The following is a 57,229-nucleotide window of genomic DNA, read 5'->3' on the forward strand; positions in this document are numbered from 1 at the left end:
CGAGCCGAGGTCATCGGCGGGGCCGCCCGTCGCGGGCGCGAGGGCCGCGCCACGCGCGGTCGAGGCGCCGTCGGCCGCATGGGCGGGGCCGACGAGGCCGATCGAGGCGCTGAGCGCCACGAGGGCCGCCAGGGCCGCTCGGCGCCGGCGCGCGTGGGTCGTTGTTCTCATAGGGGATCTCCTTGTCAGGGTGAGGGTCGGTCAGGGGGGATCAGGCGCGGGAGGGCTCGAAGTCCGGCAGGGGCTCCCCCCTGCCGAACATGGCGGCGATCGCCGCCATGACTCTCTCGCAGGCCCGGCCGTCGCCGTAGGGGTTGGCGGCCTGGGCCATGGCCGCGTAGGCGGCGTCGTCGGTGAGCAGGGTGGTCACGGCCTCGACGATCCGCTCCTCGTCGGCTCCGACGAGCCTGGCGACGCCGTAGTCGATGGCCTCGGGGCGCTCGGTGCTCTCGCGCATGACGAGCACGGGCTTGGACAGCGCGGGGGCCTCCTCCTGGACGCCCCCGGAGTCGGTGAGGACGATGTGCGCCCGGTTCATGAGCGAGCAGAAGGCCCCATACTCCAGGGGGTCGGTGACCACCACGTTGGGCAGCCCCTCGATCCTGGGCAGGAGGGCCCGGCGGACGATCGGGTTGCGGTGGGCGGGCAGGACAATGAGCGCGTCGGGATGGGCGCGGGCGAGGCGGGCGATCGCCCGCCCGATCCCCTCCATGGGCTTTCCCCAGGACTCGCGACGGTGCGCGGTCACCAGCACGACCCGGCGGGAGGGGTCCTCGAGGGCCTCGCGCAGCGCCGGGTCGGCGGGGGGCGTCGGCCTCGTGACCGCCTCCAGCAGGGCGTCGATGACGGTGTTGCCCGTGACGCGCAGTGAGGCGGGATTGACGTCCTCCCGCAGCAGGTTGTCCCGGCTGGTGGCCGTCGGGCACAGGTGCAGGGAGGTGATCTGCCCGACGAGCTTGCGGTTGGCCTCCTCGGGGAAGGGCGAGGTGATCGTGCCCGTGCGCAGCCCGGCCTCGAGGTGGAGGACGGGGGTGGAGTGGTAGAAGGCGGCCAGCCCCGCGGCGAACACCGAGGTGGTGTCGCCCTGGACCAGGACGGCGTCGCAGGGGTGCTCCTCCAGGGCCCCGCCCACGCCCTCCAGGCACCGGGTGGTGACCTGGGTGAGCGTCTGGCCCGGGGAGTGGATGTCGAGGTCGATGTCGGGGGTGATGCCGAAGAAGGTGTTGACCTGGTCGAGCATCTCGCGGTGCTGCCCGGTGACGACGATGACCGGGTCGAAGCGCTCGTCGGCGCGCATCCGGTTGATGAGGGGGGCGACCTTGATCGCCTCGGGCCTCGTGCCGTAGACCAGCATGATCCTCAGGGGCGCTCCCTGCGGCCGCTGATCGGATGGGGTCGCTGGCTCGGTGGTCATCGGTGCTCCTTGGTGTCGTGTCAGTTGCGTGAGTAGGTAGTCGCGGCGAAGGTGACGATGGCGTCCTCGGTGTAGGCGCCCACGGGGCCACTGCGATAGGGGCTGTCGGCATCCTCGATGACGCCGAGGTCCTGGCCGTCCGCCGTGACGGTGAAGGAGACGGCATCACCCGTGGTGTCGACCCGCACCTGGACGAGGTGGGCCACGCCGACCTCGAAGGACGGCTCGTGGGCGGAGGCAAGGAATCGCTGGTTCCCGGGGTAGGCGGGGTCCTGCTTGGAGACCTCCCAGCCGTTGGGCTTGAGGGCGAGGGCGTAGAAGTGCTCGTTGTCCTGGAAGGACCACAGGAGCCAGGCGACCTCCCAGGGGTTGGGCGAGATCCCCTCGCGCAACTGCTTCTCAGTGGTCATCATGGAGGTGATGGTCTGCGTGGCCCGGTCCGCGACGGCGGCGGCGGTGGAGATGGCCAGGGCGGCGTGCGTGCGCTCGTGCTCGGTGGCCGAGTTGGGGGCGAGCCGCAGGGTGCCGCCCTGGCACGTGGCCTCGCCGTAGCCGTCGAAGATGACCCGCCAGTCGTCGCAACTCGTCTCCTGGGTGGAGAGGTAGCGGTACCCGAGCGCGGCCCCTCCCCCGATGAGCGACACGAGGGCTCCCCCGAGCACGAGACGTCGGCGCAGCAGCGCGGACCTCGCGCCCTCCTCCCAGTCCGACGGCGGGGCGGGCGCGCGCCGGCGGTCCTCCGGCGGGGGGCCGGTCCGGGGGGAGGCCTCCGGGGCGCTCATGCGGCCACCTCATGCTCTCGGGGGACCGGCGGGCGCGGCGGGCGCGGCGGCCGCTGGGGCATGGGCGGGATGGCGGGGGCTGACGGCGAGGGCCGATCGACGCGCGCGAGCGCGGGCCGGATGCGGATGCCCTGCGGGTCCGGGGTGGCCTCTGGGCGCGCCGCCCCCGGCGCGGGGGCGATCAGCCCCGGCGCGGGGGCGGTCAGCCCCGCCGGCGCGGCCGCCCCCACCGGGTCCTCGGCCTCCCGGGCGGTCTTGGCCCACCCGGTGCGCCCGGTGATCTCGCGAAGCAGGGCCCGCCACCCGAAGAGGGCGGGGAGGAGCCCGTAGAGGACGAAGACGTGGGCGTAGGCGAGGGCCTTGAGCGGGCCGAGCCCCTCAGAGCGCTCGATCCTCCAGTACAGCAGGCCGAAGACGACGCCGGGGCCGAAGGCGAGGAGGTAGGCGCTGAGCAGCCACCACCAGGTCTGGCTGTGGCCGAGGACCGCCTTGGACACCACGATGAGCACGGTGATCGCGAATGAGGCCATGAGCAGCGAGGCCGCCAGGAGGACGTAGGGGGTGAGGATCTGCCAGGTGGTATCCGCCCTGGCCAGGCCGCGCTGCTCGCGCGCCGCGCGCCCGAGCAGGTTAAGGGACTGGATGTTGCCCTGGAACCAGCGCGTGCGCTGGCGCAGGAGCCTCCTGAGGCTGGTGACGCCCTGCTGGTGGACCGCCGCGGTGGGCCTGAAGTCATTGACCCACCTGGTGCCGTTGAGACGGACGCCGAGGTCGAAGTCCTCGGTGAGCGACTTGGTCCAGGGCTTGTCGCCCAGCGCGCTGAGGGCGTCGAGGCGGGCGAACTGCGCGTTGCCGCCCATGCCGACGCTGTGGAGATGGCGCCTTCCCCTCTGGAAGACCTCGGTGAAGATGACGAACTCCATGTCCTGCATGCGGGCGAGCAGTGAGGAGAAGCGGTTGTTGATCCGCACGCCGAACTGCACGGCGCCGATGCGCCGATTGCGGAAGGCCCGCCGGGCCTCGTCAATGGCCTGCGACTCGAGGCGGCCATCGGCGTCGACCACCCCGACCACCACATCGGTGCCCGGGTCCCCGCCCCATGTGGCGCGCACGTGGTCCAAGGCGTCGTTGAGGGCCTCTCCCTTGCCGAGGCGGGCGCGCGGGGGGACCCTGCGCATGACGCTCACGCGGGGATCCGGGATCGCCCGCACGACGTCGGCGGTCCCGTCGTCGGATCCGTCGTCGATGACGAGGACGCGCAGCCTGTCGTCGGGGATGTCGAGGAGACGACCCACGCTCGCGCCGATGACCCCGGCCTCGTTGAGGCACGGCATGAGGATGACGACGAGGATGTCCTTCGCCCGGGAGCTGCCGCCGTGCCGGGGCCGCTCGATCCGCGGAGGCCGCCTGGAGATGAGGAGGAGGACGAGCACGTAGACAAGCCCCATCCCGATCATGATCACCGCGCCCCAGTGGCCGATCATCTCGACCGGGTCGCCGGCGCCCCCGCCGATCATGCGCCCCTCCTGCGTCCCGGTCCCCGGTACCAGCCCAGGAGAACGCGCCTGAGGGCCCCGGTGAGGTTCACCCACAGCCAGGCGATGGCCACGACTGCGAAGAGGAATCCGGCCAGGAGGGAGAGAACATGCGCGATTGTCCCAGCGACAGCGAGAATACGCGCCATGGCGCCCGGACCGGGCAGCCACGAGGAATTCGCAAGAATCAGGGAGCAACTGCTCATCGCACCGTCATTTCGACTCAAGGGATCAGGGTGGAACCACGATGATGATCGTTCGCAGCGGGACACATCCAGATGGGGACTGGATGTATCTAAAACGAAGATAACAATTTGATATAGTCGAACAACACTGTGGAATCACACAATCTGAATATGTTTGAGTTGTGCTACACCACATGCCCGTTGGGATATCAGCGGTGCTCGGCGGCCCATCCCACTCCTGCGAGCAGATGTCAGTAGCGGCTATCACATTCTCAGCATTATTCGATCACCACCATCAGAAGCGCGATGGAATCTGGGCGATGATCGCTCCCCTTACAAGTCTCGTCAGTGCGGATGTACGAAAGCAGGATGCCCTTTCCTCCCTAGGACGAGAATCCGCGCCGAGCACCCATCCATGGGCGCTCGGCGCGGATTCCAGGGGCGCGTTCAGTCGCGGCCGTGAAGACGCGCTCCGACGGCCTCCGCGTGGGCGGGAAGATCCTCCGCCTGGGCCAGTGCCGCGAGCGGGCCGGACATCGCTCCCAGGGCCTGGGCGCTGTACTCGATCATCTGAACGGGCTTGAGGTAGGCCATCACGCTGAGCCCCGCCGCGAACCGCGCCGTGCCGCCGGTGGGCAGGACGTGGTTGGAGCCGGCGAGGTAGTCGCCGAGCGGGACGGGGCTGTAGGGGCCGACGAACACCGCCCCGGCATTGCGGATGCGGCGCGCCACGTCGGGCGCCCCCTCGGTGTGGATCTCGAGGTGCTCAGCGGCGTAGGCGTCGGCCACGGCGATGCCCTGCTCGATGTCCCGGACGAGCACCACCCCCGACTGCGCGCCACCCAGGGCGCGGGCGGCGCGCTCCCGGTGCCGCGTCGCCGCGAGCCGGCGCTCCAGCGCGGCGTCGACGGCGTCCGCCAGGGCGGGGCTGTCGGTGATGAGCACTGATCCCGCGTTCGGGTCGTGCTCAGCTTGGGACAGGAGGTCGGCCGCGACGTACTCGGGGTTAGCGGAGGCGTCGGCGAGGATGGCGATCTCGGTGGGCCCGGCCTCGGCGTCGATGCCGACGTCCCCAAGCACGGCCCGCTTGGCAGCGGCGACATACACATTGCCGGGCCCGGAGATGACGTCGACGGGCTCGCACAGGACACCGCCCGCGCTCGCCTCCTCATCGGCCTGGGTCTCGGGGCCGGCGCCGTACGCGAGCATGGCGATGGCCTGCGCGCCGCCCGCGGCGTAGACCTCGGTCACGCCGAGCAGGCCGCAGGCCGCCAGGATCGTGGGATGGGGGAGGCCGCCGTGCTCGGCCTGGGGCGGCGAGGCGAGGACGACGCTCTCAACCCCGGCGACCTGAGCCGCGACGACGTTCATGACCACCGAGCTCGGGTAGACAGCCAGGCCCCCGGGGACGTACAGGCCGACCCGCCGGACGGGGATCCAGCGCTGGGTGATGATCCCGCCATCGGTAATGCGTGTGACCCGCTCGGAGGGCATCTGGGCGGCGTGCCCCGCGCGGTTGTGGGCAATGGAGAGCTCCAGGGCCCCACGGACGGCTGGATCGAGCCCCTCGACGGCGCTCTGGATGGCCTGCTGCGGGACGCGCAGGCGCTCGGGGCGGACGCCGTCGAGCCTTTCCGCCGCATCGCGCAGGGCGGCGGCACCGCGGGCCCTGACATCACTGATGATCGGCTCCACGGTCGCCAGGGCCGAGGCGACGTCCAGGGCCGCTCGTGGCAGGCGCTGGGCGAGCTGGAGGGGGGTGAGATCGGTGTCACGCAGGTCGATGCGGGTCAGCATGAGCACAGGTTATCGGCATGGGCGCGCGGCTCGGGCCGCTAACCGGAGCCTGGATGCGGGCCGGGGCCCACCTGGTGGGCGCGACCGGGACGCGCCTGAGACCGAGGAGTCACAGCAAGAGGCCCGGCAAGATGATTACAAAACGATAACCTTACGGCTATCGATCCCCCTGTTATCCCTGACAATGAGGAGCCCTCCATGAGCATGCCCCGCATGCCGCTACCCACGATGCCCAGTGGGCGGGACTGGACGGGGCTCCTGCGGCCCGCGTCGGGCGCCCTCCTCGGCGCGGCGGCGGTCCGCGCGGGCGCCTCCCCGCTGATCGCGCCCCGGTACGCCGTACCACTGATCGTCGCCGGCGCGGCGGTGATGGCGCCCTTCGCGCTGTGGACCGCCATCAGGCTGGCGGGACTGGCGCGCCTCGCGTGGCGGGCCCACCGCTTTCACTCCGGCCATCCGAGCGCCGCAGAGTCCCGGGAGCTCGAGTGGCGCACGGGGCTGGCCGCCTCCCAGGATCAGGCCAGGGCCGTGGCGCGGGGCCTGGTCATGGGCGGAGCCTTCGACCTCGGTCGCCCCTGGGATGTCGCGATCGACACGAATGAGCAGGTCCTGGCCGACTGCCCTTCCGACTACGCCCGGTACTACAGCGAGGAGGCGCGTCCCCTCCAGCCCGGCACCAGGGTCATCGGTGGATCCGGCGGCGCATCGGCGGGACTGGACGCCGCGCCCACGGCGCAGCGCCGCCGGCCATGGGCGAGGGGGCCTCAGGGGTACCGATGGCGAGAGAACCAGTCCGTCCGCGCGCTGGTCACCCAGCGGCGCGTCCTCGTCCAGCGCAACGACCTCCATTGGCTGAGCTTCCACTACGACGCGATCGTCGCGATCCGCCCGCAACTGCCTGCCGGAGTGCTCATCCTGGAGTTCGAATCGGCGTCGCCCCTGCGCCTGGCCGGCCCCGCCTCGGCGGTGACGGCCGTGGCGGCGGTTTACGCCCTCTTCGGCGCCCAGGGGCTGCGCGATCACCCGGGATTGGAGCCCCTGCGCATCCGCGACTACGGCCGCGCTGAGCCTCCAGCCGAGTCGTCTGCCGCGTCCCCGGCCGAGGCGCCGGAGGCCGCCTCACCCGCCTGAGCCGCGGCGGCCCCGCGGCGGCCCCTCCCGGCGCCCTGGGAGCGGCTGGACCACAGGTCCCAGCAGGCCTGGCGGCTGGGAGGCGCCCAACGCGCATCCGGGGTCGAGACCTCGCCCGTGCTAGCGGACACCACGAGGGAGGCCAAGCTGGGCTCGTCGCGAGCGGCGCAGTCATGGGCGATCATCGACAGCAGCGGCCCCATGTGCCGGGGCAGGACCGCCCCCGCGATCTCGTCGCTGAGCTCGCCGTAGGTGATGACCTCCCGGTGCTCGGCCACCTCGATGAGCGCCTCCCGGCAGAGCGCGACGGCGCGCGCCAGCCGCTCGGAGAGCAGGTACTGCCGCTCCCCCACCGGATAGCGCGCGCCGACGACGATCGCCAGGGGCTCCTCCCCCGATGCGCTCATGCGCGCAACGACAGGAACAAGCGCCGCAGGTACGGACCGAGGACACCGACCAGGAGCGAGGCGAGGGCCCCACCGGCCATGACCGTGCGCGCCTTGGGCTTGACGTCCTTGGCGATCTCCGCCCTGGCCTGGGCCGCCTGAGCGGCGGCGGTCGGGGTGTTCTTGGCGGGGGACTCCTGGGCGGCGTCACCGGCGGGGGCCGGGGCCGGCGCCTCGGTGGTCGGCGCGGCCTGAGCACCGGGCTCTGCCGGCTGCTCGGCGCCGGGCGCCTGAGCGGCGGGCTGCTCGCCATTCCAAGCGGCGTTGACCAGAGCGCCCATGTTCACCGCCACGCCCGCGTCGGCGCCGATCTTCTCGGCGATGGCCTTGGGCAGCGCCGCGCCAGCGCCGGAGGCCGGGCTACCGGGCTTGAGGCGGAAGTCGGAGGCCTTCCAGTTCGGACCACTGGCCTCCTTGACGAACAGCGGGTTGGCGTCCGGGGTGCCGCGCAGGTCGAGGCTGTGGCTCTCCTTACCGCCGGTGGTCACGCCCTTGTGCGAGCCAAAGGTCTTCAGATCCTGGGAGTAGAAGGCCTCGTTGATCGAGTTCTTCCCGTACTGCCACCAGTGCAGGAAGTTGTATTCACCGCCATGCGGCCGGTAGTAGGCGTTGTGGTCGATGCTGGAGATCATCTGGTTGGCGTAGAAGGCGCCGGGGGCGTGACGGTTGGTGTCGCCATCGACGTTGACGATGGAGGCGTAGCGCCAGGGGTCATTGGGTGAGGCCTGCGTCTGCTCCGAAGAGAAGATGTTGTTGGTGACCACCGCGTTCGTGGTGTCCCAGCTCAGGCCGCGCTTGGCGCTCCAGGGCTCCAGCGAGGTGCAGGTGCCGTCCGCGCTCCTGGCGTTGCAGCCCTTGGAGCGGGTGTCCTCGCGCACCACGAGGCTGGTCAGCGCGTGCGAGACGGTGTTGTTCCACACCGAGGAGTTGTCAGAGCCCTGCACCCGGATCGCCGTTCCCGCGCCGTCGATGATGTTGGAGGCGATGGTGGTGTGGGAGGAGACCTCGTCGAGGATGCCCAGGGGGACGTTGATGAAGTGGTTGCCCACGATGTCGGAGTTGATGACGCCCTCATCGAACCAGATTCCGGCGGTCTGCACGGTCTCGTTGTTCTGGGGCAGCGAGGCGTCCTTACCCGACGCCGAGTTGTCCACGGTGTTGAAGGCGTAGCGCACGTTCTCCGAGTGGGTCACCTTGGTGTCGGCGATGGTGCAGTAGGCGCCGCAGTCGGTCGTGATGAACCCAGCGGAGTTCGTCCCCCGCCAGTAGTTCTTCTCGATGACCGTGCCGGAGGAGGCGTTGACGTTGAGCGCAGCGCCGCCGTTGTCCTCGAAGCGGTTCCCCGTGACCTTGGTGTTCGGGGCGCTGGCCAGGTGCAGCGCGCTGCCGGCCGCGGAGTAGCGGAAGGTGTTGTTCTCGATCGTCTGGCCCTCCTTGGACACGACGACAGCGCCGCCGCCGGTGAACACGCCGATCTCGGGGTCCTGGTAGTCCCACCGCTGGAGCGGGGAGTACTTCTCGACGACGATCCCGGACAGCGTGGTGTTGGCCCCTTGCAGGGTGAGCGCGCGGTGCTGCTGGACGACCTCGACGGTGTGCTTGGAGGGATCGACCCCGATGACGTAGGAGGTGCCGCGATGCGGCTTGGCGTTGAAGCCGCTGTAGGAGTCGCCCGGCTTCTTCAGGGTCACGGGGTCCGGGTCATCGACGTAGAAGGAGGAGGCGTTCACCTCGCCCCTCGAGGCGACCTGCGTGAGCGGCTTGCCGTCAACGAAGACCTGCTCGGGGTGGGCCGCCATGCCCTCGACCGCGGGATTGGCGTTGGTGGTGCACACATCGCAGAAGCGGACCATGTCGTGGCCCGTCGACCATGTGCCGTCCCCCCCGGCCTTCCAGGAGGTCGGCACCTCGGCCCCGGACAGAACCGGGGTGGCGCCGGCGGCGGCGCGGATGGTCACACCCTTGTCGACGTAGATGTTGCCCTCTCGGTAGGTGCCATCGGCGAGTTCGACGACCTGCCCCTCGCTGGCCGCCTTGAGGGCGGCGCCGAGGGTCTTGTAGGGCTTGGCGGCGGAGCCGTCGCCGGAGTCAGATCCGGACGAGGCTGAAACATGGAGCACGGACTCCTGAGCGGCGGCTGCCGGGGCTGTGAGCCCCGGGGCCGCCACCCCTAGGAAGAGGATGGCGAGCAGTGCTGTGAATCGACAGTATCGGCGCATCATTAGTGTCGTCGTCTCCTGTTGGTGGGTGAACCCCGCAACCGTACCGTTACGAGGGAGGCCCAAAACGGTGACGTGGCGCGCATCAACACCTGTCTGGGTTCTCAGGAGGAGCCTTCCAGGTTCCTCCAAGGAACCGTCCACTTGCGCTTGACCCGCAGTGGGAGGGGTTCCTGCGATCGATGCTACACGCCGTCACGAGCCACATGCGCACCACTGGTCACATCTGTCACAATCGGATCATGAGCAACATGCCGTATCCCACCATCCTTGTTCGCGGAGAGATTAAGCTGGGCCAGTTCTTGAAGCTCGCCAACCTCGTCGAGGACGGCGCCGAGGCCCGGATCGCGATCCAGTCGGGCGATGTGAGCGTGAATGGCGAGGTGGAGCGGCGTCGTGGGCACCGCCTGTCCGACGGCGACCTCGTGGTGGTCGACCTCCCCGCAGGATTGGCGGGAGCGCGGGTGAGAGTCGAGCCCTGATCCGAGCGCTGGGAGGCGCGCGCCATCCGCGGGAGCGCCGAGCCACGGCTCGGCCATCGCACTTAGGGGCGAGCAGGGCTCCATGAGCGGGGCTGTCGGTGCCCCGCAAGGGGGGATCTGCCCAGGCCTCATGCGATCAGTGCCTGGTCAGAGGCTATTCAGTGGTTTCTCAGTGATGGAGGCACCCCGGCCCGAGGAGGGCCTTGATGTCGGAGTAGAAGGCCTGGGAGGCCTCCACCCTCAGTGAGGGGGCGAGTTGGGTGCGAACCTCTCGGCCCGGGCTGGTCAGGTTGAGGCGCACGACGCTCGCGCCGGGGTGGCGCTGAAGGAGGTCGCGCAGCTTCTCCACCAGGGGCCCGGTGCAGCGGTTGGTCGGCAGTGTGAGCGTGACGGCCTCATGCGTGGCGCTGGAGATGTCGGGGAGGGTGAGCTCCTGGGCGTAGAGGGAGACGGCGCCGTCGCGGCGGGTGAGCCTGCCCCGAATGGTGACCACAGTGTCCGGCGCCAGCATGGTGGAGACGGTCTGGTAGGTGGAGGGGAAGAAGAGGGCCTCGATGGAGCCGCCCAGGTCCTCGATCTGGGCGATCGCCCACAGGTTTCCCTGCTTGGTGGTCTTGCGGGTCAGGCCGGTGATGAGGCCGGCGATGGTGACCATGGCGCCATCGGGGCGCTCGTCGTCCTCCACGAGTTCGGAGATCTCGGTATCGGAGAGCTTGGCCAGCAGGGGCTCGATGCCGAGCAGTGGGTGATCGGAGACGTAGAGGCCGAGCATGTCGCGCTCGTAGGCGAGTTTGTCCCGCTTGTCCCACTCGGGTAGGTCGGGGATCTCGGCGGAGAACACGGGCCCGGAGGAGAAGGGGTCATCGGCGTCGTCCGACCCGCCGTCGCCCATCAGGGAGGCGAAGAGGTCGAACTGGCCGGCGGCCTCGTTGCGCTTGACACCGATGATCTCGTCAACGAAGTCCTCATGGCAGGCCTGGAGCGCGCGGCGGGACTTGCCCAGGGAGTCGAAGGCGCCGGCCTTAATGAGGGAGTCGATGGTGCGCTTGTTGCACACGACGGCGGGGACCTTGTCGAGGAAGTCCTCGAAGGAGGTGAACTCGCCCTTCTCCTTGCGGGCGTTGACGATGGCCTCAACGACGTTAAGGCCGACGTTGCGCACGGCGGACAGGCCGAAGCGGATGCCTCCCCCCACGGCGGCGAAGCGCGCGCGGGAGGCGTTGACGTCCGGGGGCAGGACGGTGATGCCCATGTGACGGCACTCCCCCAGGTAGACGGCGAGCTTGTCCTTGTTGTCCTTCTGGCTGGTCAGCAGGGCCGCCATGTACTCGGTCGGGTAGTGGGTCTTGAGGTAGGCGGTCCAGTAGGAGACGACGCCGTAGGCCGCGGAGTGCGCCTTGTTGAAGGCGTACTTGGCGAAGGGGACCACGACGTCCCACAGGGTCCGGACCGAGTCCTTGGAGAATCCGTTGGCAACCATGCCGGCCTCGAACTCGACGAACATCTTGTTCAGGATGTCCATCTTCTTCTTGCCCATGGCCTTGCGCAGGGCGTCGGCCTTGCCCATCGTGAAGCCCGCCAGGTCAGTGGCGATCTTCATGACCTGCTCCTGGTAGACGATGAGGCCGTAGGTGGTGCCGAGGATGGGCTCGAGGGCGTCGGCGAGCTCGGGGTGGATCGGGGTGATCTCCTGAAGGCCGTTCTTGCGCAGGGCGTAGTTGGTGTGGGACTCCGCGCCCATGGGGCCGGGGCGGTAGAGGGCGCCGACGGCGGAGATGTCCTCGAAGTTGTCAGGCTTCATGAGGCGCAGGAGGGTGCGCATGCCGCCGCCATCGAGCTGGAAGACGCCGAGGGTCTCACCCCGGGAGAGGAGCTCGTAGGTGGCCCGGTCGTCGAGCTCGACGTGGTCGATGTCGAGGGCGGGCTTGCCGTTGGCGACGATGTTGTCCAGGGCGTCGGAGATGACCGTCAGGTTGCGCAGGCCCAGGAAGTCCATCTTCAGCAGGCCGAGGTGCTCGCAGGTGGGGTAGTCGAACTGGGTGATGTAGGCGCCGTCCTGAAGGCGCTGCATCATGGGGATGATGTCGGTCAGGGGCGCTGACGACATGATGACGGCGCAAGCGTGGACGCCCCACTGGCGGGTCATGCCCTCCAGTCCCTTGGCAAGCTCGACGATCTTCTGGGCGTCGGGGTCCTCGGCGTGGAGCTTGCGGAACTCCTCGGCCTCCCCGTAGCGCTCATCCTCGGGGTTGAAGATCCCCTTGATGGTGATGTCCTTGCCCATGATGGTGGGGGGCATGGCCTTAGTGAGGCGGTCACCGACGGCGTAGGGGTAGCCCATGACGCGGCTGGAGTCCTTCAAGGACTGCTTGGCCTTGATGACGCCGTAGGTGACGACCTGGCTGACCTGGTCGGAGCCGTACTTGTCCTTGACGTACTCGATGACCTCGTCGCGCCGGCGCTCGTCGAAGTCGACGTCGATGTCGGGCATGGAGATGCGCTCGGGGTTGAGGAAGCGCTCGAAGATGAGCCCGTGGTTGAGGGGGTTGAGCTCGGTGATGCCCATGGCGTAGGCGACCATGGAGCCGGCCCCGGAGCCGCGGCCGGGTCCGACGCGGATGCCGCGCGCCTTGGCCCAGTTGATGTAGTCGGCCACGACGAGGAAGTAGCCGGGGAAGCCCATCTGGACGATGACGCCGATCTCGTACTCGGCCTGCTTGCGGCAGTCCTCGGGGATCTGGCCGCGGAAGCGCTTGTCCATCCCGGCCCAGCACTCCTTGATGAACCACGATTCCATGGTCTCGCCCTCAGGGACGGGGAAGACGGGCATGAAGGAGGCGCCGTCGTCGACGGTGGCGAAGTGGACGTCGCACTGCTCGGCGACGAGGAGGGTGTTGTCGCAGGCCTCGGGCATCTCCTTGAAGAGCTCGCGCATCTCGCGGCCGGGGCGCAGGTAGTAGGTGTCGCCGTCGAACTTGAAGCGGTCGGGGTCGGACAGGACGGAGCCCGAGTTGATGCACAGCATGGCGTCCTGGATGGTGCGGTCCTCGGGGCGCACGTAGTGGGAGTCATTGGTGGCCAGCAGGGGCGCGCCGATCTCCTTCGCCAGACGCAGGAGGTCCTTGGTGACCCTCCGCTCGATCTCAAGGCCGTGGTCCATGAGCTCGACGTAGAAGTAATCCTTGCCGAAGATGTCCTGGAGCTCGCCCGCGACCCGACGGGCCTCCTCCCACTGGCCCAGCCGCAGGCGGGTCTGGACCTCGGAGGAGGGGCAGCCGGTTGAGGAGATGAGGCCCTTGGCGTAGCGGCTGATGAGCTCGCGGTCCATGCGGGGCGCCTTGCCCATCTGGCCCTCGAGGGAGGCGAAGGAGTCCAGTCGCATGAGGTTGTGCAGGCCCTCGTCGTCCCGGGACAGCAGGGTCATGTGGGTGTAGGAGCCCCGGGCTGAGACGTCGTCGGAGCGCTGGGACTCATCACCCCAGAAGACGCGAGTCCTGTCATGGCGCGAGGTCCCGGGCGTCACGTAGGCCTCAACGCCGATGATCGGCTTGATACCGGCCTTGCGGGCCGCGGCGTAGAACTCGTAGGCGCCGAACATGTAGCCGTGGTCGGTGATGGCCAGCGCCTTTTGGCCCAGGCGCTTGGCCTCGGCGACATAGTCCTTGATCTTGCCCGCGCCGTCCAGCATGGAGTAGTCGGTGTGGACGTGGAGGTGGACGAAGTCGTCCACTGGAGTCGTCTGTTCCCGCTCGCCGCTCGCACCTGCCATGACCTCATCCTAGGGTCCTGGCGAGGGGGACGCGAAGCGGGCGGGGCCCGCGCCGACACCCGAACCGAGGAATGGCGAGGTTTGAGGATTGCTCGGCCCCTTCACCGCGCGCAGCGCGGCACCGGCACGAGCGGACTCCCGCTGACCTGCGCCATCACAGATGGTGACCCAATGTCAGAAAAAGGAATCCTCAAACCTCGCCATCCGAGGGGGCCTCATCTCCAGGAGGATCCTCCCCGTCGCCAGTGGCGTCCCATCAGCCCCCCGCGCAAGCAGATGGATGGTCGACGCCTCGAAGTCCCGGGCGTCGATCTCCTCCACGAACGGCACATTCTGCTCGTCGACGAAGACCTCCAGGCGCACATCCGCCGCGGCGCAGCGCGTCAGCCTCGGGCCCCGACTCATCGCCGACCGCGCTGGTCAAACCGATCGGCTCGATCGTCGCCGACGGGATCCGCAACGCTATCGTCCCCGCCAGGCTCATACGGCCCTCATCACATCGAGGGCGCGCGCCAGGTCCTCCGGGTACTCCGAGCGGAAGCGCATCGACTCCCCCGTGATCGGGTGGTCGATGCCCAGCTCCACGGCGTGCAACCACTGCCGGACCAGCCCGGTCCGCGCCGAGAGCGCCGCATCCGCCCCATAGGTCTCATCCCCCACGCAGGGGTGCCCCACCGCCGCCATGTGCACGCGGATCTGGTGGGTGCGCCCCGTCTCCAGGTGCACCTCCGCCAGGCACGCCCGTGGCATGACCTCGATGACGTCGTAGTGGGTGATCGACTCCCGCCCGCCGTCGATGATCGCCATCCTCCACTCCCGGCTCGGATGCCGGCCGATCGGCGCGTCGATCGTCCCCGAGGAAGGATCGAGATGCCCCTGGACGAGCGCGTGGTAGACCTTGTCCACATCATGGTTCCGGAATGCCCTCTTGAGCACGGAGTACGCGCGCTCCCCCTTCGCCACGATCATCGCCCCGGAGGTGCCCGCGTCCAGGCGCGAGACGATCCCCTGCCGCTCCGCCGCGCCGGAGGTCGCCACGCGCACGCGCATCGCCTTGAGCGCGCCGAGCACGTCCGGCCCATCCCAGCCCATCGACGGGTGCGCGGCCACGCCCGCCGGCTTGTCGACGACGACGATGTCTTCGTCCTCGTACAGGATCCCCATCCCCTCCACCGGGGTGGCCACGGGCTCAGCGGGCCGGGGATCGGGAAGGTCGATCTCGAGCATCGCGCCGCCGACCACGCGATCCGACTTCCCCAGAGGGGCGCCCGCCATCCTGGCCCCGCCCTCGGCGCAGATCTCAGCGGCCTTGGAGCGGGACAGGCCCGTCATGCGGGAGACAGCGGCATCGGCGCGCTCGCCATCGAGCCCATCGGGCACGGGCAGGAGGCGCCGGCTCATGAGACCGCCCCCGACTCATCGCGCCGCCTGGCCCGCCGGGACCTCCTCGTCTCGCCGCCCCCCTCGGTCGCGACCACCGCGCCCTGGGCGCTGTCAGCGCCGTGATGATCATCGTCCTCGCCCGTGCGGGTGCCATCGAGATTAACGCCCAGGACCGATAGGACCATGATGACCCCGGCCGCGCCGACGATCGCGATGTCGGCCACGTTGCCGACGAACTGGCCCCCGTAGTCGATGAAGTCGACGACGTGCCCGTGCAGGAAGCCCGGCGCGCGCACGATCCGGTCGATGAGATTGCCGATGGCCCCGCCGAGCACGAGGCCCAGGGTGATCGTCCACGCGCGCGACCCGAGCCCGCGAGAGGCCCGGACCACGACGACCACCACCACGAGCGCGACGAGGGAGAAGATCCACGTCTGGCCCGTGGCCAGGGAGAAGGCGGCACCGGGGTTGCGAACGAGGACGAGCCCCAGCAGATCGCCGATGATCGGGATCCGCGCGCGCCCGGACAGGGCCGCCACAGCCCACAGCTTCGTCACCTGGTCAACGGCGATGAGGATCGCGGCGATGAGGCAGACGACCGGCAGCGCGCCCATGCGGCCGCTCCGACCGCTCGCTCCGCGAGTGGGCGCCTCGTCGCGGTGAGAGGCGGGATCATCGGCATCCTCGCCCGGGGCGGCAGAACCGCCCGGCTCGCCCGGGTCGGCTACAGGAGCGGGCCCGCCGGGGGCCGTGACCGGCCCGGGGACCCGGGCCGAGCCGCTCGGGCCGGCGGGCCTGGCCTCCGAGCCGCTCAGGGGCTTGGGGTTGATCTGGGAGATGTCGTCGTCGGTCATGGGTTCTTCCAAGAGTCAGCGCGGCGCGCCCACACGTCGAGGGCGGCCACCCGGCTGGGGTCGCCGCCCTCGACGTTGGGCATGCGGTGCCGGCGCGCGGGGCGCCGGGCCGATCAGATGTGGCCGGCCTCGGTGCTGGAGCCCTCCTCGACGTTGGTGAGGAGGTTGGTGAGGTAACTCTTGAGGCGGGTCCGGTAGTCGGACTCGAAGCGGCGCAGCTCGTCGATCTTGTGCTCCAGGCCGGAGCGCTCCTTCTCGAGCTGGGCGAGAGTGCGGTTGCGCTGGTCCTCAGCGTCGCGGACGATCTGCTCACCGGTGGCGCGGGCCTCGGCGACGATGCGCTCACCCTCGGCCTTACCGTTGGACACGTGCTCGTCGTGCAGGCGCTGGGCGAGCTCGAGCATGCCGGAGGCCGCGCCGGGCTCATCGCCGTTGCCGCCCATGGCCGACATGGCCGACAGCGCCGGGGAGGCAGTCGGGGCGGAGACCGCCGGGGGCTCGTTGACAACCGGAGCGGAGGCCACAACGGGGGCGGCGCCGGTGCTCGCGGGAGCGGCCTGGGAGAGCTCCTCGATGCGGCGGTTGGCGGCGTCGAGCTTCGCCTTGAGCTCGACGTTCTCTGCCTCGAGCTGGCGCATCGCCTCGACGACCTCGTCAAGGAACTCGTCGACCTCGTCCTGCTCGTAACCCTCGCGGAACTTCGTCGCCTGGAACTTCTTGTTGAGGACGTCGTCTGCTGTCAGCAGCGTCATATCGTCACCTCGGTGTCGTTACGGACATGGTCACAAGCACCGGATCAACCGGTGACTCACGTTGACTACAGTACCTGAACTGACGCCGTGCGGGGCCGGAGAGGGATGCGAATCACGCTGTCCTCGTCACACCCGGAGTGGGGAGGAGCGGGTCCACCGGGCTTTCTGAGCGGCCCCTCACAGGAGTCTGTTGAGGATCGCCAGGAGGTACTGGACGATCATGATGCCGAACCAAAGCGCCAGGAAACTCAGGTCGATCCCGAAGGAGCCCAGGTTGAGAGCGGGGATCCGCTGCCTGAGGAAGCGCAGCGGGGGGTCGGTCAAGGAGTACACCAGATTGGCGAGCAGGAGCACCGGGCCGGTGGGCCTCCACGACCTGGCGAACGCGGTCACCAGGTCGAGCACCACCCTGATCACGAGGATGAGGATGTAGATGTTCAGCAGGCTGCTGATGATCGAGATGATCGAATGCGACGCCTCCACCCCGATGGCTCAGCTCTGATTGAAGAAGCGGCCGTGCTCCTCGGCCTCACCGTCGTCGATCTCGACGCTGGCGGGGGTGAGGAGGAAGACGCGCGGAGTGATGGGCTCGATGGCGCCGCGCAGGCCGTGCACGAGTCCGGCGGAAAAGTCCACCATCCGGCGGGCCTCGGCCTCGCTCATGCCGGTGAGGTTGATGATGACGGGCGCGCCGTCGCGAAAGGCCTCGCCGATGACGCGAGCCTCGTTGTACGTGGAGGGGTGCACGGTGACGATGCGGCGCAGATCAGGCACCGACACCGGCTCCAGGGCGGCCTCATAAGCGCTCGGGGCCGACGGCTCGGGCTCGGCCTCCTCGGCCGCCTGGTCGAAGACGGGGGCGTAGGCCTCCTCGTCCTCCGCATAGAGGTCCTGCTCGGGCTCGGTGTATCCGAGGAATGTCGACATCTTGCGCAGTGCGCTCATGACTGGCTCCTTCTCCGTTGGCTCCACCGGGCGTCCCCTGGCCTCCCGGTGTGGGCGACGTTATCGGTCATCGGAGCGCGCATCGGTGATTGGGCGCGGCGTGTCCTCCGGGCGACCATGGGGCAAGACCTCTACGATCAGGCAATTCTCAGATTGTTGTCAGGACGATACCAGCCAGGCGCCCCGTGGCGCCCTCGCGGCGGTAGGAGAAGAAGCGCTCATCCTCGAAGGTGCACCACTGGCCCGGCGCGATCCGCGTGACGCCGGAGCGCTGGAGCTGGGCGATGACGCCGGCCGCGACGTCGAGGCCGGGGGTCCCCCAGGAGGTGGTGGCGGCGCAGGCCGGCTCAATGGTGGCGGCCTCATCGCGCATGGTCGCGGGCACCTCGTAGCAACGCCCGCAGATGCTCGGGCCGATGGCCGCGCTGATTCCCGACGGATCCGCCCCGAGCCGCGCCATCTCCTCGACCGCCCTGGGCACGATGCCGCCGAGCAGGCCCCTGCGGCCGGCGTGGACCGCGGCCACCAGGCGCCCGTCCGCGGAGGCGAGCAGCAGTGGCACGCAGTCGGCGACCAGCACTCCGGCGCCGCGCGGCGACCGGGGGCGGGCCTCCTGGGCGCGCGCGTCGAGGATGAGGGCGTCGGCGGTCGGGGCACTCCCCCGCCGGGCATGGGCGACGATGTCGGAGTGGACCTGGTTCATCCAGGCGATGCCCCCGCCCCTCAGACCCACGGCGCCCTCCAGCCAGGCGCGGCAGGCGGCCACATGGGCGGGGTCGTCCTCGACGTGGGTGGCGAGGTTGAGCCCGGCGTAGCGCGCATCGATCGGCGCGGGCAGGACGGGGGCCCCCGCGCCGCGGGTGGTGAAGTACCCGCGGGCGCGGGGGCCCAGGTCGGCCTCGATGAGGCCGGGGATCCTCATGCCGGCTCCCGCGCTCAGCGCAGGAAGTCGGGCAGGTCGATGGTGTCCTCGGCGTCGGCGCCCAGCATCGGGGGCACCGCGAGCTCCACGGGGGGCTGCTCGGCAGCGGCGTCCACGAACACGGGAACGGAGCCGGTGTTGTCCGAGGGCGAGACCGGGACGGAGGCGGGGCGCTCCTGGGCGGCGGGCCCGGGCAGCGGGGGGACCGCGGTGGGGGCGGAGGAGGCCACCGGGGCGGGCTTGACCGCCTGCGCCTGCGGGACCGGGGTGGTCACCGAGGCGAGGTCCGCCGCGTGCGAGGAGCCACGGGGCTCAACGGTGCGGGTGGGCGGCTGAGCGGTGTGGCGGGCGCTCTTCTGGGAGGCCGCGCGGTCGAGGCCCGCAGGGACGGGCTCCTCGTCAAAGCCGGCCGCGATGACGGTGACGCGGACCTCGTCGCCCAGGGCGCCGTCGACCACGTTGCCGAAGATGATGTTGGCCTCGGGGTGCACGGACTCCCGCACGAGGTTCGCGGCCTCGGAGATCTCGAAGAGGCCGAGGTCGGAGCCACCCTGGAAGAAGATGAGGACGCCGTGAGCGCCGTCGATGGAGGATTCCAGCAGCGGGGAGGCGATTGCCTGCTCGGTGGCGGCCAGCGCGCGGCCCTCGCCGGTGGCCGAGCCGATGCCCATGAGGGCGCTGCCGGCGTTCTGCATGACGGACTTGACGTCGTTGAAGTCGACGTTGATCAGGCCGGGGGTCGTGATGAGCTCGGTGATGCCCTGAACACCTTGAAGCAGGACCTGATCGGCCTGCTTGAAGGCGTCGACCACGGAGATATTGCGGTCCGCGATCTGCAGGAGGCGGTCGTTGGGGATGACGATGAGGGTGTCGACCTCGGCGCGGAGCTTGTTGACGCCCTCCTCGGCCTGGGCGGCGCGACGACGACCCTCGAAGGAGAACGGACGGGTGACCACGCCGATGGTCAGGGCCCCGAGCTCGTGGGCCACGCGCGCCACGACGGGCGCGGCGCCAGTGCCGGTACCGCCGCCCTCGCCCGCGGTCACGAAGACCATGTCCGCGCCCTCGAGGGCCTCGCGGATCTCCTCCTCGTGGTCCTCGGCGGCCTTGCGCCCGATCGACGGATCGGCCCCGGCGCCCAGGCCGCGGGTCAGGTCCCGGCCGACGTCGAGCTTCGTGTCCGCGTCAGACATGATGAGGGCCTGGGCGTCGGTATTGACCGCCAGGAACTCCACGCCGCGCAAGTCGGCCTCGATCATGCGGTTGACGGCGTTGACTCCGCCACCGCCGACGCCCACGACCTTGATGATCGCCTGGTAGTGCTGGGACTCCACCACTGTCTGCCTCCGCGCTCGTGCGAGCCCTCCGGGCTCCCCTCGACCCTCAACCTCACGTTGAGGTTTATACTTATGTCATTCTTGCGATGACAAGGGCAACGCTATGGGTCCGTGGCGCAACCTGCCTGGATTTTCCTCGGCGTGTCAGGCGCGCGCTCACCGGGTCGTCGGGTTGTGCGGCGCGGAGACGTCGTAGACGCTGGCCGGCGTGGTCAGCAGGGTGGCCAGGACCCGCGCCTTGAGGGCGTTCTGGGAGCCATCTCCCCACACGGCGCTCGCCCCATTGGCCAGGGACAGCACCACCTGGCCCGCGGTGGACACCGTCGCCCGGGAGACCTGCTGGCGGGTCGTGGCGTCGAGGCTGCCCATGATGGCCGTCATCGTGGCGACCTGCGCGGCGGTCAGACGCGGGGCGCCCTCCCCCGCCCCGTCGGTGGCCAGGCGCGTGAGGCCCGCGGGCGCCTCGGCCACGGTCTCGAGGACGACGGCCTCGGAGTCGAGCACCGCGTATCCCCCATCGGTCTCCTGCGCGGCCACCGGGTTCCTCAGCTCCAGGGAGACGGCCAGGCCGTGGGGCCAGGAGCGGGCCACTGAGGCCGAGCGCACGCGGACCAGCCCGTCGGCGACCTCGCCGCCGAGCCGATCGACGTCGAGCCGCACGAGGGACTCCCCCTCGTGGGCGGCAAGCACGCCGCGCACCTGGTCGGCGCTCACCGCGCCGCTGGCGTCCTCGGCCCCCACGACGGTGATATCCGCCGGGCGCAGGGCCAGCAGCGGGGAGTAAAGGACGCCCCAGGCGATCGCGGCGATGACGAGCACGACGACGACGGCGCCCGTCAGACGCCGCAGCCTCAGGGAACGGGCGGCCCGGCGCCGCTCAGCCAGGCGGTCGGTGAGCCCGGTGGAGACGACAGAGGAGGCGGCGTATTCGCGCAGCCGCCCGAGCGAGCCGGGATCGGCCCTGGTGGCGACCCCGGTCGAAGCGGCGGCTGGCTCCGCGCCGGGCACTACGGCGGGGTATCGCGCGGGGCCGGCCCCCTCGGGAGCGGCGGGGCCAGGATGGGCACTCTCCGCGGCCCGCTCGGGGGCCCGCCCGGCCTCCTCGGCACCCGCGGGCTCGACGGGCTCGTGCGCCGGGCGCGGAGCGCGAGGCCTCCTCATCGGCCCCCCTGGCCCTCGCCGTCGGAGGCGGGCGACGCCGTGAGATCGGCGAGGACCACCTCGCCGAGCGCGGTGACATCCCCCGCCCCGACCGTCAGGAGGAGGTCGCCGGGGCGCGCGAGGGCGGCGATGGCGTGGGCGGCCTCGATACGGTCGGGAACGAAGCGGGCCTTGCCCCCGGGGATCTCGGCGACGATCGTCCCGCCATTGACACCGGGGAAGTCCTCCTGAGCCTCGCGGGCGGGGTAGACATCGGCGACGACGACGGCGTCGGCCTTGGCTAGGGCGGCGCCGAAGCGGGGGGCGAAGGCGGCGGTGCGGGAGAAGAGGTGGGGCTGGAAGAGGACGAGCAGGCGCCCGCCCCGCGCGGTGGCGACCCCGCGGGCGGTGGCCAGCAGGGCCTCGATCTCAGTGGGGTGGTGCGCATAGTCATCCACCACCCGCACTCCCCCGGCCTGGCCGCGGTCCTCGAAGCGGCGCCCCGTGCCACCGAAGGCCCCCAGGGCGTCGGCCATCGCCTGTCCGGCGACCCCCAGCTCGACACCCGCGGTCCAGGCGCCGGCGGCGTCGAGGGCCACATGGTCGCCCGGGACCCGCAGGTCGAGTGAGACCGTCTCCCGCGCGCCGTCGGCAGTGGCGCGGGTCAGGACAGCGGAGGTGGAGCCCGCCCCCCTGCCGGTGATCCGCAAGAGGGTGTGGGCCTCGTGGCTGGGACCGAGGAAGGCCGGCTCGGCGGTGCCGAAGGTGGCCACACGCAGTCCCTCGGCGACGGCGGAGGCAGCGAGGCGGGCGGCCCCCGGGTCATCGGCGCAGGCCACGAGCAGCCCGCCGGGGACCAGGCGCCGCGCGAAGTCGACGAAGGCGGCCTCGAAGGCCTCGGGCGTGCCGTAGTTGTCGAGGTGATCCGGCTCGACATTCGTCACCAGGGCGATGCGCGGAGCGTAGTTGAGGAAGGAGCGGTCCGACTCGTCGGCCTCGGCCACGAAGGCGCGGCCGGAGCCCAGATGCGCGCCGGTGCCCAGGGCGCGGACCACGCCGCCGATAGCGAAGGAGGGGTCCTCCCCCGCCTCGGTGAGCGCCTCGGCGAGCATGCCGGAGGTGGTGGTCTTGCCGTGGGCGCCGGCCACGGCGACGAGATCGCGGCCCCGCGCGGCCAGGGCCAGTGCCTGGGAGCGGTGCAGGACCTCCTGACCGCGCTGGCGGGCGGCGGCCAACTCGGGGTTGTCCCCCTTGATGGCGGTGGAGACGACGAGCGTCGCGCCGGGCGGGACGTTGCCGGCGGCGTGGCCGATGACCACGCCGATCCCGGCCGCGGCGAGGCGGTCGAAGGCCTCGCCCCCGTTGGCGTCGGAGCCGGTGACCGTGGCGCCGCGCTCGACGAGCAGTTGGGCGACGACGCTCATGCCCGCGCCGCCCACGCCCACGAGGTGGAAGGCCCGGCCCTCCAGGCCGGAGCGCCCAAAGGCCCCCGGATGAGTGGACTGCTCGCTGGTGCTCACTTCTTCTTCCCTTCGGCATCGGCACTGCTGGTCACTGCGGCTCGGATGAGGGCTCCGAGCCGGGCGGCGCCGTCACTCACGCCCACGCCGGCCGCGGCCCCCGCCATGATGGCGCGCTGCTCGGCGTCGGCGATGACGCCGGTGAAGGAGAGCAGGGCGCTGGCGTCGAGCTGGGCGTCGGGGACGATCCGCCCTCCCCCGGCCCTCACGCAGTCGGCGGCGTTGAGGCGCTGCTCGCCGTTGCCGATGGGCAGGGGGACGTAGAGGGCGGGGAGTCCCAGCGCCGTCAGCTCGGCCACGGTCCCGGCGCCGGAGCGGCACACGACGCCGTCGGCGCAGGCGTATGCCTGCTCCATGGCGGTCAGGTAGTCGAGGACCCGGTAGCGGTCCGGAAGGGACGGGTCCTGCCCGGCGGCGCTCTCCAGGGCCTCGCGGACGGGGGTGTCCTTGCCCCTGCCGGTCAGGTGGAGGACCTGGAGCCCCTTGGGCAGGCGGGGCATCGAGGCGGCGAGGACCTCGTTGAGGCGCTGCGCGCCGAGCGAGCCCCCGGTGACGAGGAGGGTGGGGCGCTCGGGGTCGAGGCCGAGGGCGGCGGCGCCCTCGCGCCGGGCAGTGGCGGCGCCCTCGGCGGTGGCCCGGGACGCGACGAGCCCGGCGATCGCGGGGCGCAGCGGCAGCCCGGTGATCTCGATGGAGCCCTTGGCGGCCTTGAGCGGGGTGGAGGCGAAGGTGAGGGCCACGGAGCGGGCCCAGCGGGCGCCGAGCCTGTTGGCCAGGCCGGGGCGGGCGTTCTGCTCGTGGATGACGATGGGCACGCCGGCGCGGCGGGCGGCGAGGTAGGCGGGGGCGGCGACGTAGCCGCCGAAGCCGACGACGACGTCGGCCCCCACGCGCTCGATCGCCTCGCGCGCGGCGCGCACGGCGGAGCGCAGGTTGCCGGGCAGGCGGAGCAGGTCGGGGCCCGGCTTGCGGGGCAGGGGGACGCGGGGCATGAGGGCGAGGTCATGGCCGGCCTCGGGCACGAGGCGCGCCTCCAGGCCCTGGCGGGTGCCGAGGACGAGGATCCGGGTGCCCGGATGGCCGCCCATGGCGGGGTCGGTCAGGGCCGCGGCGGTGGCCAGGAGGGGGTTGACGTGGCCAGCGGTGCCTCCCCCGGCCAGGAGGACGCGCAGGGGGCGCGCCAGGGCGTCGTCGGGGCGGTTGTCAGGCACGGTTCCTCCTGCGGGTCGAGATCACCGCAAGCGTACGGCGCACGGCGCCGGGCCGTGATCTCAGCGCCTGCTGGGCCCCCGGCTCCCGCCTGGCGAAGGACAGGGCTATCCCGATGGCGAGCAGCACGGATATGAGCGCGCTGCCGCCCTGGGAGATCAGTGGCAGAGGGACGCCCAGCACCGGCAGGAGGTTGGTCACCACGGCCATGTTGATGATGGCCTGGCCGATGATCCACACCATGATGCCGCCGACGACGACGCTGGCGTACAGGGAGTTGGAGCGCCGGATGATCCGGGCCAGGGCCCAGCCCAGGACCGCGAACAGGACGATGACCAGCAGCGCCCCGACCAGCCCGAGCTCTTCGCCGAGGACCGCGTAGGCGTAGTCGGACTCGGCCTGGGTGAGGTAGCCCCACTTCTGGCGCGATGATCCCGGCCCCACGCCCCGCCACCCGCCGGTGGCCATGGCCCAGCGGGCGTGCTTGGGCTGGTAGCCGATGTCCAGGGGGTCGTCGCGGTCGGGGTGGAGCCACACGAGGATGCGCGTGCGCCGGTTGAGGGAGATGACCGAGGCGAAGACGAACAGCGCCGCCCCGGCCGCCCCGATGGTCACGAACCAGCGCTTGGCCAGCCCCGCCATCCAGCCCGCGCCGGCCAGCAGGACCCCTAGGATGATGACGGTTCCCAGGTCCCCGCCGCCCATGACCAGGGCGATGGCGGCGGCCGGGAGGAGGGCGGCGGCGGTCTTGACGAGCCAGTGCAGTCGCTGCCAGCGCCCCTCCGCGAACCAGCGGGCGGCGATGAGGCCCGTGTACAGGCTCAGCCCCACCTTGATGAACTCCGAGGGCTGGGCGGTGCCGATGCCGGGGACCTCCACCCAGTTGCAGTTGCCGCCGGTGCAGGTTCCCAGAGGCGTGAAGACGAGCGATTGGAGCGCGGTGGCGCCCACGAGGACGGGGATCGCCAGGTAGCGCAGCGCGCGCTCGGAGAGCAGGGACATGCCCCACATGCCGATCAACCCGACCCCGGCGAAGATGAGGTACTTGGAGAAGTCGACGACGGCGTCGCGCTCGCGGGCGGCGGACACCACCTGCTGGACGGAGAAGACCGTCATAAGGCCGAGCGTGAGGAGCAGGACGGTGGCCAGCAGCAGCGCGTAGTAACTCAGCAAACTGTGGTCGGCGTCCCTGGGCCCGTCGGGGCCGCCGATCCGCCTGGCGGCGCGTCGCAGGACGCGGCCGATGGGCCCGAGCCGATGCGCGGGCGGCGCGGCGGGCGGCGCGGCGGCTTCACGCCCGGGGGGCGGGCCCTCCACCGGCGCGGGGATGACGGGTGGCCGGGAACGCTGTCCGCGCGCGCGACCGCTGGGGCCCGTGCCCGCGGGCCGACGTTGCTGGGCGCTCATGACCGCCCATCATCCCCGTTCTCGACGCTCGCGGCGTGGTGGCGCGCCGCCTCTGCGAAGAGGTCACCGCGCTCGGCGTAGGAGGTGAACTGGTCCCAGGAGGCGCAGGCCGGGGCGAGCATGACGGTGTCCCCCGGCCGCGCCATGGCGGCCGAGGCGGCCACGGCGCCCTCGATGACCTCGCGGGGGGAGCCGTCGGCGACGCTTGTGACGGGCAGGCCGGGGGCCTGGGTGGCCAGGGCCTCGGATATCGCGGTCTGGTCGCGCCCGATGAGGACGACACCGCGCAGGGCGGGGGCGACGGCGCGCACGAGCTCGTGGAAGGTGGCGCCCTTGGTGTCCCCGCCGGCGATCCACACGCCGGTGCCGGCGGGCAGCCCGGCGAGGGCGGCCCGCGCGGAGTGCGGGTTGGTGGCCTTGGAGTCGTCCACCCAGGCGACGCCACCCGCCTCGGCGACTGTGACGATGCGGTGGGCACCGGGGGCGAAGGCGCGCAGTCCCCGGGCCACGGCCTCGGGTCCGACACCGGGGAGGCCCGAGCTCAGGGCGAGGGCGGCCGCGGCGAGGGCGTCGGCGACGATGTGGGCCGGGAGGCGGTCGGCGCTCCCGCCGGGCGCCAGGTGGGCGAGGTCGGCCAGAGTGGCGATCTCGCGGCCCTCGGCGCGGCGGGCGGAGTGCAGAGCGCGGTCCACGAGGAGGTCCTCGACGAGGCCGACCTGCCCCAGGCCGGGGGCGCCCAGCGTGAAGCCGACGGCGAGGCAGCCCTCGACGACGTCGGCGTCGGCCACCATGGCGCGGGTGGCCTCATCCTGGCAGTTGTAGATGGCGGCGCGCCGGGCGCGGGCGTAGACGCGCGCCTTGTCCGCGGCGTAGGCCTCAGGGCCTCCGTGCCAGTCGAGGTGGTCAGCGGCCACGTTGAGACAGGCCGCCGACACCGGCGAGAGGGTGCGGGTGGTGTGGAGCTGGAAACTGGAGAGCTCGACGGCCAGCGCGTCGGCCTTCCCAGCCAGGACGGTGGAGATGACCGGCTCGCCGATGTTGCCGACGGCCGGGGCGGCGAGCCCCGCGGCGGTGAGGATGGCCGCGAGCATGCCGACCGTCGTGGTCTTACCATCGGTGCCGGTGACGGTGAGCCAGGGCACTCCCGGGCGCGCCGAGGCGCGCTGGAGGCGCCAGGCGAGCTCGATCTCGGACCAGGTCTCGATGCCGGCCGCCTGGGCTGCGCTGAGGATCGGGCCGGTGGCGGGGACTCCCGGGGAGACCACGAGCAGGCGCAGATCGGAGGGGCCCAGGGCGGCGGCGATGTCCTCGGGACTGCCCGCCATGCGCGAGGCGACTGGGGCGGCGAGGGCCTCGACGGCCTCGGCGCGGCCGTCGTAGACGTGGACCTTGGCGCCCAGGGTCGTCAGGGCGTCGACGACGGCGGCCCCGGTCCTGCCCAGGCCCACCACTCCGACGCGCGCGCCGGCAAGCTCGTTCATCTCGGGGCTTCCATTCCTTCAGGTGCTCGGGAGGCGCCAAGGGCGCCGTGGGGCGAGGCGCCGCGGGCGCCGTCGCGGGGGGGGTGAGAGAGATCAGGAGACGAGGAACTCCGCGTAGAACAGGCCCAGGCCCGCCACGACGCACAGGCCCGCGATGATCCAGAAGCGGATGACGACGTTGACCTCGGTCCAGCCGCCGAGCTCGAAGTGGTGGTGCAGGGGCGCCATGCGGAAGACGCGCCTGCCCGTGGACTTGAAGGAGACGACCTGGAGGATCACGGAGATGACCTCGGCCAGGAACAGCCCGCCCAGGATGACAGCGAGGAACTCGGTGCGCGACAGGATGGACAGCCCGGCGACCGCCCCGCCCAGGGCGAGTGATCCGGTGTCCCCCATGAAGATCTTGGCCGGGGAGGCGTTCCACCACAGGAACCCGAAGCAGGCGCCCATGAGGGCCGCGGCGATCATGGCGAGGTCGCGGGGGTCCCGTACCTGGTAGCAGGTGTTGACCACGATGTCCGGGTGCCCGTAGACGCAGGACTGGTTGGACAGCCAGACGCTCACGAGCGTGTAGGCACCGAAGATCATCGCGGAGGCGCCCGCCGCGAGGCCGTCGAGGCCGTCGGTGAGGTTGACGGCGTTGGACCAGGCGGTGATGAGGAAGTTCGACCACAGGACGAACAGCACGAGGGCGACGGCCGCCCCCACCAGGGTCAGGCCGGTGGCGCCGCCGAGGCTGAAGGAGCCGCCCTCGCCGCGCAGGAAGGCCATGTCGATGAGGGAGTCGCGGGCGAAGGAGATGCGGGTGGAGGCGGGGGTCAGGCCGTTGCGATCGGCGAAGAGGAGGCCGGCCACGGAGAAGGCGATCCCAATGACCGCTTGGCCGAGCATCTTCTGCCAGGGGGTCAGGCCCAGGGACCTCTGCCGGGAGATCTTCTCGAAGTCGTCGAGGAAGCCGATGAGCCCCAGCCCGACGATGAGGAAGAGCAGGAGGATGCCGCTGGCCCTGGGCATGCGGAGCTCGACGAGGTTGGCCGCAGCGTAGCCCAGGACGAGGGCGATGATGATGACGAGGCCCCCCATCGTGGGGGTGCCGCGCTTGATGAAGTGCCCCTCGGGGCCGTCGTCCCGGATGAACTGGCCGTAGTGGCGCCGCTCCAGGAACCTGATGAGGGCGGGCGTGCCCAGGAGGGCGACGAGCAGGGAGACGGCGGAGGAGACGAGGATGGCGGTCATCGGGCGTCCTTTCCATCACGTCCATCAGTCGCTTCGTGGCCGGCGGCCGTCGGGCCGCCGGCGGCCAGGTGGTCGGCCACGCGCCAGGCGCCCGATCCGTGCGAGCCCTTGACCAGGATCGCGTCCCCGGGGGCGAGGAGCGAGGGGATGCGGGCGATGGCGCCGTCGGCGTCGGGGGTCTCAACGACCTCCACGCCGCGCTGGCGGGCGGCCTCGGCCGCGGGCGCCGCGCCCGCGCCGATGGCCACCAGGAGGGAGGCGCCGGCGTCAGCGGCGAGCGCCCCTACGGTGGCGTGATCGGCGGCGGAACTCTCTCCGAGCTCGAGCATCTCCGAGATGACGACGACACGGCGGCGGTCCCCGGCCAGCGCGGGCAGGGAGGCGAGCGAGGCAGTCATCGAGTCGATGTTGGCGTTGTAGGAATCGTCAATGAGCCGGCCGCCTCCGGGCAGATCGCTGACCGCCATGCGGTGGGGGCTCTCCAGCCCCGCGGAGGCGATGGCATCCAGGAGGTCATCCGCGCCCGCGCCCGCGGCGAGGGCCAGCCCGAGGGCCGCCAGGGCATTGGCGACGTTGTGGGCGCCGGGTAGTCCCAGGCGCACGCGGCGGGGGGCGGCGCCGGGCAGGTGGATCTCGGCGACGGCGTGGGCGGCCTCGTCGAGCTCCACGGCGGTGGCGCGCAGGTCCGCGCGCTCGTCACCGCTGGCGGAGAACGTGAGGACACCGGCCGGCGCGAGGGCGCCCATGGCGGCGGCCCGCTCGTCGTCGAGGTTGAGGATGGCGGTGCCGTGGGGAAGCAGGCCGCGCACGATATAGCTCTTAGCAGTGGCGACGCCCTCGATGGAGCCGAAGCCGCCCATGTGGGCGTGGCCGATCATGAGGACGGCGGCGGCGTCCAGTGGGGCGATCCCCACCAGGTCCGCGATGTCATCCGGTCCGGAGGCGCCCATCTCAAGGACGAGGTAGCGGGTGGACTCGTCCGCCTCGAGAACGGTCAGGGGCAGACCGATCTCGTTGTTGAACGAGGCGACCGGCGCGATCGTGGGCCCCTGGGCGGCCAGGAGCTGGCGGGTGAGGTCCTTGGTGGTGGTCTTACCCACCGAGCCGGTCATCGCGACGACGGCCAGACCCCGATCCCCCGCGCGCTGGCGCAGGTCCGCGAGGTGCCCTCGGGCGATGCGCCCGAGGGCGGCCACGGTGTCCTCCACGACGATGAGCGCCATCGCGGCGCCGAGCCCATCGGTCCGGCCGGCCTCGGCGAGGGCGGCGCGAGCCGCGGTCTCATCGCTGACCAGAGCGGCCGCGGCACCGGCGCGGGCGACGGCGGCGAGGTAGTCATGGCCGTCCGCGCGCTCGCCCTTGATGGCCACGAAGAGCGAGCCCGGCCCGGCCCGGCGGGAGTCGGTGACGACTCGGGTCACCGGAGCCGCTGGCGGGGCGGGGGGGATGAGGCGGCCCTGGGCCCAGGAGGAGAGCTCGTCTATCGCGCGGGCGATCACGCGGCACCCCATTTCGCCTCAACGGCCTCGCGCATGACGGGGGCGTCGTTGTAGCGGATGAACTCGCCGGCCGCCTCAAGGAAGGGCTCGTGGCCCTTACCGGTGACGATGACGGTGTCCTCGGGGCCGCAGAGCTCGACCCCGCGGCGCACGGCGTCGCCGCGCCAGGTGGTGATCTCCTCGACGTCGGCCAGGTCTGGGCGCACCGAGCGCACGCCGTCCAGGATCGCGTCGCGGATCAGTTGGGGGTCCTCGCTGCGGGGGTTCTCGTCGGTGATGACGAGAACATCCGCCAGGCGCGCGGCGACCTCGCCGAGCATGGGGCGCTTGCCCTGGTCGCGGTCGCCGTCGGAGCCGAAGACGACGATGAGGCGCCCGGGGGTGATGGGGCGGACGGCGGCGAGCGCTAGCTCCATGGCGTCGGGGGTGTGGGCGAAATCCACGATGGCCAGGCCCCGAGTGCCGTCGCGCTGGCTGATGCGCTGCATGCGGCCCGGGATGTTGTGCGCGGTGGCCAGCGCCCGGGCGGCGACCTCGGCGGGCACGCCGGCGCGGATCGCCATGACGAGCGCCAGAGCAGCGTTCTGGACGTTGACGAGCCCGGGAAGGGGGCAACTGGCGGCGATCTCCACGCCGTCGGGTCCGTGAAGGGTGAAGGTGGTGGCCGAGTCCGTCAGGGACACGGCCGCGTCGGTGACCCACCAGTCGGCGGGGGCGTCGCCCCCGTAGGCCCGCACGCGGTCCAGGGGGAGCCCGCCGGCCCGGGAGATGCGCTCGGCGAGCGCGGCCCCCCAGGAGTCGTCGACGCAGACGACGGCGCGCCCGGCCCGCTCGGGGGTGAAGAGCTGGGCCTTGGCGTCGAGATACTCCTCCATCGTGTGGTGGAAGTCGAGGTGGTCGCGCTGAAGGTTGGTGAAGCCGGCGACATCGATCCGGGTGCCGTCGAGGCGGTGCAGGACGATGGCGTGGCTGGAGGCCTCCAGGGAGGCGGCGCCCACGCCCTGCTCGACGCTCAGCGCCATCATGCGCTGCAGGACGGGCGCCTCGACGGTGGTGCGGGGCGACTCCACGGACAGGCCGCCCGCGCGCAGCTCCACCGTGCCGGCCATCATGCAGCCGCCGAGGTGGGCGGTGAGCATGGCGTCGAGGAAGTAGGAAGTGGTGGTCTTACCGTTCGTGCCGGTGACGGCCGTGGTGACCAGCGAGCGGGAGGGGTGGTGGTAGACCTCCGCAGCCAGGGGGCCCACGATGGCGCGCGGGTCGGCGCTGAGGAGCACGGGGGTCCCGGGGCAGGACTCGCGCACGATGCTCGCCCCCGCCTCATCGGTGACGACGGCGACGGCGCCGGCCTCGACGGCCTGGGCGGCGTAGTCGGCGCCATGGGCGCGGAAGCCGGGCAGGGCGACGAAGAGCTCTCCGGGGGCGATGTCACCGGAGTCCACGGAGGCCCCGGAGACGGTCAGGGGGGCGGGGGCGCTGATGCCCTGGGCATCGGCGGGGGTGGCGGGGCTCAGGGAGAATCGCTGGGCGAGCTCGCTCAGAGCGATGGGAGCGTTTCGGCGCGGGCGCAGGGCCGCCGCCGACTCGTACGCGTGGTTGCTCATAGTCCCACAATCTATCGCGACCGGCGGCGTGCGCAGATCAGGAGAGGCGGCCTGGTTCTGTGATCCCCGCGTTGCCTCATGGGGCGCTTGAGGGGCGTGAGCAGCATCTCCCCCGGACCGGGAGGGCGCGTGAAGGCCCGCGGCGCGGCGCGCCCGGCGGTGGGCCCCATGAGCCCCTGCTCGGGCCCGGCCGGGGTGGTCAGAGCCCGCGCCATCACTCGCCCCGCCCCGAGGGTGCGCTCGCCCCGTGCCGGTCCACGGGGGCGGCCTGGGCGTCCTTGTGGGCCTTGGACGTCGCCATGACCGAGGGGTCCGGGGCGATGCCGAGCTTGTGGAGCGTGGCCAGGGCGATGGTCCGGAAGACGGGGGCGGCGACGACGCCGCCGAAGATGCCCGAGGGCTTGTTGACGATGACGGCGGCGGCAATGGCCGGGTCGTGGGCGGGGGTGAAGCCGACGAAGGACGCCACGGTCGCGTCCTCGGAGATGATCTCCGTGGTGCCGGTCTTCCCGGCCACGAGGTAGCCGTCGATCGAGGCCTCCTCGGCGGTGCCCCCCTCCTGGGTGACGCCGACGAGCATGTCGGTGAGCGTCTTGGCGGTGGCCTCGGACATGACGCGCACGCCCTCGGGCTGGGCCTGCCGCGTGACGGTGCCGTCCGCGGCGGTCCACGAGTCGATGACCCGGGGCGCCACGCGCACGCCGTTGTTGGCGACGGTGGCCAGGACCTGCGCGGACTGGAGCGCGGTCCCGGCGATGCCCTGGCCGAACATGGTGGTGTAGCGGGTGCGGTCGTCCCACTTCGAGGGGGGCGTGAGCAGCCCGGCGGACTCCCCCGGCAGTTCAATGCCGCTGCGGGCGCCCCAGCCGAAGCGCTCCATGTAGGCGTGGCGGACGTCGTCGGCGACCCTCTCCCCGATCTGGACGGTGCCGACGTTCGAGGACTCGGCGAGGACCTGGGCCGTCGTGAGCCGCTCGACGCCGTGGGGGTGGGAGTCGATGAAGGTCTGGCCGTTGGCGGAGGTCCAGGAGTAGGGGACGGTCCAGGTCTCCTCGGGCGTGACGGCGCCCTCCTCCAGGGCGGCGGCGAAGGTGACGACCTTGCCAACGCTGCCGGGCTCAAAGACGGCCTCGACGCAGCGGGCCCCGAGGTCGCGCCCGGCGGAGGCGGTGGGGTCGCCGGGGTCGACGGCGCGGCTATCCGCCATGACGAGGACCTTGCCGGTGGACGGCTCCATGACGACGCAGCAGCCCCATTCGGCGCCCTGGGCGGTGACGACCTTGTCGATGGCCTGCTGGGCGAGGACCTGGAGATCGGGGTCGAGGGTGAGGGTGACGGTGGCCCCGGGGGTCGAGGCGGTCTCGGTCACCCTCCCCGAGGGGATCTGCGCGCCCGTGCGGCCCACCTCCATGGACCCCGAGCCGTTGACGCCTCTGAGCCAGTCGTCCTGCGTGCTCTCAATGCCCGCCGTGCCCTCGAGGACGCGCCCCTCGCCCTCGGCGGTCAGGCCGACGACGTTGCCCGCGACATAGCCCGCCGGGTACGTGCGGCGCACCCGCTGGTCCGGCTCGACGCCGCGGATGCCCAGGGCCTTGATCTGGCGCCAGGTGTCCGGGGGGACCGCCTCGGCGATGACGGCGTAGGTGGAATCCCCCACCATCTTGGCCCCGAGCTCGGCCGCGTCGACCCCGAGGATGGGGGCGAGCTTGTCGGCCGCGGCGGCAGGCCCGTGCCCGACGACAACGGTCTCGGGCAGGCCGGTGGTGGGGTTGTCCTGCTCGACCTTGTCCTCCCACTGGGCGACCATCCGCTGGTTGACACCGATGTCGAAGCTCACCGAGGAGGTTGCCAGGATGGTGCCATCACGTCCACAGATGTTGCCCCGCAGGGCGACGTTGGTCCACGTCAGGGTGCGCTCGGCGCGGGCCTTGTCCGCGAGGCCCGGGCCCTGAACCACCTGGAGCCAGGCGGTCCTGCCCGCCAGAGCGGAGAAGCCGGTGAGGCCGAGGAGCTGCAGGGCACGACGTCGGCTCGGGTTCATCGGCGGTCACTGCCCACTCGTGCCAGCACCAGCAGCGCCACCGGCGCTGGGTGCGCCACCCGCGCCGGGGGCTCCGGCGGCGCTGCCTCCGGTGACGGTGCCATTGCGCAGGTCGACCACGCCGGGGGCGGCCGCGGGCACCATGCCGAGTTCGGCGGCGCGCTTGGCCAGGGCGTCGGGCGCGGCGGCGTCGTTCACCTGGCCGCGCACGGTCTCCACGTGGTCCTGGACGACGTCGAGCTCGGTGGAGGCCTTCTGGAGCTCGTAGGCGGTGGCGGCCATCTTGGCGTTGAGCACCATCGTGATCGCCAGGGCGCCGATGAGGATCGCAGCGATGAGCAGCATGAAGGGGATGGCGGAGCGGCCGGGCGCGATGCCGCGCACCACGCGCAACTGGCGCTGGGGCAGCGGGGCCTCCCGCGCCCCGCGCTGGGGCCGGGGGCGCGCGCCGCCCTCCCAGGTCCTCTTGGTGGGGCTGGTGGGGCGGGCCGTGGCGGCGATCGCGGCGCTCATCGGCTCCTCCTTCCTCGATCTGTCGGTGCTCTGCGGCGGTGTGCCGGTTCAGGGGCCGGTGCAAGGGAGGTGGGGCGGGTTCGGGTGGCCGCCCGCAGGCGCACGGGGGCGCTGCGGGGGTTGGCGTCGAGCTCGGCCTCATCGGCCCGCTCGGCGCCCCGGGTGAGGGGCTCCAGGTAGGGGCGGTCCTCCTCGGGGATGATGGGAAGGCCCTGGGGGGCCCTGCTGGTGGAGCCGGCGGTGATCGCCTGCTTGACGATCCGGTCCTCCAGGCTCTGGTAGGACTCGACGATGAGGCGCCCGCCCACCCTCAGGGAGTTCAGGGCCCGGGGCACGGCGCGCTCGAGGACGTCGAGCTCGGCATTGACCGCGATCCGCAGCGCCTGGAAGGCGCGCTTGGCGGGGTGCCCGCCGCTGCGCCGGGCGGCGGCGGGGATCGCGTCGCGCACCAGTTCGGCGAGCTCGTCAGTGCGCGTCAGCGGCGCGCCGCCGTCCCGCCGGGCGACGATCGCCTGGGCGATGCGGGGGGCGAAGCGCTCCTCGCCGTAGACGCGCAGGATGCGGGTGAGCTCGGCGGCGTCGGCGGTGGCGAGGATCTGCGCGGCGGTGGGGCCGGCGCCCTGGTCCATGCGCATGTCCAACGGGGCGGGGCGGGCATAGGAGAAGCCGCGCTCGGCGTCGTCGAGTTGGAGGGAGGAGACCCCGAGGTCCATGAGGACGGCGTCGACGACTCCCACGCCCCCCTCGTTGGTCACGGCTCGCTCGCGCGCCACGTCTTCGACGGCGTCGTAGGTGGCCCGCACGGCTGTGAAGCGCTCGCCGAAGGGGGCGAGGCGCTCGCTGGCCAGGGCGATGGCCTGGGGGTCGCGGTCGATGCCAATGACGCGCAGGGTCTCGAAGCGCTCCAAGGCTCCCTCGCTGTGCCCGCCCATGCCGAGCGTGCAGTCGATGAGGACGGGGGTGGCGCCGCGAGCGGCGGCCCCCTCGATGGCGGGGGCCATGAGGTCGAGGCAGCGGGCGAGGAGCACCGGGGTGTGTCGCTGGGCCGCGGAACCCGCGGGGGCGCTGATAGCGCTCATCGGCGCTCCTCCTTCCTGTCGTGCTGCGGTGCTGGTGGGGGGGGCGCCTTCGGCGCCGGGCCGAGTCGGTCGCGGATCGTCCTGCCAGGACTCCTCCCGCAGGTTCCGGCGCCGGGGAAGAGGCGTCGGACTCGGCGGCGGGCGGAGACCTCACGGGGCGATCCGGCTGGGCCGATCGGTTAGAAGAAGCCGGGGATGATCTCCTCGGCGGTGTCGGCGAAGACCTGCTCCTGGGCGCTCAGGTAGTTCTCCCAGGCGGTGGCGTCCCAGATCTCGACGCGCGACCCGGCGCCGATGACGGCCAGGTCGCGATCCAGGCCGGCGTAGGCGCGCAGCGGAGCGGGCAGGGTGATGCGGCCCTGCTTGTCGGGGATCTGGGAGTCGGCGCCGGAGAGCATGACGCGGACGTAGTCGCGCGCCTGCTTCTGCGCCAGGGGCGCCTCGCGGAGCTGGGCGTACATGCGCTCGAACTCCGCGGTGGTGAAGGCGTAGAGGCAGTGCTCCTGGCCCCGGGTCAGGACGATCCCGCCGGCCAGCTCCTCGCGGAACTTGGCCGGGAGGATGAGGCGGCCCTTGTCGTCGAGGCGGGGCGCGTGGGTGCCCAGGAACATCGGGTCCACTCCTCCCCCTCGGCGATCCAGTGGACTCCACCCTACTCCACTTTCCTCCCTTTCCAACCACCTCTACATCCACTTGTGATGGATATCCACCAACTTTCGACGGAAGAACCGCGAAATTCCGCGGTTTCACGCGGTGGAGGGAAGTGGGGGGACATGACGGCGCCGGGCCCGTCACCAGGGGTGGTGACGGGCCCGGCGGGCGGTAATGGGGGCGGGAGGAGGGCCGATCCGGGGGTCCCGACGGCGTCGGGGCGGGGCGTGGGGGCTCCCGTGGAGGGAAGTGGAGGAGGCCTGTGGGAGATGCCGGGGGCGCAGGGAGTGGCGCCGGGCCCCGAGGCTGAGGCGAAGGAGGGAGGTTGTGGGGAGCCCTGATCAGGAGGGGCTCAGCGCTCGTCGTACCGGCGGCGCTCCCAGCGCTCGGACTGGCGCTCCATGAAGGTGGAGCGCCCGGCGCGGGCCTTGGCAGCCCCGCCACGGGCATCGTTGAGCGTCGGGGGGCGGCGGACGATGAGCGCGACACCGGCGACCGCCAGGCCGAAGCCGGTCACGCCGACGAGGATGGAAACCAGCCCGTTGCCGTGCCCCAGGACGACACCGGAGATGACCACGACCAACCCGACGAGCACCAGGGCGATCCCCAGCCCGACTTTCCTCGGGGAGACGCGCGCGAGGTGGCGCTCGGGATGCTGGATGGTCTCCGCGAGGTCGGGATCCTCCTCATGGAGCTGGCGCTCGAGGTCTCGCAGCACCCGCTGCTCACGCTCGGAGAGCGACATGCCAGTCCCTCGCTTCCTGTTCACCGCTTGAGCCTCGCCGCCCTGGGGTGATGGGAGCGGGGCAGGGCCGGGACCGGCTCTCGGAGCCCGGCCTGAAGCCCCGAGTCGGTCGCCCATGCAGATATGCCGAGCCCAGGGATTCGCCATCGAGTCTACTTGCTCGGGTTCACCGACCGCTAACCGGAGAGCGGAGAAGACTGGCCGGGGCCACGGCTCCCGCTCCCCATCTGCGCCTGACCTCGTCCGCCGCGCGCTCGGGCGCCCCCCGGCGGGGGTCGTCGTCGAGGAGGAGCTGGACGCCGTCATCGCCACGGCTCAGGCCCTCGCAGCGCACGCCGAGGAGACGGTACCCGCCCGGCGGGGTGGGCAGGGCCTCGAAGAGGGATTCGATGGTCTGCCATACATCGCGGGCCAGGTCCGTGGGCTCGGCCAAGGTCCGTGAGCGGGTCACCGTGGTGAAGTCGGCACCGCGGGCCTTGAGGACGACGACGCGGGCCCGCAGATCCCCCGCCCTCAGGCGCGCCGCGCATTGGTGGCACTGGTCGAGCAGGACGCGGCGGGCGTGATCGCGGTCGCGCAGGAGGTCGAAGAAGGTGGACTCCGTGCCCACGGACTTCTCCTCACGGGAGGGGGAGACGGGGCGGGGGTCGATCCCGTGGGCCAGGGCGGACAGGTGGTGGGCGGCGGAGGGGCCGAGGATGCGGGCCAGGGCGCGGGTGTCCGTGGCGGCCAGCGCGCGCACGTCGGTGATGCCCCAGCGGGCCAGGGCGGCCTCGCTCTTGGCGCCCACTCCCCACATGGCGCCCACCGGCAGGAGGTCCAGGAAGTCCTGGGTGGCGGTGGCGGGGATGAGGAGGAGCCCATCGGGCTTGGCGTGGGAGGAGGCGAGCTTGGCGACGAGCTTGGTCGACGCGATGCCCACGGAGGCCGGCAGTCCCAGGCGGTCGCGGATCTCGCGGCGGATCCAGCGGCCGATAGCGGCGGGTCCCCCCATGCGGCGCCGGGATCCGGAGACATCGAGGAAGGCCTCATCGATGCTGACCTTCTCCAGCACCGGGGTGACCTCTCCCAGGATGCCCATGACGGCCCGGGAGACCTGGCTGTAGTGGCGGTGGCGCACGGGAAGGACGACGGCCCGCGGGCAGCGGCGCTTGGCCTCGGCCATGGACATGGCGGAGGCCACCCCGTGGGCACGGGCCTCATAGGTGGCGGCGCAGACGACCCCGCGCCCCCCAGTGCCGCCAACGATGACGGGGCGGCCGACGAGCTCAGGATGGTCGAGGAGCTCGACGGAGGCGAAGAAGGCGTCCATGTCGACGTGGAGGATGGGGGTGGCGGAGTCGTCGTCACCCCAGTCGCGGCGGGCGTCGGCGGCGCGCGGGGCTCTGCTCATGGGCCCTCCTCCCCCGCCGGCGCCCCGCGCGGCGCCCCGCTGATCCGATCGTGCTCGTGACGGCCTCAGGCTAGCGTGCTCCTGTGACACGCAAGCAGGCCCGGAGCGGCGATCGACGGCGCGCGGCGCGCTCCCCCGCGCGCTCACTGGCATCCCTCCCGGTGGGACCGGTGCCCACGTCCTTAGCCGTGGCGGAGTTGCAGGTGCGCGAGTCAGGCGTGCTCCTCCTCCTCGACGGGACGGAGTCGTCGTGGATCGACCTGCGCGATCCGGCGCATCTGGACTTCGAGTACCAGCAGCAGATGGAGGCCGTGCTCAACGCGCTGACCGGGACCGGGCCGGTGGGCGCGGCGCGCGGGCCCGGCGCGCCGGTCCACGCCCTGCACCTGGGCGGGGCGGGCTGCGCGCTGGCGCGCGCCTGGGACGTCACCCGGCCGGGCTCGACGCAGACGGCAGTGGAGATCGACGAGATCCTGGCGGGAAGCGTGCGGGAGTGGTTCGACCTCCCGCGCTCGCCACGGCTGCGGATCCGCGTGGGCGACGCGGCGCGAGTGGTGCCCGGGCTGCGCGCCGGCGAGTGGGATGTCATCGTGCGCGACGTGTTCGCCGCCGGGCAGGTGCCCGCGTCCTGCCGAGACGAGGCCTTCCTGAGGGGCTGCCGCGAGGCGCTGGCCGATGGCGGGCTGCTCCTGGCGAACTCACCGGCGATGCCGCGCGAGCAGGCCCATGGTGAGCTGGAGGCGGCCTCCCGCCTCTTCGGCGGGGTCCTCGTGGTGGCCGATCCGGCAGTGGCCCGCGGCAAGCGCCAGGGCAATGTGGTGATCGTGGCGCGCCGCGAGCCCTTCGGACCGGCTGAGGAGGAGGCGGTCGAGCGGGCGGTGCGACGGCTGCCACTGCCGGTGCGCACGTGGGGCGCGGACGCCCTGGCGCCTCGCGGGCGCTGAGCCGACCCCCGGCTCCCCCGCCCCGGGATCAGGACTGGTTGTGACCGGGGTCCTTCGTCTCAAGGAAGGCCTCAAGGCGCGCGCCGATCTCATCGGCGCTGGGCAGGTCGAGCAGGGAGGCGAGTTCGCCGACGCCATCGGCGTCCTTGCTCGGGGCCAGGGCGTCGTACTGCGCCTCCAGGGCGTTGACGATCGCGGTGACCTCGGGCTGCTGGGAGGCCTCGGCGTCGATCTCGAGCCTGTTGAGGCTGGCGGCGGCCTCGAGGTCACCCAGGGGCAGGGCGAGCCCGGCGGCATCGGCGACCGCGGCCAGCAGCGCTGAGGCGCCGGCCGGGTAGTCGTCACGGGCGACGTAGTGCGGGATGCCCGCGGCCAGCCCGCGGGAGTCGAGCCCAGCCTGGCCCAACCGGACCTCCATGTAGGTGGCGAAGGTGCTGGGGATCTCGACGGTGCCGAAGAAATCAGGCTGCTCGGGCAGCAGATCGAGGCGGCTTCCATGCTGGTGGATGAAAGTGGGGCGAGTGTGGGGCACGGCCAGGGGCAGCCCGTAGATGCTGATGGCCTGGCCGGCACCCAGCGAGACGGCCAGGTGGGTGATGGCGCCGGCGATCTCCTGCCAGCGGTAGTCCGGCTCGGCGCCATGGAGGAGCAGGAGCTGGACGCCGTCGTCGTCGGTGAGGAGGTCCAGGACGAGGCTGGGCATCTCCACGTTGGTGAACTGGCGGGACTCGAAGCGCGCGACGGGCCGGCGGGCCCGGTAGTCGATGATCCCGTCGACGTCGAAGGTGGCCAAGCGCTCGTGCGGGAGGGCGAGGAGCAACTGCTCGACCGCCAGCGCCCCGGCGTGACCCGCGTCCATGGCGCCGTCGAAGTGGTGGAGGAGGACGCGCGGGGCGATGGGGCGCGTCAGGTTGGCGAAGGTGTAGAGCGGCGGTTGGATCATCCCTGGTCTCCTCTCGTGATCGTCGTCACATTTGTGATGATGCTTGCCCGGCTGCCCTGGGAGGGCAGGAGGGGAGCGCCGCATCGCTCCAGGCGAGGGGCGCCTCAAGAGCCAACGCGCTGGAGCCCCGGAGTGTTCCCGCGCCGCTCGCGCCCGGCCCGTTCCCGGGAGCGCCGCACGGATGACGGGCGTGTTCGCGGTGGGCGTCGCCCGGGCCGCACCACGGCGCCCCTACGAGGAGAATAATGGACGCCCCTGTGCTGCGGGCGCATCGGAGGTCCACGAACCACCGCAGCGCGCCCGGGCCCGCCCGGAAGCGCGCTGGGCCGCCCCGCGGCCCGTCATATCCGTCATTGATCCCAGTGAGGCCCCGTGAGCACGTCGAGCCGGTCCCCCCAGGTTTCGCCAGATCCTGCCCCCGCGGCGCTCCCCGCCGACCAGGGCCCGCAGGAGGCGGCCCGTGAGCGCGAGATCGCTGTCGAGCAGCGGGTGGTGGACACCGCCTACGGAGAGCTCGACCGCCGGCTCGCCGAGGCCAGGTCTGCCCTGATCCGCACCGAGGCGCGCGGCGCGAGCGGCACCCATCAGTCCCGGGGCGAGCGCGACGCCTACGCCGTTCATTACTCAGGCCTGATCTCCACCCTGGAGGGCGTCGAGGAGCGCCTGGTCTTCGGGCGGATGGACATGCGCGCCGGCGACCCTGTCGCCCCCGAGGAGGGTGGGAGCGGCGGGGATGCCGAGGGCGCGGGCGGCCCGGCCCCGGGGGATGGGGCGGGCACGGCTGGCGCCGTCGGCGGGCCCGCGCGGCACTACGTGGGCAGGATCGGACTGCACGACACCGCCCGCCGCGAGGTGGTCCTGGACTGGCGGGCACCCTTGGCCAGGGCCTTCTACCAGGCGACCGCCTCGGATCCGATGGGGCTGGTGCGGCGCCGGCACATCGATACGCGCGCCCGGCGTGTCCTGGGGGTGGAGGACGAACTCATCGATGTCTCGGCCCTCGACGGCGCTCGGGCCGTCGGCGGGCGGTCGGCGGGCCTGTCCGCGGAGGGGCTCCAGGGCGAGGGGGCGCTCCTGGCGGCGATGTCGGCGGCCCGCGATGGCCGCATGGGGGATATCGTCGCGACGATCCAGGCCGAGCAGGACCGGATCGTCACGGCTCCGGGCACGGGGGTGCTCGTGGTCCAGGGCGGGCCGGGCACGGGCAAGACGGCGGTGGCGCTGCACCGAGTGGCCTACCTCTTCTACGCCGAGCGCGAGCGCCTGGAGCGCTCCGGGGTGCTGCTGGTGGGCCCCTCGCGGACCTTCCTGCGCTATGTGGAGCAGGTGCTGCCCTCGCTGGGAGAGACGGGCGTGGTCTCCACCACCATCGGAGACCTGGTGCCCGGGATCCGGGCGCGCGGCACCGAGAGCGCCGTCACCGCGGAGATCAAGGGGCGGGCCGTGTGGGCCCGGGTGCTGGCCCGGGCGGTCAAGGCCCTCCAGCGCGTGCCGGACGGGCCGCGGCCGATCGTGGTGGAGGGAACGGCGCTGGAACTGAGGCCCGACGACGTGCGAGAGGCGATGTCACGGGCGCGGCGCGGCGGCAAGCCGCACAACCTGGCCCGCGAGCCCTTCGTGCTGTGGCTGCTGGAGCGCCTGACGGACCAGTTCGCCGCCGCGACCCGCCAGGACGCCTCGGACCCCGAGACGCGCGCGTGGATCCGCGAGGACATCCGCACCTCGCGCGACGCCCGCCGGGAGATCAACCTGTGCTGGATGCCGACAACGCCGCAGGGCCTCCTGGAGCGCCTGTGGGCGCGCCCGGCCCTGCTGGAGCGCCTGGCCCCCGAGCTCACTGGCGCCGAGCGCCAGGCCCTGCGCCGCTCGCCCGGTTCCGAGCTGACGCCCGCGGACATCCCGCTCATCGACGAGCTCGCCGAGTTGCTGGGCCCCAGCGACGATGCCCAGGCGCAGCGGGCCCGTCTGGAGGCGCGCCGCCGCGAGGAGCTGGTGGCCTACGCCGCCGAGGCGATCGAGTCCCAGGAGCTGGGCGGCGGGATCGTGACGGCTGAGATGCTGGCCGACCGCGTCGCCGACCACGGCCCCTCCCTCACCCTCGCCGAGCGCGCCCGGGCGGATCGGGGCTGGACGTACGGGCACGTCGTCGTCGACGAGGCGCAGGAGCTGGGGGCGATGGCCTGGCGCGCGCTGGCGCGGCGCTGCCCGGTGCGCTCCTTCACAGTGGTGGGCGACCTGGCGCAGTACTCGGGGCCGACGGCACCGTCGAGCTGGGGGCAGGCCCTGCGGGCGCTGGGCACGAGCCCGTCGGCGGATGGCGGGAGGAGCCCCCGGGGAGGTCATCACCAGCGCGGGCGGCGCGGAGGCCGGGGGCGGCGCGTCCCGCGGGAGGGCTCGACGCCGCTGCGCGAGGAGGTCCTCACCGTGTGCTACCGCACCCCGGCCACGGTCATGGAGGCCGCGGACGCGACGGCGGCCTCGCTGGGGCAGCCACCGGTCTACCCCGTGTCCTCGGTGCGCGATTTGCCGGACTGCCTGCGGGTGGATCACGTGGGCCGGGCGGAGGGCGCCGGGAGCGCCGCTCTCGAGGGGGCGGTCCTGACGGCGGTGCGCGAGGAGATGGCGGCGCTCGATGAGGCGGTGGGCCCCGAGGGGGGCCGGATCGCCGTCATCGCGCCCGATCCCGAGCTCTGGGCCGCGCGCCTGGCGGCCGATGCCGCGCTGGCCGCCGCGATGGAGGCGCCGGGCGGGGACGTGCTGCGCTCGCGCCTGGCGGTCATGGGCCCGGTGATGTCCAAGGGCCTGGAGTTCGACGTCGTCGTGCTCGTGGAGCCGGGCCGGATCGGCCGGACGAGTCCGGGCGACCTGTACGTGGCCATGACCCGCCCGACCCGGCGCCTGCGCGTGGTCTCCTCCGAGCCACTGCCGAGCGGGCTTACGGCACCGTAGGTTACGGTTGCGTAGGAGCGCGCCGCGCCTGGCGGCGCCGACCAACACGAGGAGGACGAGTGGATCAGGACCAGGTCGGCCCCGCCGCGCCGGCCCCTCAGACCACCGGCCCAGGGGCCTCGGCGCCCGGGCGGGCGAGCCGGCCGCACTACGCCCCGGGCGTGGCGGCAACGATCCCGCCCATCACCGAGCCGCTGTCCCGGATGCTCGACGACGCCGCGCGCGACTACCCGGACCGGGTGGCCCTGGACTTCCTGGGCGCCACCACCACTTATGAGCGGCTGGCCCGCCAGGTGGCCCGAGCCGCGGAGGCGCTGCGGGGCCTGGGGGTGCGGGCCGGCGACGTCATCGGCCTCATCCTGCCCAACTGCCCCCAGCACGTCGTCCTCGCCTACGCGGCCTGGCGGATCGGCGCGATCGTCGCCGAGCACAACCCCCTGGCCCCGGCCGCCCAGATCCGCGAGCAGATCGAGATCCATCAGGGCGGGGTCATCATCGCCTGGGAGAAGACGATCGCCCGGGTCGTGGCGGCCACCGGATCGCTGGCCGAGGCCTCGCTGGAGGGCCGCCAGGTCCTCAGCGTCGACCTTTCGCGCCGGCTGCCCCTGGCGAGCCGCCTCGCCCTCAAGCTGCCGGTGGCAGCCGCCCGCTCCCAGCGCCACGAGTTGCGCGGGCGGGTGCCCGCGGGCGTGCGCTCCTGGGACGACCTCATGGCCGCCTCCCCCCTGCTTCCCGCGAGCCACCCACTGCCCGGCATCGACGACGCCGCCGTGCTCCTGTACACCGGCGGCACCACGGGAACCCCCAAGGCCGTGCGGCTCACCCATGCGAACCTGCGCTCCAACGCCGAGATGAGCCTGGAGTGGGCCTCACGGGCCTGCGCGCCGGGCCGCGAGACCTTCTACGCGGTGCTGCCCTTCTTCCACGCCTTCGGGCTGTCCCTCAACCTGCTGTGCGCCGTCGGCATGGCGGCCACCCAGGTGGTGCTGCCCAAGTTCAGCGCGGACATGGTGCTGACGGCCTGGAAGCGGCGGCCCGCCACCTTCTTCCCGGGCGTGCCGGTCATGTTCGACCGGATCCTCGCCCGGGCCAAGGCCACTGGCGCGGACCTGTCGAGCTGCTCGGTGGCGGTGTGCGGGGCGGCCGCGAATCCTAAGGCGGTGGCGCAGGCCTGGGAGGAGGCCACGGGCGGGATCATCATCGAGGGCTATGGGATGACCGAGACCTCCCCCATCATCCTGGGCAATCCCATCTCCCCTGAACGGCGCGCGGGGGCGCTGGGGGTCCCCTACCCGTCGACCGAGGTGCGGCTCGTGGACCCGGAGGCCCCCCAGGTCGAGGTCGCGCCCGGCGACGTCGGCGAACTCGTGGTCCGCGGCCCCCAGGTCTTCGCCGGCTATTGGCACGACCCCGAGGAGACCGAGGCCGTCATGCTGCCCGGCGGCTGGCTGCGCACCGGTGACCTCGTGCGCCAGGAGGCCGACGGCTTCTACGTCATCGCCGACCGCCGCAAGGAACTCATCATCTCCGGCGGCTTCAACATCTACCCCACCGAGGTGGAGGCCGCCGTGCGCTCCATGCCGGAGATCGCCGACGTGGCCGTGGTGGGCGTGCCCAGCCGCGTCGGCGATGAGCGCGTGGTGGCGGCGATCGTCCCCCATGAGGGGCAGACCGTCACCCTGGAGCAGGTGCGCGCGTGGGCCGAGCGGACGCTCTCCCATTACGCCCTCCCCCGTGAGATCGCGATCCTGTCCGAGCTCCCCCGCTCGATGATCGGCAAGGTGCTGCGCCGCGCGGTGCGCGACCAGATCATGGCCGTCCGGGGCGAAGGCGCGGGAGGCCAGGGGCCCCAGCCCGGTGAGCCCGGTGAGCCCAGTCAGTCCCTGGGGAGGCGGTAGCGCTCCATGAGGCCCAGGGCGAACTCGGGGTCATAGTGGTTGGTGGTCAGGGGCGTCGCCTCGTCGAGGGCGGCGATGGCGTCCATCTCCTCCCCTGCCAGGCGGAAGTCGAGGATGTCGAGGTTGGCGACCATGCGGTCGCGGCGCGCAGACTTGGGGATGATGATGACATCGCGCTGCAGCAGGTAGCGCAGGGCCACCTGGGCGGCGGTTTTGCCATGGGCCTGCCCGATGGCGGTGAGCACCGGGTGGGTGAAGATGCCCTTGCGGCCCTGGGCGAGCGGCCCCCAGGACTCCAGGGCGGTGCCGTGCTTGGCGTACCAGAGGCGGGAGGACGCCTGCTGGTTGAAGACGTGGGTCTCCATCTGGTTGACGGCCGGGGCGACATCGACGTTCAGCGCCAGGTCGACGAAGCGGTCCGGGAAGAAGTTGGACACGCCGATGGCGCGGGCCTTGCCGGCCTTGAGGGCGGTCTCCATGGCGCGGTAGGTGCCGTAGTAGTCGCCGAAGGGCTGGTGAACGAGGAGGAGGTCGACGTAGTCGGTGCCCAGGCGTCGCAGGGAGGCGTCGATCGAGCGGGCGGCCGTGTCCTCGCCGGCGTTGGAGAACCAGACCTTCGTGGTGAGGAACAGGTCCTCGCGGGGAATGCCGCAGGCGGCGACGGCGGCCCCCACGCCCTCCTCGTTGCGGTACGCCTGAGCGGTGTCGATCGAGCGGTAGCCGACCTCGATGGCCTCGCGCACGGCCCGCTCGGTCTCCTCGGGCGGGGTGCGGAAGACGCCGTAGCCGATCACCGGCATGGCGACGCCGTTGTTGAGGGTGGTGGTGGGGATCTCAGGGGCGGATGGAGCGGTCATGAGGATCTCCCTCGCGGTGAGGCGGTTGCCGCGGTGACTCTCGCCGTGGTGGGGCTCTTACAGAAGGCCGGAGGCGGCCAGGACCGTGCTGAGGGCCTCGACCTCCTCGGCGGAGGCGCGCACGAGCGGCAGGCGCAGGGCGGCGCTGGGGATGCGCCCCTGGAGGAGGAGGGCCTCCTTGGCCATGACAGCCCCCTGGCCGCCTCCCATGATGGCGCCGACGAGCGGGCGCATGCGCTGGGCGACGGCGCGGGCCCCGGCGAGGTCCCCCTCATCGACCTCGGTGATCATCTCGCGCCAGGAGTGGGCATCCGCATGGGCCACCACTGAGATGACGCCGCTGGCGCCGTGGGCGAGCCAGGCGAAGTTGAGGCCGTCATCCCCCGAGTAGTACTCCAGGCCGGTGGCCTCCATGCGGCGGAAGCCCTGCTCGACATCGCCGGTGGCGTCCTTGACGGCCAGCACGCGGGGGTGCTCGGCCAGTCGGGAGAGGGTGTCATCGAGGATGCGCACACCGGTGCGGCCGGGGATGTCGTAGATCATGACCGGCAGGTCGGTGGCCTCGACGACGGCCATGATGTGCTGGTAGACGCCCTCCTGGCTGGGGCGGTTGTAGTAGGGGGCGTTGATGAGCAGGCCCTCGGCGCCCGCGGCCTGGCTGCCCACGCCGATGCGCACGGCGTGAGCGGTGTCGTTGGAGCCGGCGCCGGCCATCAGCATGGCGCGCCCGGCGAGGGCGTCCTTGACCTCGCGCAGGAGGGTCTGCTTCTCGGGCAGGTGGGTGGTGGGAGCCTCCCCGGTGGTCCCGGCCAGGAGGATGAGGTCGGCGCCGTCGTCGACCAGGGAGACGGCCAGCGACTGGGCGGCGGGGACGTCGATCTCACCCTCGGGGGTGAAGGGCGTGATCATGGCGACGCCGACGGAGCCGAAGGAGCGCGGGGGCGGGGTGCTCTGGGTCATGCCCCGAGGGTAACGGCGATCACGCTCTGAGGACAGGGCGTCTCAGGGCCTCGCCGAGGCTTCCTGGGGCCCACTGGGTCCGCCTAGGCTCGCGGCTGCCGACCACCATGGTCAGACCGGGTCCGGCGGGGAAGGCCAGCGATAGGCTCGCGCTCATGAATGAGAGCAACGAGCGGCGCCACGCGCCCTCCGTCTTCGACGCCGATCCCGTCTTAGGGCTGAGCGGGGGGCCTGGAGGAGGGCGGGGCGCCCAGGAGAGGGGCGCTGAGCCGGTCGCGGAGCAGGCGGGCTTCGTGCGCCCCGCGCGGGAGTCGGACCTGCCCCTGATCGGGAGGGTCCACGCGGCGACGATGCTGGCCTCCATGGAGGCGGGCCACGCCAGCGCCCATGGTGGCGCGGGCCTCCCCGATGGCGTGAGGGCGATGATCGCGGCACCCGTGGTGGCGGCGGGCTGGGAGGAGCCGGTCACCGCGCCGCCCAGCCCGCAGCATCATGTCCTCGTGGCCACGCGGGGGCCTCTGGTGGTGGGGCTGGTGGGGCTCGCCCCCACGCAGGGCCTGGATGATTCCGGGCGGCCAGTGCCCGGATCCGGGGCGGTTGAGGTGACGGCGATCGGGGTGGCGCCGGAGCACCAGCGCCAGGGCCACGGCTCACGGCTGCTGGCGGCGGCGGTGGACCTGGCCCGTGAGGACGGGGCGCGGGCCCTGCTCGTGTGGGCGCTGCGCGGGGATGAGTCGATGTCCCGCCTGTTCACGGCGGTGGGGATGGCTCCCACGGGGATGCGGCGCGAACTGCCGATCGGCGACGGCGTCGTCGAGGACTGTTGGGCCGCCACCATCTGACTCATCGCACAACATGGCGAGGTTTGAGGATTCCTTTTTCTGACGCGATGTCACCTCGCGCGTAAGCGCAGGTCAAAGCGGTGCCTCATTCGAAACTCGGGCGTTCAGGTCCCATCCGCGGGCGAGGAATCCTCAAACCTCGCCACTATCGAAGCGCGTCAGAGGTTGATGAGGGGCCCCAGGCCGATGGTCAGGCCCTCGCGGGAGCCGATCTCCCGCACGGCCAGGACCACGCCGGGCATGAAGCTGGAGCGGTCGAAGGAATCGGTGCGCAGGGTCAGTTGCTCACCGGGGTTGCCCAGCAGGACCTCCTCGTGGGCGGTCAGGCCCCGCAGGCGCACCGCGTGGACGCGCACGCCGTCAACGAGGCCGCCGCGCGCGCCCAGGGGGTCGGACTCGGTGGCGTCAGGTGAGGCGGCGGCGCGGGCGGCGGCGATGGCCTGTGCGGTGGCGACGGCCGTGCCGGAGGGGGCGTCGACCTTGTTCGGGTGGTGCAACTCGATGATCTCGACGGACTCGAAGTAGGGGGCGGCCAGGGCTGCAAAGCGCATGGCGAGGACGGCGGAGAGGGCGAAGTTGGGGGCAATGAGGACGCTGCGCCCGGCGGCCTCGGGACGGGCCAGGTGCTCGCGCACACGTGCGTAGGAGTCCTCGTCCCAGCCGGTGGTACCGACGACGACGTCGACGCCAGCGTCGATGAGGGCGTGGACGTTAGCCTCGGTGACGGTGGGCACGGTGAAGTCGACGGCGACATCGGCCCCGCCCAGGGTCTCGGCGCTGATGGTGTCGCCGGCGTCGAGGCGGGCGACGAGCTCAAGGCCGTCAGCCTCCTCCACGGCCTGGCAGACGGTCGATCCCATGCGCCCGGCGGCGCCGACAACGGCAACGCGAATCATCATGCTGGCAGTCTACGCAGCCGCCCCGCGCGCCGCCGGACGTGACCGCGGGTTGGCAGCCCCTTGGGCCTCAGGCAGCGGGCCCCACGAGGACCCGGGCGCGCGTCCGGGCGGCCAGCCAGGCCGCCAGGGCTCTCACGTCCTCGGCGGTAACGGCCTCCAGGAGCCGCAGGTTCTCGTCCATGGAGCGCAGTCGGGCCGTGACGACCTCACCGCGCCCCAGGCGCCCCATCCGCGCCAGCGAGTCCTCGCTGCCCAGCACCATGGAGCCGCGCAACTGGGCCCGGGCACGGGTGAGCTCGCGCTCGGTGATCCCGTCGGCGGCCAGCCGCTCGAACTCCCCCACCATGACGGCGGCGACCTCCTGGGTGTCCCCGGGGGCGCAACCCGCGTACATGCCGAAGGCGCCCAAGCCCGCGTAGGCGACGTCGAAGGCGTAGGTCGTGTAGGCCAGGCCGCGCTTCTCGCGCACCTCCTGGAACAGGCGGGAGGACATGCCCCCGCCCAGGATGGTGGTGAGCACGCTCATCGCCCAGCGGCGCTCGTCGCGCACGGGGATGCCCTGGCAGGTGAGGTAGAGGTGGCTCTGCTCGCTGTCGCGCTCAATGGTGACGTCGTGGACGTCGAGATCGACGATCGGCTCGGTCTCGAAGCGGCGGGGGCGCGGCACGGCGTCGGCGGAGGCGTCCCAGCCGGCCGAGGCAAGGTCGGAGGCCACGCGCTCGCAGATCTCGTCGTGGTCGACGGCGCCGGCCGCGGCCACCACGAGCGCGTCGGAGGCGTAGGTGCGCCGGTAGTGCTCCCACACGGCGTCGCGGGGCACGGCGGTCACCGTCGCGGGGGTGCCGCCGATGGGCCGGCCCAGGGGGGTGCCCTCGCCGAAGGCGGCTCGGGCGAAGGCCTCCTGCGCGACATCCTGGGGGTCGTCGGCGGCGTCGGCGAGCTCGGAGACAATGACGGTGCGCTCGGTCTCCACCTCGGCGGGGTCGAGGAGCGAGGAGGTGACCATATCGGCCAGGATGTCCAGGGCGGTCAGAGCGTCCTGGCCCTGGACGCGGGCGTAGTAGGAGGTGTGCTCCTTGGCGGTGGCGGCATTGGACTCCCCGCCGATCATGTCGAAGGCCTCGGCGATGCCGCGGGCGTCGCGCGTTGGCGTGCCCTTGAACAACAGGTGCTCCAGGAAGTGGGTGGAGCCCTCCTGGCCGGGGGCCTCGTCGCGCGAGCCGACCCCGAGCCACATGCCGAGGGCGGCCGAGCGCAGCCCGGGCACCTGCTCGGTGATGACCCGCACTCCCCCGGGCAGGATGGAGCGGCGCAGCCGGGCGCCGTCGTCGGTCAGGCTCAGCTCTGTTCCGGGGGCTCCCGCGCTGGCGCGGATGAGTTCCACCTCGGCGTAGTCGGCGCCGCTGCGCGCGGCCCTGGGTCCTATGGCCGTCTTGCTCGTGCTCGTCTCAGTCACCCGCGCAGCCTAACCGCCCCGGTGAATGTTTCTCGCGCGGGCGGAGCGTGATGCTCCGCCCGCGCGAGAAACGTCAGGACCGGTTCGCCGCGCGAGGATCAGTCCTCGGAGGCCTCCGCGGTACGGGTGCGACGGCGGCGCGGGCGGCGCTCACGGCGCTCGGACCCCTCGGCGTCGCCGGCCTCGGCATCCTCCGACTCGGCGGAGGCGGCGCGGGCGCGGCGGGGCCTGCGCTCACGGCGCTCGGACCCCTCGGAGCGCTCACCGCGGTGGGCGCGGGCCTCGTCCTCCGCGGCCTGCTGCTCCTCGTTGAGGACGGCGTGCAGGCTGAGCTTGCCGCGCGGGTCGATCTCGGCGAGCTCGACCTGGACCTTGTCGCCCACGGCCAGGACGTCCTCGACGTTCTCCACGCGCCTGCCGCCGACGAGTCGGCGGATCTGCGAGATGTGCAGCAGGCCGTCCTTGCCCGGGGACAGGGACACGAAGGCGCCGAAGGTCGTGGTCTTGACGACCGTGCCGATGAAGCGCTCGCCGATCTCGGGCATCTGCGGGTTGGCGATGGCGTTGACGGCCTCGCGGGCGGCCTCGGCGGACGGGCCGTCGGTGGCGCCGATGTAGATCGTGCCGTCGTCCTCGACCGTCAGGTCCGCGCCGGTGTCCTCCTGGATCTGGTTGATCATCTTACCCTTGGGGCCGATGACCTCGCCGATCTTGTCGACGGGGATCTTGACGGTCAGCACGCGCGGGGCGGTGGGGGCCATCTCGAAGGGCTCGTCGCCCAGGGCCTCGTCGATGAGGTTGAGGATGTGGAAGCGGGCGTCGCGGGCCTGGCCGAGCGCGCCGGCGAGGACCTCGGAGGGCAGGCCGTCGAGCTTGGTGTCGAGCTGGAGGGCCGTGATGAAGTCACGGGTGCCGGCGACCTTGAAGTCCATGTCGCCGAAGGCGTCCTCGGACCCGAGGATGTCGGTGAGGGTGGCCCACTTGGTCTCGCCGTCGATGACCTCGTGCATGAGGCCCATGGCGATGCCGGCCACGCGATCGCGCAGCGGGACGCCGGCCTGGGACATCGACAGGGTCGAGGCGCACACCGAGCCCATGGAGGTCGAGCCATTGGAGCCCAGGGCCTCGGAGACCTGCCGGATGGCGTAGGGGAAGTCGTCGCGGCTGGGCAGGACGGGCACGAGGGCGCGCTCAGCGAGAGCGCCGTGACCGATCTCGCGGCGCTTGGGGGCGCCGACGCGGCCGGTCTCCCCGGTGGAGAAGGGCGGGAAGACGTACTGGTGCATGTAGCGCTTGTGGGTGATCGGCGTGAGGTCGTCGATCTGCTGCTCCATGCGCAGCATGTTGAGAGTGGTCACGCCCATGATCTGGGTCTCGCCGCGCTCAAAGATGGCTGAGCCGTGCACGCGGGGCAGGACCTCGACCTCGGCGCCCAGGGTGCGGATGTCCTTCAGGCCGCGGCCGTCCATGCGGATGCCCTCGGTGAGGGTGCGGTGGCGCACGACCTTCTTGGTCACGGAGCGGAAGGCGGCCTTGAGGGCCTTGGCGTCCTCCTCGGCGGGGAAGGCCTCGGCGAGGTCGGCCAGGACGGCGTCGCGCACGGCGTCGATGGCCTCGTCGCGGGCGTGCTTGCCCTCGGTGGCGATCGCGGCGGCGAGGCCGCGGGCCTGGGCGGCCTTCTCGACGGCGTCGTACTGCTCGTCGGAGTAGTCCAGGTAGAGGGGGAACTCGGCGGTGGGCTTGGAGGCGTGCTGAGCGACCTCCATCTGGGCTTCGCACAGGGCCTTGATGTGCGGCTTAGCGGCCTCCAGGGCCTCGGCGACGACGGCCTCGGTGGGGGCGGTGGCGCCGGCGGCGATGAGGTCCATCATGTTCTCGGTGCCGCCGGCCTCGACCATCATGATGGCGACGTCGCCGTCCTCCAGGACGCGGCCGGCCACGACCATGTTGAAGGTGGCGCGCTCAAGCTCAGACCAGCGGGGGAAAGCCACCCACTGGCCGTCGATGAGCGCCAGGCGGGTGCCGGCCACGGGACCGGCGAAGGGCAGGCCCGCGATCTGGGTGGACATGGAGGCGGCGTTGATCGCCAGGACGTCGTAGGCGTCATCCGGGTGGATCGCCAGGACGGTCTCGACGACCTGGACCTCGTTGCGCAGGCCCTTGACGAAGGAGGGGCGCAGGGGGCGGTCGATGAGGCGGCAGGCCAGGACGGCGGAGGTGCCGGCGCGGCCCTCGCGGCGGAAGAAGGAGCCGGGGATGCGGCCGGCGGCGTACTGGCGCTCCTCGACATCCACGGTCAGCGGGAAGAAGTCGAACTGGTCCTTGGGGTGCTTGCCCACGGTAGTGGCGGACAGGATGGCGGTCTCGCCATCGAGGTAGGCCATGGCGCTGCCCGCGGCCTGCTTGGCCAGGCGGCCGGTCTCGAAGCGGATCACGCGCTTGCCGAAGGAGCCGTTGTCGATCACTGCCTCGGCGGCGGTGACCTCGGGGTCATCAATGAACATCGTCGATGTGTCTCTTTCTCACAAAGATATGGCAGACAAAGTCTAAGCCGGGACCCGCTCGGGCGGTCGGATCCATCACGTGAGATGAGACGCGCTGCGGGGAAGAAAAGTCGCGGGGGCGATGCCCTTACCGCACGACCTCGAGGACCGTGTGGGCGCTGGCCGCGCTGGAGCCGCCCACGTAAACATCGATCGTGGTGACGTCCTGGACGCGCGAGCGGGTGACGGCCGACCAATAGGACAACTCATCCGGGCCGAGCACGAACTCGACGGCGCAGGATCGGCCGGCGGGGATGGCCACGCGCGTAAAGGCCTTGAGCTCGCACTCAGGGCGGGTGGAGGTGCCGTGGCGCTGGTGGATGTAGAGCTGGACCACCTCCTCGCCGTCGCGAGAGCCGATGTTGGCCACGTCCACGCTCACGCTCTGCCCCACGGCGATGCGCTGAAGCGCGTTGATGACCTCGGGACTGCGCACGAAGAGCAGGCTCCCGGTCCGCCCGGCGCGCACCTCGCCTTCGACCATCTCAAACTGGGCCAGGGCGTCCCGGTCCTGCTCGGCGAGGTCGTCGGCGCCATCGGACCCGGCAGACCCGGCAGACCCGGCGGGCCCGGGGATCCCGGGGCTAATGGAGCGCAGGTAGAAGTACTAGGTGAGCTGGCCGGCCTTCTCCTCCAGGTTCAGGCGCCCGAGCAGGTCCTCGACGCGCTCGGCGATGGACGCGGCCGGATCAGCGCGAACGCGCCCGGCCCCGTCATCCGGGGGATGACGGGGCCGGGCGGAAGACCTCGGACGCGGGCCTCAGCGGCGGATGCCGAGGCGGGCGATGAGCGAGCGGTAGCGCTCGATGTCCTCCTTCATGAGGTAGTCGAGGAGGCGGCGGCGCTTGCCGATGAGCAGGTAGAGGCCGCGGCGCGAGTGGTGGTCGTGCGTGTGGGTCTTGAAGTGCTCGGTGAGGTTGGAGATGCGCTCGGTGAGAACGGCGACCTGGACCTCGGGGGAGCCCGTGTCACCCTCATGGGTGGCGTACTCGGCGATGATCTCGGACTTGCGCTCAGGGGTGACCGACATGTGCGGGCTCCTTCTTCTCGTTGCGCGGAGCGCCGGGGCATGTTCACCCGGGCATGACGATTCCGCGGCCGATCGACGGCGCGCCAACAGTACCAGCAGACCGACCCCCTCCCCTCCCCGGGGCCTGTGGGACCGGGCACAGGGCGCGGCCCCCGCCAGCGGGGCCGTGCTCAGGCGGTGACGTCCTGCGGGCGCACGGGCTCGGGAACGGGGACGCCCAGGGCCCCTGCGGTCTCGATGACGTCCTGGCGCATCCGCTCCAGCAGCGGCTCCAAGGAGTCGAAGGCGAGCATGGGGCGCAGGTGGGACACGAAGTCCACGGCCACGTCCTCGCCGTAGAGATCGAGGTCCGCCCGGCCGAGCACGTGGGCCTCGATGGTGCGGGCCAGGACATCGTCAAAGGTGGGGTTGGTGCCGATCGAGATCGCGGCGGGCAGGCGCTCGCCCTCGGGGGCACCGCCCCGCCCCCCTCGCACGAGCCATCCGGCGTACACGCCGTCCGGGGGCACGACGCCGGCGGTGGCGGCGTCGAGGTTGGCGGTGGGGAAGCCGAGCTCGCGACCGCGCCGCAGCCCATGGATGACGACGCCGCGCACGCGGTGGGGCCGGCCCAGGATCTCAGCGGCTTGGCGCACGTCTCCGGCGGCGAGGCACTCGCGTGCCCAGGTGGAGGACCACCGCCGCCCGCCGGGGGCCAGGACCTCGGGGACGATTTCGATCTCGATGCCGTCGGCGGCACCGATGGCGCGCAGGGAGTCGGCGTCGCCGGAGTTACCCCGGCCGAATCGCACGTCGCCCCCGACGACGATGGCCCGCGCGCCGAGGAGCCCCTCGAGCCAGTCGCGCACGAAGCCCTCGGGAGACTGGTCGGCGAAGCCCAGGGTGTAGGGGATGACGAGGACCGCGTCCAGGCCGGTGGCGGCCATGGCCTCGAGGCGGTCGGGCAGGGAGGCGATCATCGCCAGATCGATCCCGGGGCGGTGGACGGTCAGGGGGTGCGGGTCGAAGGTGACGGCGACGGCGAGGCAGCCGGGCCCCAGGGCGCGGGCGCGCTCGACGACGCGGGCGAGGATCCGCTGGTGGCCGCGGTGGACGCCGTCGAAGACCCCGACAGTCACGGCGCTTCCAGCGCAAGCGGCGCCGCTGGGGGCGCGTGGCGACTCGGGCACCTGCTCGGCGCCGTACCAGATCTCCACCGGGTGCGATCCTGCTCTTCTCATGGCCGACGGGCGCCCGCGGGTGGGCGGCCCCGCCGGGTCGGCCTGCATGACTGGGGCAACCCTGCCACGGAGACGACGGCGGCGCGAACCAGGAGGGGGGACCGGCGCCCGCCGAGCGGCACCCGAGCAGGCGGGGGTTGCGCTGGGCCAGCCTCACTCATACGCTACCGACCGACGGTCGGTCGATGCGGATCGGCCCAGAGCCCTCCCGGGAGGAGACCGGTCTCATGCCCCGTGTCAGCAAGCCCGCGGCCGAGCGCCGTGAGGAGATCCTCGACGCCGCCGAGCGCCTGTTCGCCACCAAGGGGGTGAGCGCCACCACAACCGGCGACATCCTGGACGCGGTGGGCATCGCCAAGGGCACGCTCTACTACCACTTCACCAGCAAGGACGCGATCCTGAGCGCCCTGATCGAGCGCACGGCCGCGCTGATCGCCGAGCGCGCCGCCCAGGCGGCGGCGAGCGGCCTCCCGGCGCCGCGGCGGTTCATGGCGGTCATCGGCGCTATGAGGGTCAAGGGCGATGCGGCCGCGCTGATCGACGGCCTCCACGACGCTGCCAACACGCATTTCCACCTCCTGTCGCTGGTCACCACGATCCGCGCGCTCACACCGATCCTGGTGGGGGTCGTGGAGGACGGGATCGCCGAGGGCTCCTTCACCTGCTCGGACCCGCGCACCACCATCGAGATCCTGCTGACCAGTGGGGCCATGCTCGTCGACGAGGGCATCTTCACAGGCGAGGCCGACCAGGCCCCCCGGCGCATGGCCGGCGTCCTGCTGGCCGCGGAGGCCCTCCTGTCCACCGCCCCCGGGGCCCTGACCGGCCCGGCCGCACCCGCATCCCCGGAGGCGGAGGGATGAGGCTGCTCGGCCTGCTGGTCCTGGGCTCCTTCATCACCTCGCTCGGCACGGGGATGACGGCCTTCGGCCTGGCGATCATGGCCTACGCCTCCACCGGCTCGGCCAGTGCCGTGGCCGCCGTGCAGATATGCGCCCTGGCGCCGCTCATCCTCCTGGCCCCCGTGGCGGGCGCCCTGGCCGACCGCCACGACCGCCGCCTGGTGATGATCCTCGGCGACGGCGGCTCCATCCTCGGCCTGCTCGTCATCCTAGCGGCGCTGCGACCGGGCCGCCCGAGCCTGGCGCTCGTGCTGGTCGGCGTCGCCCTGTCCTCCGTCATGGCCTCGCTCACCGAGCCGGCCCTGCGGGCCTCCGTCTCCGAGCTCGTCGATCCCGAGCAGTACGTGCGGGCCTCCGGCCTCCTCCAGGCGTCGAGCGCCGCCAAGCTCCTCGTCGCCCCCGCCCTGGCGGGCCTCCTCCTGCCCGTCCTGGGACTGCCCGGCATCATCCTCATCGACGCCTCCACCTGCGCCCTCACCGTGGCCTGCTCACTGGCCGTGCGCCGGGCCCTCCCCCCGCGGGCGGCCGAGGCGCCCGCGCCCGCCCGCGAGCGCCTCCTGGGCGGATGGCACCAGATCCGCCACGAGCCCCGTCTGCGGGCCCTCGTCATCATCATGACCGCACTGACCACCACGATCGGGGTCGTGCAGGTGCTGTTCAAGCCCTCCCTCCTGCCATGGATGAGTGCCTCGGGAGTCGGCCTCATCGAGACGCTGTGCGCCACGGGCCTGCTGATCGGCGCCGCCCTGGCGACCGCCACGCGGGCCCGCCCGGCCAGCCTGCTCACCGGGGGCACCGCCATCACGGGGGCCGCCATGATCGCCATGGCCGCCCGCCCCTGGCTCTGGTCGGTCGCCGTCGCGGGGATCATCGCCTTCGCCGCGCTCGCCCTATGCCAGGCGGGCGCCGATGCCCTCGCGCGCGAGCGCCTCGACCCCGGGAGCGAGGCCGCCGCCTGGGGCGCGATCAGCCTCATCACGCAGTCGGGCTACCTCCTGGCCTACGCCACCGCGGCCCCGCTGGCGGACCAGGTCTTCTCCCCCCTCGTGCGCGATGGCGGGATCCCAGCGGCGCTGGTCGGCTCCGGGCCGGGAAGGGGGGCCGCGCTGACGATCACCGTCACCGGGGCGCTCACGATCGCGCTCGCGGCCCTCCTGGGCGCCGCGCGGGCGCGGTGGGACCCGCGAGCGGCGCCCGCCTCCCCCACCAAGTCATCGAAGGAGGGCGCGGCAGCCTCCGCAGACTCCTGAGAGCCGATCTGGCGCGCGGCGCCGCCGTGACCCTGACGGCGCTCATCGCGCTGGCCACCGCCACGATGAGGCCGACCCGCGCGCCAGCCGCGCTGCCCAGGGAGGGGGCGGGCCCCCGCCCTCTCCCCCGCGCCGTCGCTTCAAGGCGCTGCGGCCACGCGGGTCCTCAGTGCCCGTGGTTCCCGCAGCCGCAGCCACCAGCGGGGGCCGGTGCGGTGCTCACGGCGCGCAGGCCCAGGATGTTGCCGGCCTTGCGGCCGGGGACCACGCCCCCGGGACTCGCGGCGCCCCCGGCCTGGGCGGCCATGGGCTGGACCACCTGGGGGGCCGGGGCGCGACCGGCCTCGGCGGGCTCCGCGCCGGGGCCGCCGCACGCGCTTCCTCCGCAGCCGCATCCGCTCATCGTCATACTCCCTTCGCCGGGGCTCATCATGCTGGTGAGAGGACGAGGGCCGGCCGGGCCCGCCCACTCTCTCGGATCAACAGTGCCACGAGGACGCCGTCGGGATCGAACCCGGCGACGATGCCGCGTCCCGCACGGTGCTCGCCACCGGCGGCCCGCGCCGCTTCCGCGACTGAGGGGCGCCCGGGCGCGGGGCCCTCGCGGTCCAGCACCGCCTGGGGCAGTGCCTGCCCGTGGCGGAGCGCGCGAGCCTCATCGCGGCTGAGGTCGACGGCGGGGAAGCAGCGCCGCCCGGCCTCGGCCAGGGGCAGCGTGCGCAGCCCCGATGGCGGGTCGTCGCCAGCGCCGGCCTCCACCTGGGCGCTGGCCCGGTCCAGGCAGAGGGCCTCGGCCACGTCGAAGGGGCCGACGCGGGTGCGGCGCAGGGCGGTCAGGTGCGCGCCGCAGCCCAGGGCCTCGCCGAGATCGCGCGCCAGGGCGCGGACATAGGTCCCCGAGGAGCAGGTCACGCGCAGGTCGAGGTCGACGACGGGCACCTCCTGGCCCGCCGGGCCCTCCACGGCTCCCGGGCGCAGGGCCCCGAGGGGGGTGATCGCGTGGATGGTGACGGGGCGCGCCGCCAGGGCGACCTCCTCGCCGTCGCGCACGCGCTTGTAGGAGCG

Annotated in this window: 48 protein-coding genes (1 of these 48 cut by a window edge); 8 read left to right on the forward strand and 40 right to left on the reverse strand. The window is 72.3% G+C overall.

All coding sequences use genetic code 11. The features are described 5' to 3' along the window. Nucleotides 1–211: 211 nt before the first annotated feature. From wecB to hisD, 4 genes are all read right to left on the reverse strand, one after another. The gene (gene wecB / locus GVV75_RS06990; protein WP_201288731.1) at nt 212–1,414 is read right to left on the reverse strand and encodes a non-hydrolyzing UDP-N-acetylglucosamine 2-epimerase; all 1,203 of its coding nucleotides are present in this window, start codon (nt 1,412–1,414) and stop codon (nt 212–214) included. 20 nt (nt 1,415–1,434) lie between these two features. After that, complete coding sequence (locus tag GVV75_RS06995) at nt 1,435–2,196, reverse strand: hypothetical protein (protein ID WP_159814084.1); 762 nt, start codon at nt 2,194–2,196, stop codon at nt 1,435–1,437. Next, nucleotides 2,193–3,713, reverse strand: a complete 1,521-nt coding sequence (locus GVV75_RS07000) for a glycosyltransferase family 2 protein (protein ID WP_159814086.1) — start codon at nt 3,711–3,713, stop codon at nt 2,193–2,195. The genes GVV75_RS06995 and GVV75_RS07000 overlap by 4 nt, the downstream gene beginning before the upstream one ends. A gap of 650 nt (nt 3,714–4,363) precedes the next feature. Next, nucleotides 4,364–5,713, reverse strand: coding sequence for a histidinol dehydrogenase (gene hisD, locus GVV75_RS07005; protein WP_159814088.1), 1,350 nt, complete (start codon nt 5,711–5,713; stop codon nt 4,364–4,366). A 198-nt stretch (nt 5,714–5,911) separates the two neighbouring features. Between hisD and GVV75_RS07010 the strand changes: the two genes are divergently transcribed. Then, nucleotides 5,912–6,844, forward strand: coding sequence for a hypothetical protein (locus tag GVV75_RS07010; protein ID WP_159814090.1), 933 nt, complete (start codon nt 5,912–5,914; stop codon nt 6,842–6,844). Here GVV75_RS07010 and GVV75_RS07015 read toward each other — a convergent pair. Together GVV75_RS07015 and GVV75_RS07020 are read right to left on the reverse strand one after the other, a co-directional pair. After that, on the reverse strand, nt 6,766–7,251 hold the full coding sequence (locus tag GVV75_RS07015; RefSeq protein WP_159814092.1) for a hypothetical protein: 486 nt from the start codon (nt 7,249–7,251) through the stop codon (nt 6,766–6,768). The two genes, GVV75_RS07010 and GVV75_RS07015, sit on opposite strands and share 79 nt — an antisense overlap. After that, nucleotides 7,248–9,509 carry a right-handed parallel beta-helix repeat-containing protein gene (locus GVV75_RS07020; RefSeq protein WP_201288265.1) on the reverse strand — a complete coding sequence of 754 codons (2,262 nt, stop codon included), beginning with the start codon at nt 9,507–9,509 and terminating at the stop codon, nt 7,248–7,250. Before GVV75_RS07020 ends, GVV75_RS07015 begins: the two co-directional genes overlap by 4 nt. 251 nt (nt 9,510–9,760) lie before the next feature. On the opposite strand from GVV75_RS07020, the gene GVV75_RS07025 reads away from it, so the two are divergent. Continuing rightward, a complete protein-coding gene (locus GVV75_RS07025; protein WP_159814143.1) occupies nt 9,761–9,991 on the forward strand; it encodes an RNA-binding S4 domain-containing protein in 231 nt (76 codons plus the stop codon). Between the two features lie 169 nt (nt 9,992–10,160). On the opposite strand, the gene dnaE is transcribed toward GVV75_RS07025, so the two are convergent. The 23 genes from dnaE to dinB all read right to left on the reverse strand — a co-directional run bounded on the left by dnaE (nt 10,161) and on the right by dinB (nt 37,471). Continuing rightward, the gene (gene dnaE / locus GVV75_RS07030; RefSeq protein ID WP_159814093.1) at nt 10,161–13,760 is read right to left on the reverse strand and encodes a DNA polymerase III subunit alpha; all 3,600 of its coding nucleotides are present in this window, start codon (nt 13,758–13,760) and stop codon (nt 10,161–10,163) included. Nucleotides 13,761–13,934: 174 nt separating this feature from the next. Then, entirely contained in the window at nt 13,935–14,123 is a 189-nt protein-coding gene (locus GVV75_RS10325) for a hypothetical protein (protein WP_236266093.1), read from the reverse strand. Nucleotides 14,124–14,240: 117 nt separating this feature from the next. Further along, a complete protein-coding gene (locus GVV75_RS07040; protein ID WP_159814095.1) occupies nt 14,241–15,161 on the reverse strand; it encodes an RluA family pseudouridine synthase in 921 nt (306 codons plus the stop codon). After that, nucleotides 15,158–15,997, reverse strand: coding sequence for a signal peptidase II (gene lspA, locus GVV75_RS07045; RefSeq protein WP_328703541.1), 840 nt, complete (start codon nt 15,995–15,997; stop codon nt 15,158–15,160). The genes GVV75_RS07040 and lspA overlap by 4 nt, the downstream gene beginning before the upstream one ends. Nucleotides 15,998–16,110: 113 nt before the next feature. Further along, entirely contained in the window at nt 16,111–16,749 is a 639-nt protein-coding gene (locus tag GVV75_RS07050) for a DivIVA domain-containing protein (RefSeq protein WP_159524508.1), read from the reverse strand. 177 nt (nt 16,750–16,926) lie between these two features. After that, entirely contained in the window at nt 16,927–17,232 is a 306-nt protein-coding gene (locus GVV75_RS07055) for a YggT family protein (RefSeq protein ID WP_159814097.1), read from the reverse strand. A 9-nt stretch (nt 17,233–17,241) separates the two neighbouring features. Beyond that, nucleotides 17,242–17,694, reverse strand: coding sequence for a cell division protein SepF (locus GVV75_RS07060; RefSeq protein ID WP_159524506.1), 453 nt, complete (start codon nt 17,692–17,694; stop codon nt 17,242–17,244). A 148-nt stretch (nt 17,695–17,842) separates the two neighbouring features. Continuing rightward, the gene (gene pgeF, locus GVV75_RS07065; protein ID WP_159814099.1) at nt 17,843–18,616 is read right to left on the reverse strand and encodes a peptidoglycan editing factor PgeF; all 774 of its coding nucleotides are present in this window, start codon (nt 18,614–18,616) and stop codon (nt 17,843–17,845) included. A 14-nt stretch (nt 18,617–18,630) separates the two neighbouring features. Then, nucleotides 18,631–19,953, reverse strand: coding sequence for a cell division protein FtsZ (gene ftsZ / locus GVV75_RS07070; RefSeq protein WP_159524504.1), 1,323 nt, complete (start codon nt 19,951–19,953; stop codon nt 18,631–18,633). A 156-nt stretch (nt 19,954–20,109) separates the two neighbouring features. Continuing rightward, nucleotides 20,110–21,114: a cell division protein FtsQ/DivIB gene (locus GVV75_RS07075; RefSeq protein WP_159718263.1), complete on the reverse strand. Its 1,005-nt coding sequence runs from the start codon at nt 21,112–21,114 to the stop codon at nt 20,110–20,112. Then, nucleotides 21,111–22,613: a UDP-N-acetylmuramate--L-alanine ligase gene (gene murC, locus GVV75_RS07080; protein ID WP_159814100.1), complete on the reverse strand. Its 1,503-nt coding sequence runs from the start codon at nt 22,611–22,613 to the stop codon at nt 21,111–21,113. Before murC ends, GVV75_RS07075 begins: the two co-directional genes overlap by 4 nt. After that, entirely contained in the window at nt 22,610–23,824 is a 1,215-nt protein-coding gene (locus GVV75_RS07085; protein ID WP_159814102.1) for a UDP-N-acetylglucosamine--N-acetylmuramyl-(pentapeptide) pyrophosphoryl-undecaprenol N-acetylglucosamine transferase, read from the reverse strand. Before GVV75_RS07085 ends, murC begins: the two co-directional genes overlap by 4 nt. Then, a complete protein-coding gene (locus GVV75_RS07090; protein ID WP_159814104.1) occupies nt 23,817–25,229 on the reverse strand; it encodes an FtsW/RodA/SpoVE family cell cycle protein in 1,413 nt (470 codons plus the stop codon). Before GVV75_RS07090 ends, GVV75_RS07085 begins: the two co-directional genes overlap by 8 nt. Next, nucleotides 25,226–26,710 carry a UDP-N-acetylmuramoyl-L-alanine--D-glutamate ligase gene (gene murD, locus GVV75_RS07095; protein ID WP_159814106.1) on the reverse strand — a complete coding sequence of 495 codons (1,485 nt, stop codon included), beginning with the start codon at nt 26,708–26,710 and terminating at the stop codon, nt 25,226–25,228. The genes GVV75_RS07090 and murD overlap by 4 nt, the downstream gene beginning before the upstream one ends. Nucleotides 26,711–26,803: 93 nt before the next feature. Further along, on the reverse strand, nt 26,804–27,946 hold the full coding sequence (gene mraY / locus GVV75_RS07100) for a phospho-N-acetylmuramoyl-pentapeptide-transferase (RefSeq protein WP_159524358.1): 1,143 nt from the start codon (nt 27,944–27,946) through the stop codon (nt 26,804–26,806). Further along, complete coding sequence (locus GVV75_RS07105; RefSeq protein WP_159814108.1) at nt 27,943–29,457, reverse strand: UDP-N-acetylmuramoyl-tripeptide--D-alanyl-D-alanine ligase; 1,515 nt, start codon at nt 29,455–29,457, stop codon at nt 27,943–27,945. Before GVV75_RS07105 ends, mraY begins: the two co-directional genes overlap by 4 nt. Further along, entirely contained in the window at nt 29,442–31,049 is a 1,608-nt protein-coding gene (locus GVV75_RS07110; RefSeq protein ID WP_159524360.1) for a UDP-N-acetylmuramoyl-L-alanyl-D-glutamate--2,6-diaminopimelate ligase, read from the reverse strand. The genes GVV75_RS07105 and GVV75_RS07110 overlap by 16 nt, the downstream gene beginning before the upstream one ends. Before the next feature lie 214 nt (nt 31,050–31,263). After that, nucleotides 31,264–33,090, reverse strand: a complete 1,827-nt coding sequence (locus tag GVV75_RS07115; protein WP_159524361.1) for a peptidoglycan D,D-transpeptidase FtsI family protein — start codon at nt 33,088–33,090, stop codon at nt 31,264–31,266. Between the two features lie 6 nt (nt 33,091–33,096). Next, nucleotides 33,097–33,603 (reverse strand): hypothetical protein, encoded by a 507-nt coding sequence (locus GVV75_RS07120; protein WP_159524362.1) that lies wholly within the window; start codon nt 33,601–33,603, stop codon nt 33,097–33,099. Beyond that, on the reverse strand, nt 33,600–34,682 hold the full coding sequence (rsmH, locus tag GVV75_RS07125) for a 16S rRNA (cytosine(1402)-N(4))-methyltransferase RsmH (RefSeq protein ID WP_159524363.1): 1,083 nt from the start codon (nt 34,680–34,682) through the stop codon (nt 33,600–33,602). Before rsmH ends, GVV75_RS07120 begins: the two co-directional genes overlap by 4 nt. Nucleotides 34,683–34,861: 179 nt before the next feature. After that, nucleotides 34,862–35,293 (reverse strand): division/cell wall cluster transcriptional repressor MraZ, encoded by a 432-nt coding sequence (gene mraZ / locus GVV75_RS07130; RefSeq protein WP_017176957.1) that lies wholly within the window; start codon nt 35,291–35,293, stop codon nt 34,862–34,864. Nucleotides 35,294–35,685: 392 nt separating this feature from the next. After that, on the reverse strand, nt 35,686–36,078 hold the full coding sequence (locus GVV75_RS07135) for a DUF3040 domain-containing protein (protein ID WP_159524364.1): 393 nt from the start codon (nt 36,076–36,078) through the stop codon (nt 35,686–35,688). Between the two features lie 166 nt (nt 36,079–36,244). After that, the gene (gene dinB, locus GVV75_RS07140; RefSeq protein ID WP_159814111.1) at nt 36,245–37,471 is read right to left on the reverse strand and encodes a DNA polymerase IV; all 1,227 of its coding nucleotides are present in this window, start codon (nt 37,469–37,471) and stop codon (nt 36,245–36,247) included. Between the two features lie 170 nt (nt 37,472–37,641). On the opposite strand from dinB, the gene GVV75_RS07145 reads away from it, so the two are divergent. Beyond that, complete coding sequence (locus GVV75_RS07145; protein ID WP_201288733.1) at nt 37,642–38,415, forward strand: spermidine synthase; 774 nt, start codon at nt 37,642–37,644, stop codon at nt 38,413–38,415. Nucleotides 38,416–38,443: 28 nt separating this feature from the next. Here GVV75_RS07145 and GVV75_RS07150 read toward each other — a convergent pair whose 3' ends face one another. Continuing rightward, a complete protein-coding gene (locus tag GVV75_RS07150) occupies nt 38,444–39,358 on the reverse strand; it encodes a PAC2 family protein (protein ID WP_159814115.1) in 915 nt (304 codons plus the stop codon). 372 nt (nt 39,359–39,730) lie between these two features. On the opposite strand from GVV75_RS07150, the gene GVV75_RS07155 reads away from it, so the two are divergent. Then, on the forward strand, nt 39,731–42,307 hold the full coding sequence (locus tag GVV75_RS07155) for an AAA family ATPase (RefSeq protein WP_159814117.1): 2,577 nt from the start codon (nt 39,731–39,733) through the stop codon (nt 42,305–42,307). Between the two features lie 59 nt (nt 42,308–42,366). Next, nucleotides 42,367–44,205, forward strand: coding sequence for an AMP-binding protein (locus GVV75_RS07160; RefSeq protein WP_159814119.1), 1,839 nt, complete (start codon nt 42,367–42,369; stop codon nt 44,203–44,205). On the opposite strand, the gene GVV75_RS07165 is transcribed toward GVV75_RS07160, so the two are convergent. Both GVV75_RS07165 and dapA read right to left on the reverse strand, forming a co-directional pair. Continuing rightward, a complete protein-coding gene (locus tag GVV75_RS07165; protein ID WP_159814121.1) occupies nt 44,184–45,062 on the reverse strand; it encodes an aldo/keto reductase in 879 nt (292 codons plus the stop codon). The genes GVV75_RS07160 and GVV75_RS07165 overlap by 22 nt on opposite strands. 57 nt (nt 45,063–45,119) lie before the next feature. Further along, nucleotides 45,120–46,022: a 4-hydroxy-tetrahydrodipicolinate synthase gene (gene dapA / locus GVV75_RS07170; RefSeq protein WP_159814123.1), complete on the reverse strand. Its 903-nt coding sequence runs from the start codon at nt 46,020–46,022 to the stop codon at nt 45,120–45,122. Nucleotides 46,023–46,177: 155 nt separating this feature from the next. On the opposite strand from dapA, the gene GVV75_RS07175 reads away from it, so the two are divergent. After that, entirely contained in the window at nt 46,178–46,864 is a 687-nt protein-coding gene (locus GVV75_RS07175; RefSeq protein WP_159814125.1) for a GNAT family N-acetyltransferase, read from the forward strand. Nucleotides 46,865–47,022: 158 nt separating this feature from the next. On the opposite strand, the gene dapB is transcribed toward GVV75_RS07175, so the two are convergent. From dapB to GVV75_RS07205, 6 genes are all read right to left on the reverse strand, one after another. Continuing rightward, nucleotides 47,023–47,763 carry a 4-hydroxy-tetrahydrodipicolinate reductase gene (dapB, locus tag GVV75_RS07180; protein WP_201288732.1) on the reverse strand — a complete coding sequence of 247 codons (741 nt, stop codon included), beginning with the start codon at nt 47,761–47,763 and terminating at the stop codon, nt 47,023–47,025. 67 nt (nt 47,764–47,830) lie between these two features. Further along, entirely contained in the window at nt 47,831–49,219 is a 1,389-nt protein-coding gene (locus GVV75_RS07185; RefSeq protein ID WP_442858385.1) for a M16 family metallopeptidase, read from the reverse strand. A gap of 98 nt (nt 49,220–49,317) precedes the next feature. Next, nucleotides 49,318–51,723 (reverse strand): polyribonucleotide nucleotidyltransferase, encoded by a 2,406-nt coding sequence (locus GVV75_RS07190; protein WP_159524374.1) that lies wholly within the window; start codon nt 51,721–51,723, stop codon nt 49,318–49,320. 127 nt (nt 51,724–51,850) lie between these two features. Further along, a complete protein-coding gene (locus GVV75_RS07195) occupies nt 51,851–52,198 on the reverse strand; it encodes a fibronectin type III-like domain-contianing protein (protein WP_236266094.1) in 348 nt (115 codons plus the stop codon). A gap of 324 nt (nt 52,199–52,522) precedes the next feature. After that, complete coding sequence (rpsO, locus tag GVV75_RS07200; protein ID WP_017176975.1) at nt 52,523–52,792, reverse strand: 30S ribosomal protein S15; 270 nt, start codon at nt 52,790–52,792, stop codon at nt 52,523–52,525. A gap of 170 nt (nt 52,793–52,962) precedes the next feature. Continuing rightward, complete coding sequence (locus tag GVV75_RS07205; protein ID WP_159814151.1) at nt 52,963–53,988, reverse strand: bifunctional riboflavin kinase/FAD synthetase; 1,026 nt, start codon at nt 53,986–53,988, stop codon at nt 52,963–52,965. Between the two features lie 251 nt (nt 53,989–54,239). Here GVV75_RS07205 and GVV75_RS07210 point away from each other — a divergent pair, with 251 nt between their 5' ends. Next, the gene (locus tag GVV75_RS07210; RefSeq protein WP_159814127.1) at nt 54,240–54,875 is read left to right on the forward strand and encodes a TetR/AcrR family transcriptional regulator; all 636 of its coding nucleotides are present in this window, start codon (nt 54,240–54,242) and stop codon (nt 54,873–54,875) included. Continuing rightward, complete coding sequence (locus GVV75_RS07215; protein ID WP_159814129.1) at nt 54,872–56,164, forward strand: MFS transporter; 1,293 nt, start codon at nt 54,872–54,874, stop codon at nt 56,162–56,164. Before GVV75_RS07210 ends, GVV75_RS07215 begins: the two co-directional genes overlap by 4 nt. Nucleotides 56,165–56,330: 166 nt before the next feature. On the opposite strand, the gene GVV75_RS07220 is transcribed toward GVV75_RS07215, so the two are convergent. Continuing rightward, nucleotides 56,331–56,567, reverse strand: a complete 237-nt coding sequence (locus GVV75_RS07220) for a hypothetical protein (protein WP_236266095.1) — start codon at nt 56,565–56,567, stop codon at nt 56,331–56,333. A gap of 26 nt (nt 56,568–56,593) precedes the next feature. Beyond that, a protein-coding gene (gene truB, locus GVV75_RS07225) for a tRNA pseudouridine(55) synthase TruB (protein WP_159814133.1) crosses the window boundary here: on the reverse strand, nt 56,594–57,229 show its 3' portion. Its footprint extends 438 nt past the window's final position; 636 of the gene's 1,074 nt are visible here — the last part of the coding sequence; its start codon lies beyond the right edge, outside the window; the stop codon is at nt 56,594–56,596.

The organism is Actinomyces sp. zg328, from assembly GCF_009829635.1.
Lineage (GTDB): Bacteria > Actinomycetota > Actinomycetes > Actinomycetales > Actinomycetaceae > Actinomyces > Actinomyces marmotae.

Excerpts from the sequence above, each read along its gene's own strand:
- wecB (WP_201288731.1), bottom strand. The coding sequence starts at position 1,414 with ATGACCACCGAGCCAGCGACCCCATCCGATCAGCGGCCGCAGGGAGCG.
- GVV75_RS06995 (WP_159814084.1), bottom strand. The coding sequence starts at position 2,196 with ATGAGCGCCCCGGAGGCCTCCCCCCGGACCGGCCCCCCGCCGGAGGAC.
- GVV75_RS07000 (WP_159814086.1), bottom strand. The coding sequence starts at position 3,713 with ATGATCGGCGGGGGCGCCGGCGACCCGGTCGAGATGATCGGCCACTGG.
- hisD (WP_159814088.1), bottom strand. The coding sequence starts at position 5,713 with ATGCTGACCCGCATCGACCTGCGTGACACCGATCTCACCCCCCTCCAG.
- GVV75_RS07010 (WP_159814090.1), top strand. The coding sequence starts at position 5,912 with ATGAGCATGCCCCGCATGCCGCTACCCACGATGCCCAGTGGGCGGGAC.
- GVV75_RS07015 (WP_159814092.1), bottom strand. The coding sequence starts at position 7,251 with ATGAGCGCATCGGGGGAGGAGCCCCTGGCGATCGTCGTCGGCGCGCGC.
- GVV75_RS07020 (WP_201288265.1), bottom strand. The coding sequence starts at position 9,509 with ATGCGCCGATACTGTCGATTCACAGCACTGCTCGCCATCCTCTTCCTA.
- GVV75_RS07025 (WP_159814143.1), top strand. The coding sequence starts at position 9,761 with ATGCCGTATCCCACCATCCTTGTTCGCGGAGAGATTAAGCTGGGCCAG.
- dnaE (WP_159814093.1), bottom strand. The coding sequence starts at position 13,760 with ATGGCAGGTGCGAGCGGCGAGCGGGAACAGACGACTCCAGTGGACGAC.
- GVV75_RS07040 (WP_159814095.1), bottom strand. The coding sequence starts at position 15,161 with ATGAGCCGGCGCCTCCTGCCCGTGCCCGATGGGCTCGATGGCGAGCGC.
- lspA (WP_328703541.1), bottom strand. The coding sequence starts at position 15,997 with ATGACCGACGACGACATCTCCCAGATCAACCCCAAGCCCCTGAGCGGC.
- GVV75_RS07050 (WP_159524508.1), bottom strand. The coding sequence starts at position 16,749 with ATGACGCTGCTGACAGCAGACGACGTCCTCAACAAGAAGTTCCAGGCG.
- GVV75_RS07060 (WP_159524506.1), bottom strand. The coding sequence starts at position 17,694 with ATGAGCGCACTGCGCAAGATGTCGACATTCCTCGGATACACCGAGCCC.
- pgeF (WP_159814099.1), bottom strand. The coding sequence starts at position 18,616 with ATGAGGATCCCCGGCCTCATCGAGGCCGACCTGGGCCCCCGCGCCCGC.
- GVV75_RS07075 (WP_159718263.1), bottom strand. The coding sequence starts at position 21,114 with ATGAGGAGGCCTCGCGCTCCGCGCCCGGCGCACGAGCCCGTCGAGCCC.
- GVV75_RS07090 (WP_159814104.1), bottom strand. The coding sequence starts at position 25,229 with ATGAGCGCCCAGCAACGTCGGCCCGCGGGCACGGGCCCCAGCGGTCGC.
- murD (WP_159814106.1), bottom strand. The coding sequence starts at position 26,710 with ATGAACGAGCTTGCCGGCGCGCGCGTCGGAGTGGTGGGCCTGGGCAGG.
- mraY (WP_159524358.1), bottom strand. The coding sequence starts at position 27,946 with ATGACCGCCATCCTCGTCTCCTCCGCCGTCTCCCTGCTCGTCGCCCTC.
- GVV75_RS07105 (WP_159814108.1), bottom strand. The coding sequence starts at position 29,457 with ATGGGGTGCCGCGTGATCGCCCGCGCGATAGACGAGCTCTCCTCCTGG.
- GVV75_RS07110 (WP_159524360.1), bottom strand. The coding sequence starts at position 31,049 with ATGAGCAACCACGCGTACGAGTCGGCGGCGGCCCTGCGCCCGCGCCGA.
- GVV75_RS07115 (WP_159524361.1), bottom strand. The coding sequence starts at position 33,090 with ATGAACCCGAGCCGACGTCGTGCCCTGCAGCTCCTCGGCCTCACCGGC.
- GVV75_RS07120 (WP_159524362.1), bottom strand. The coding sequence starts at position 33,603 with ATGAGCGCCGCGATCGCCGCCACGGCCCGCCCCACCAGCCCCACCAAG.
- rsmH (WP_159524363.1), bottom strand. The coding sequence starts at position 34,682 with ATGAGCGCTATCAGCGCCCCCGCGGGTTCCGCGGCCCAGCGACACACC.
- mraZ (WP_017176957.1), bottom strand. The coding sequence starts at position 35,293 with ATGTTCCTGGGCACCCACGCGCCCCGCCTCGACGACAAGGGCCGCCTC.
- GVV75_RS07135 (WP_159524364.1), bottom strand. The coding sequence starts at position 36,078 with ATGTCGCTCTCCGAGCGTGAGCAGCGGGTGCTGCGAGACCTCGAGCGC.
- dinB (WP_159814111.1), bottom strand. The coding sequence starts at position 37,471 with ATGAGCAGAGCCCCGCGCGCCGCCGACGCCCGCCGCGACTGGGGTGAC.
- GVV75_RS07150 (WP_159814115.1), bottom strand. The coding sequence starts at position 39,358 with ATGATCCAACCGCCGCTCTACACCTTCGCCAACCTGACGCGCCCCATC.
- GVV75_RS07165 (WP_159814121.1), bottom strand. The coding sequence starts at position 45,062 with ATGACCGCTCCATCCGCCCCTGAGATCCCCACCACCACCCTCAACAAC.
- dapA (WP_159814123.1), bottom strand. The coding sequence starts at position 46,022 with ATGACCCAGAGCACCCCGCCCCCGCGCTCCTTCGGCTCCGTCGGCGTC.
- GVV75_RS07175 (WP_159814125.1), top strand. The coding sequence starts at position 46,178 with ATGAATGAGAGCAACGAGCGGCGCCACGCGCCCTCCGTCTTCGACGCC.
- dapB (WP_201288732.1), bottom strand. The coding sequence starts at position 47,763 with ATGATGATTCGCGTTGCCGTTGTCGGCGCCGCCGGGCGCATGGGATCG.
- GVV75_RS07190 (WP_159524374.1), bottom strand. The coding sequence starts at position 51,723 with ATGTTCATTGATGACCCCGAGGTCACCGCCGCCGAGGCAGTGATCGAC.
- rpsO (WP_017176975.1), bottom strand. The coding sequence starts at position 52,792 with ATGTCGGTCACCCCTGAGCGCAAGTCCGAGATCATCGCCGAGTACGCC.
- GVV75_RS07210 (WP_159814127.1), top strand. The coding sequence starts at position 54,240 with ATGCCCCGTGTCAGCAAGCCCGCGGCCGAGCGCCGTGAGGAGATCCTC.
- GVV75_RS07215 (WP_159814129.1), top strand. The coding sequence starts at position 54,872 with ATGAGGCTGCTCGGCCTGCTGGTCCTGGGCTCCTTCATCACCTCGCTC.
- GVV75_RS07220 (WP_236266095.1), bottom strand. The coding sequence starts at position 56,567 with ATGAGCGGATGCGGCTGCGGAGGAAGCGCGTGCGGCGGCCCCGGCGCG.